Genomic DNA, 57,671 nt, shown 5'->3' with positions numbered 1-57,671 from the left:
CGTCGCCGCGCCGGGCGATCCGCTACCCTATACCATCGCCACCGCGCGCAGTGCCGGGTGGCAATGGCGCATCCCGCTGCGCCACCGCACCGGCAACGGCTATGTCTATTGTTCGGATCATCTGTCCGACGACGAGGCCGAGGCGACGCTGCTCGGCACGCTGGAGGGCGAGCCGCTGGCCGCCCCCAACCGGCTGCGGTTCACGACCGGGCATCGCGCGCGGTTCTGGGACGGCAATGTCGTCGGCTTGGGGCTGGCTTCGGGGTTTCTCGAACCGCTCGAATCGACCAGCATCTCGCTGATCCAGTCGGGGCTGGAGCGTTTCGTCGCGCTGTTTCCCGATCGCGGGTTCGATCCGCGCCTGGCGGCGACCTACAACCGGCAATCGGTGCTGGAGTTCGAACGGCTGCGCGACTTCCTGTTCCTGCATTACTGGTCGAACCGGCGCACGGGCGAACCCTTTTGGGACCGGATGCGCGGCATCGAGCCGCCCGAGGGGCTGCAAGTGAAGATCGACGCATGGCGAAGCGGGGGAGAGTTTGTGCGCTACGAGTGGGACACGTTTCAGGATCATAGCTGGCTGAGCATGTATGCCGGCTTCGGCGACCTGCCCGCGCGGCATTCGCCGCTGGCCGACCAGTGCGAGACGGCCGATCTGGCCGGCACCTTCGCGCGAATGCGCGAGGCGATCGGCCGGACGCTGGCCTTAAGCGAACCGCATGGCGATTTCCTGCGGCGGAGCGTCGGCGCATGAGCGGCGCGACCCACACCCGCGCCGTCGTCGCGATGAGCCTTGGCGGCCTCCTCTTCGGGTTCGACACCGCCGTCATCTCGGGCGTCACCGATGCGTTGCGCGCGGAATATCTGCTGTCGCCGGGCGGCCTCGGCCTTGCCGTATCGGCGGCGTTGTGGGGCACGCTGGTCGGCGCGTTGTTCAGCGGCGCGCCGGGCGACCGGTTCGGCAGTCTTGCGGTGCTGCGCGTCATCGGGCTGCTCTATGTCGTCTCGGCGGTGGGCTGCGCGGTTGCCACCTCGCTTCCGGCGTTCATCGCGTTTCGCGTGCTCGGTGGTCTCGCGATCGGCGCGTCGTCGGTGCTGGTCCCGGTCTATATCGCCGAGATCAGCCCGCCGGAGCGGCGCGGGCTGCTCGTCGGGCTGTTCCAGTTCAATATCGTGCTGGGCATCCTGATCGCGTATCTGAGCAACTATCTGGTCGCGCAGATCGCCCCGGCCGATGTCGCATGGCGGTGGAAGCTGGGCGTGGCGGCGGTGCCCGCCGCGCTGTTCCTCGTGCTGCTCACCGGCCTGCCGCAAAGCCCGCGCTGGCTGACCGCGCGCGGACGGGCGGCCGAGGCGAAGCGTGCCGCCGATCGCCTCGGCCTCGCGACGATCCCGGTGGTCGAGAGCGGCGGGACCGGGCGGCTCGACTGGCGGGTCCACCGGATGCCGATATTGCTCGCCATCGCCATCGGGCTGTTCAACCAGCTCTCGGGGATCAATGCGATCCTCTATTATCTGAACGACATCTTCGCCGCCGCCGGCTTTACCGGCGTGTCGGGCGATGTGCAGGCGATCGCGATCGGCGTCGCCAATCTGGTCGCGACGATCATCGGCATGACCATCATCGACCGGGTCGGGCGCAAGCCGCTGCTGATCGGTGGCGGGCTGGTGACGGCCATCGCCCTCGCCGGCGTCGCGCTGGTCTATGCCGGGGCGGCCCCGGCCAGCCTGTTGCTGCCGCTGCTGATCCTGTTCATCGCCGCCTTCGCCATGTCGCAGGGCGCGGTGATCTGGGTGTATCTCAGCGAAATCTTCCCGACCGACGTGCGGGCGCGCGGACAGGCGATCGGCAGCGCCACCCATTGGGTCGCCAATGCCGTGTTGTCGTTCGCCTTCCCGCTGATCGCCGAATGGAGCCGGCCGCTGCCGTTCTGGACCTTTGCGGCCGCGATGCTGGTGCAGGCGGTGATGGTGTGGCGGCTGTTCCCCGAAACACGCGGGCGCGATCTCGAAGCGATCAGCGCCGAATTGACCAACAAGAGGATTTCGGCATGACGATCGTGCGCAAACGGGCCGCGCTATTGCTGGCGGGCGTCGCATGGGGCGGCGCTGCGATAGCGCAGGTGCCGGTGAACGGCGGGCCGTACAACGCCAGTTTCCTCGACGGCGGGATCGGCATCGAACGCCCGGTCGAGGGTGGCGAGAGCGTTGCCGCCGCCGGCGCGCCGTACAGCATGACCGCATGGGTCCGCGCCGGCGAACGCCAGTCGGGCGAGATGCCGCTGATCGCGCTGGGCGATACGCGCGTGCTGGCGCTGGTCGACGGGCGGCTGGTGCTGCGCGACGGAAGCGCCGCGCTGGCCGGGCCGCATGTGAGTGCCGGACGCTGGACGCAGGTCGCCGCCGTGTCGGACGGACGCCGCGCCACGCTGTATGTCGATGGTCGCCGGGTCGCCGCCGGGGCGCTGGCGTCCGCCGCGACGACTCCGGTGATCCACATCGCGCGCGCGGTGCCGGGCAAGCCGCATTTCGGGGGTACGCTGGTCGGTGCGACGCTGCACGGCCGCGCGCTGCCCGCCGCCGAGATCGCCGCCCTGCCCCGCCCCGACTTCGCCAACGTGCAGTTGTGGCAGGTGGGCGTGCAATGGCCGTTCCAGAAACAGGCGAACATCGGCCTGACCCAGCAGCAGGACCCGTGGACGCTGCCGCAGACCAAGGGTGACGCCTATACCGCGCCGGTCGCCAAACCGGTGCCGACCGCGCTCACGGTCCAGCCGACCGCGCCGGGCCGCTGGCAGTTGAACGGCTGGCAACTGGCCGCCGCGCCCGAGGTCGCCGGCGACGGCGCGGCGCTGTCGCGCCCGGGCAGCCCCAATGGCACATGGCGCGCGGCGACGGTGCCGGGGACGGTGCTTCAGACGCTGGTCGATCGCGGCGTTTATCCCGATCCCTATTACGGCCTCAACAACCTCAAGATTCCCGAGAAGCTGGCGCGGCAGGAGTATTGGTATCGCACCCGCTTCACCGTGCCGGCGGAAGCGGCGGGCAAGAAGCTGACGATCGTGTTCGGCGGCATCAACTATGCCGCTGACATCTGGGCGAACGGCGTGAAGCTCGGCCAAACGCGCGGCGCGTTCATCCGTGGCCAATATGATCTGGTGCCGGTGGCGGGCGAGAATGTGATCGCGGTGAAGGTATCGCCGCCGCCGCATCCGGGCATCCCGCACGAACAGTCGGTCAAGGGCGGCGTCGGCGAGAATGGCGGGCAACTGGCGATCGACGGCCCGACCTTCGTCGCGACCGAGGGGTGGGACTGGATTCCCGGCATCCGCGACCGCAACACTGGCCTCTGGCGACCGGTCGAGCTGGTGGCGCACGGAAGCGTCCGCATCCTCGACCCGCAGGTCGTGACCGATCTGCCGCTGCCGCGTACCGACAGTGCCGACGTATATGTGACGGTGCCGATCGACAATGCCGGCCCCGCGGGCCAGGTGACGGTGAAGGTCGCGTTCGACGGCGTCGCGGTCGAGCGGACCGTGACCGCGCCTGTGGGCAGGAGCGAGGTGCGCTTCACCCCCGCCGACTTCCCCGCGCTGCGTGTCGCCAACCCGAAACTGTGGTGGCCGAACGGCTATGGCGCGCCGAACCTGTACCGCGCGACCTATCAGGTGAACGATGCGAACGGCGTGTCGGACAGCAAGACGGGCCGCTTCGGCATTCGCGAGGTCAGCTACGACCTGTCGCTGTTCGATGCCGCCGGCAAGTTGCGCCGCGTCAACGTGCAGACCACTGACGGTGGGCTTGCCGGCCAGAAGCTGATCGACGTGCGGCACGAGGCGATCAAACAGTCGCCGACCGGCTGGGCGGAATCGCTCACCGCCGCGGGCGAAACCTCGCGCGCGGTTACGGCAATTACCGAGACGCTGCCCGAACCGCATCTGACCATCCGGGTGAACGGCGTGAAGATCGCCGCGCGCGGCGGCAACTGGGGGATGGACGATGCGATAAAGCGGGTGAGCTATGACTGGCTCGCCCCCTTCTTCCGCCTCCAGCGCGAGGCGAACATGAACGTCATCCGCAACTGGATGGGCACCAATACCGAGGAGGAGTTCTACGATCTCGCCGACGAGAACGGCATGATGATCCTCAACGATTTCTGGCAATCGACCCAGAATTTCCAGATCGAACCCGATGATTCCTCGCTGTTTCTGGCGAACGCGCGCGACACGATCGCGCGCTATCGCAACCATCCGAGCATCATCTTGTGGTTCGGCCGGAACGAGGGGGTGCCGACCCCTGCGCTCAATCAGGGGCTGGACGATGCCGTGTTCCAGCTCGACGGCACGCGCTGGTTCACCGGATCGTCGAACGTCGTGAATTTGCAGGGGTCGGGGCCGTACAACTATCGCCCGCCGGTCGGCTATTTCACCGACCTCGCCACCGGCTTCTCGGTCGAGACGGGGACGCCGTCGCTGTCGACCGCCGAATCGATCGCTTCCTATGTGCCCGCCGTCGATCGCTGGCCGCTGGGCGACGTGCTGGCCTATCACGACTGGCATTTCGCCGGGAACGGCGACACGAAAACGTTCATGCAGACGCTGTCGACGATGTTCGGGGCCGGCAAGGACTTCGCCGATTTCGAGCGCAAGGCGCAGATGATGAACCTCGAGACGCACAAGGCGATGTACGAGGGGTTCCTGGGGCATCTGTGGACGAAGAACAGCGGGCGGTTGCTGTGGATGACGCATCCGGCATGGCCGTCGAATGCGTGGCAGATCTATTCATGGGATTACGACACCCATGCCGCCTATTACGGGGCGAAGAAGGCGGCCGAGCCGATCCACGTCCAGTTGAACCTGCCGGGCAACGAACTGGTCGTGCTGAACACGACGCAGGCCGACCAGCGCGGTCTGACCGCGAGCGTGCGGGTGGTGGGGCTCGACAATGCCGAGTTGTTCACCCGGTCGGACAAGGTCGATGCGCTGGCCAACCGGGCGACACCGCTGGCGGCGGTTCCGCTCGATGCGCTGTTCGCCACGCGGCCGATGGTGCTCGTCAGCCTGAAGCTGACCGATGCGTCGGGGCGGCTGGTGTCGGAGAATTTCTACTGGCGCGCGCGCGATACCGCCTCCTATCAGGCGCTCAACGGCCTTGCCCCGGCGACGATCGCATCGACGATGACCGCGCCGGTGGTCGACGGCAGCGACCGCGCGGTGACGGTGACGCTCGCCAATACCGGGACGGTGCCCGCGCTCAACGCCAAGCTGACGCTGATCGGCGCTTCGGGCAAGCGCATCCTGCCCGCCTTCTACAGCGACAATTACGTCGCGCTGCTGCCCGGCGAACGCAAGACGATCACCATCCGCTATCCCGCCAGCATCGTGACCCGGCCGAGCGTGACGCTGCGCGGGTGGAATGTGGGCGAAGCGACGGTCGGGCGATAGGCGCTACTCGTCGCCCGGCCGCACGGTGACGCTGCGACCGGGACGGCGGCCGTCGCTGCTGCGGGTGCGCAGTTCGACGGGGCCGGACACCGCGACCGGGCCGGTGTAGCGCTGCCATGCGCCGGCACCGGCACCGGCACGATATTCGATCGTCGTGCCGGGGAACTCGCTCAGCGCCTCCAGCCGGCCGGCGGTGATCCGCGCGCCGGGCGGGGCGAGGCGATAGGCGACCCCTGCCCGGTCGAGCTGGCCCAGCGCCACGCCGACCCGGCCGGCAAAACCGCGCCATTCGCTCAGCAGCACGCCCCGGTCGACCCGCGCATCGCCCAGCGCATAGGTCGCGCCCGGGACATAGGCCGGTTCCCACGGCGCCGCGCTCCATGCGCGTTCGGCGAGCGACAGCAGGCGCGGGAACAGCATGTAATCGACCTGCGCGTCGGTGCGCAGCGTCTCGCTCCACAGTTGCGCCTGCAGCCCGGCGATGGCGCGGCCCTGCGCCAACGGGATCGGGTCGGCGACCGGGGTCGGCCGGGCGAGATTGTCGGGGATCAGCGCGCCATTGGCGGGGAGGTTGCCCGGCATGAAGCCGAACACCTGCAACGGATCGACCCCGCGCGACGCCCAGTCATAGCCGCCCTCATCGGGGTCGGGGGCATAGGGCATGTCGAAATAGGCAAGGTCGGGGACCGACAGGACGATGTCCCAGCCGCGATTGGCCTGTCCGTGCGCCTCGGCGATGGCACCGGTGTGGACGCCGCTCCAGATGTTCGACTGGACCCGTGCCGGCATTGCCGCCGGATCGGTATGGCCCATGCCGTCGCTCCAGCCCGCCGCGCTGATCCCGCGTTTGGCGAGGCCAGCCGATACGCGCTCGATGAAATAGGCACTGAGTTGCTTGGGTTCGAGCTTGCGCGCGGCCATCATCGTCCGGCACGCGGGCGACCGCGACCATGCGCCCGCCGTCTCGTCCGCGCCGATGTGATAGGTTTTGAGCGGCATCCCCGCCTTCGCATGAAGCGCGGCCATCTTGTCGAGCACGGTGTCGAGGAAGCGGTAGGTGCCCTCGATGCACACGTTCAGCGTGTTGTCGTCATAGTTCTGGATGCTGCGATAGGCGGTGGTGTCGCCCGGTTCGACCAGCCGGTAGCGTTCGGCCCCGGCGCGGTCGCCCGCCGCCTGCAACCGGCGATGGCGGACCTCCATCGCCCGGATCGCCGCGCGCGAGTGGCCGGGCATGTCGAACGACGGGATCACCTCTATCCCGCGCGCCTTCGCGGCGGCGAGGATCGTCAGATAGTCGGCTTGGCTCAGATAGCCGTTGGTCGCAGCCCGCCGGTCGGGATCGGCGCCCAGTTGCGGTTGCAGGCAGGTCGTCTCGGTCGCGTCGAAACAGCGATAGGCACCGACGTCGGTCAGTTCGGGCAGCGCGCGGATCTGCATCCGCCAGCCTTCGTCATCACCCAGATGCAGGTGCAGCTTGTTGAGCTTGTAGGCCGCCATCTGCTCGATCAGCTTTTCCACCTCGGCACGGCTGTGGAAGTTGCGGGCGAGGTCGATGTGCAGCCCGCGAAAGGCGTAGCGCGGGGCATCCTCAATGGTGAGCGGGCGCAGTCGACCGCGTTCCTGCGCCGCCTGTTGCGCCAGCGAGCGCAGCGCGTGGCGCGCGCCGGCGGCATCCGCCGCGTCGATCGCGATCCGGCCGTCGCCGATGGTCAGGCGATAGCCCTCGGGCTTCAGGCTGGCCTTGCGGGTGATGGCGAGCGGGACGCCCCGCCCCTTGGCATAGGGCAGCGCGGCGAGCGCGGCGCGCAGGTCGCCCGGCGCAATACCGCTGGCGATCACGCGGATGCCGCCGGTCAGGTCGGTGATCGCCCCCGTGCCCCGCACCGCGCTGACCGGCTTGGGCAGCACGACCACGTCGGGCGCGGTCGCGGCACCACGTTCGGCATAGCGGGCATAGGCGCGCGGCGGGGTGAGCCAGCGGGTGCGATCTTCGGCCGATACCGGCGCCAGCTTCGCCTCGTCGGTCATCGGCGCGACGAACGGCAGCGTTTCGAGGCCGGTGTCGGGATCGATCCGCGTCCGTGTCGCGGCGATGACGCGCGGGGCTGCGCCGGCCACGACCAGATGCGCGTTGGGCATGCCATGCGCGCGCGACAGATAACGGCCGAGGCCGATGATGCCGATGCGATAGGTCTTGCCCGGCTCCAGCCGGCGACCGGGCTTGAGCGTCAGTACGTTCAGGTCGCCATTGACCAGCCGCCAGTCGAAATCCTCGCTGTCGATGCCGACGATCCGGCTGACGAAACCGAAGCGCAGTTCGGGGGCGGCGACCGCCGGGGGCAGGTCGGCCGGGATCGTCAGCGTGATCTCGGAACGGAAACAGGCGGCGACCCCGGCCGGACAGGGGGTGAGGCGATTGTCGAGGATCGCGAAGCGATAGCCCATCGTGCCCGCCAGCCGGTCGAGCGCGGCTTGCGCGGGGGTCTGCGCCGAAGCGGGCAGCGCCGTGCCGAGTGCCAGTGCGAGGAGCAGTCGCCGCATGTCGTTCCTTTGCCAGAAAAGTCGAGCGCAGGGTCTGTCAGGGGAGGACGCCATGGTCAATCGCATGGCCGATGACGTTTGTCCGTGTCGGCTGTACCATGGCCGCCATGGCCATCGATCCCGCTCCCGCCGCCCGCGCGCCCCGGCTCGTCTCGCTCGACGTGCTGCGCGGGCTGACCGTGATGGGGATGATCCTCGTCAACGCCACGGCGGGCATGTTCTATGGCGCGAAGGCCAGCGTCTTTCCGCTGCTGCTCCATGCGTCATGGGACGGACTGACGATCGCCGACGCGGTGTTTCCCGCGTTCCTGATGATGGTCGGCGTCGCGATCCCGATGGCGGCGCGCGTGCCCGGCGGAAGCGGGCTCGATCGCGACACCGCGCGGCGAATCGGCGGGCGGACGGTGCGATTGTTCGCAACGGGCATGTTGCTGTCGAACTTCTACTGGCTGATGGATTTCGACTCGGGCGCGTGGCGGCTGTGGGGCGTGCTGCAACGGATCGCGCTGGTGTATGGCGCATGCGCGCTGCTGTTCTGGACGTGCAAGCCGCGCGTGCGGCTGGCGATCCTCGTCGCCAGCCTGCTGCTCTACTGGCCGGTCGCGCTGTTGCCCGCGCTCGACGGGCTGCCGAACGACATACTGCTGCGCGGCCATAATTTCGTGGCCTCGGTCGACCGGGTGCTGCTGGGCGCGGGCGGGCATAATTATGTCGCCGGGGCGGAGGGCTATGATCCTGAAGGGCTGCTCGGCACGCTGCCGGCGATCGCCCATGGCCTGATCGGGGTCGCGATCGGCGAGTGGCTGCTGGCGCGCCGGGGCGCGCGCGCTACCCTGCCATTGCTGCTGGCGGGTGCGGGGATGGCGGCGGCGGGGCTGGCATGGAGCGCCGCCTTCCCGATCATCAAGGACATCTGGTCGAGCAGCTTCGTGCTCGTCACCTGCGGGCTGACGACGATCGCGCTGGCGCTGCTCCATGTGCTGCTCGACCACCGCGCCGGGGCGGCGGAGCGCTGGCCGTGGCGCATCGCGCTTGCCTTCGGATCGAACGCGATCGCCGCCTATGTGCTGCATATGGTGACGGGGGGGCTGCTCAATTGGGACCTGTTGCTCGCGCCGTACGGCGTGGCGCTCGGGCTTGTGCCGCCGATGGTCGCCGCGCTGGTGCCGGTGCTGCTCTACATGGCGCTGCTCTGGGCGACGATGGCGTGGCTGCGGCGGCAGGGGTGGTTCGTCAAGGTGTGACCACGCCCAGGCAACCCATCGGCGTGACGGCCGTTTCGTACGGGACCGGACATATTCCGGTGGGAAACGACCAACGGGAGACGGGTGGATTCATGGGAACGGACCTTACGATCGTTCGCCCGCAGGCCGTGACCACGCGCCGGATCGATAGTGCCAACATGCTGCTGCGGTCGCTGTCGTCCGGCGATCAGGCGCTGCTCGCGCCGCATCTCGAACGCGGATCGTTCGCCATGGGCGACACGCTGATCGCAGCGGGCAAGCCGATCGAGCGGGTGTATTTCCCCGAAGCGGGGATCGCCGCCGTGCTCGATACGCTGGGTGGCGACGGGCAATATGCCATCGGGCTGGTCGGGGCCGAGGGCTTCGTCGGCTGGCCGTTGCTGCTGGGCGAGAAACGGTCGTGCCATCAGATCGTGCTGCGCGCCGAACCCGCCACCGCACTGTCGATCGGCGCGGGGCATCTGCGCGACGCGGTGGGGCAGAGCGATACGTTGCGCGATGCGTTGCTGCGCTTCGTGCAGGTGTTCTTCGTGCAGATGAGCCGGACGGTGGTGTCGTCGCTCGCCCATCCGGTCGAACGGCGGCTGGCGCGGTGGATATTGCTGTACCACGACCGGGTGCGCGACGACGACATCCGCATGACCCACGACGAATTCCGCCTGATGCTGGGGGTACGGCGCAGCAGCATCACCGACGCGCTCCACCGGCTGGAGGAACAGCTTGCGATCCGCGCGGTGCGCGGGCGGGTGATCGTGCGCGACCGCGACCGGTTGCTGGCGATGGCGTCGGACACCTATGGCCCGGCCGAACACACCTATGACCGGCTGGTCCGCCCCGCCGGCTGAGCGCCACCATCGACGGACAGTGCGATCTCGAACGCCGCGCCGGTGGCCGATGGAACCAGCACGATCGACGCGCCCGCCGCCGACAGCAACGACCGGGCGATCGGCAGGCCGAGGCCGGTGCCGCCGCTGGCCCGGCGGCTAGTGAAGAACGGTTCGAAGATGCGGTCGCGGTCGCCCGGCGGAATGCCGGGACCGTCGTCGCCGTAGCGTAGCACCGCCTCGTTCGCGGTGAGCGTCGCGTAGGTAGCGCCCGCCTGCCGGCTGTTGTCGAGCAGGATGCGCAGCACCGCCGCCAGCGTCTCGCCATCGATCGGCACGGTGGCACCGGCGGTGACGGCGATCGGCAGATGCCCATCCTCCAGCCCCGCCACGATCGCGCGTATATCGCACGTCCCGCCCCGCCCGCTCGCCATGTCGGCGCGCGCCAGTTCGAGCAGCCGCCCGACCAGCCGGTCGAGCCGCTGCGTATCGGCACCGGCATTGGCGAGGAACCGGTCGCGTTCGGCCGGGGTCATCTCGTGCTCGCCGAGCAGTTCGAGCGCGCCGCGGATGCCGGTCAGCGGCGTCTTGAATTCATGGCTCATCGCGGCGGCGAAATCGCGCAGATAGCGCGCGCGGGTGTCGATCCGCGCCGCCATCGTCGCGAAATGGGTATAAAGTTCGCGAATCTCGATCGCGGCGGTGGCGGGGGCTTCAGGGATCTGCGTCTCGCCGTTCGCTACCCGTTCGGTCGCGCGGGTCAGGTCGCGGATCGGGCGAGCGATGCCGCGCGACAACAGGCCGGCGAGCAGCAGCAGCGTGCAGAAGATCGCGACGATCCCAACGAGGATCTTGCCGCGATCCTGATACAGACCGACGAACAACCCGCGCGGCGAGCGCGACAGCATCACCATGCCGACCACGCGGCCGTCCACCATCACCGGGCGGACGTGATGCACCCGGATCGCCACCGCGCGGCTGACCCATTCGAGCGGCGAGGACGAGCCCTCGTTCCAGCGCAGCCGCAGCGTCGTCGTCACCCGGCCGCGCCGCGCACGGCGCACCTCGTCCAGCGCGGCATAGCTTTGCCCGACGTCGCGCCCGCCCGCCACCACGACACCGTTGGCGTCGAGCAGCCGCATCCCCGACAGCGTCACCGCCGCCGCATCGCGCAGCACCGGGGCAAGACTCGCTCCGATCGCCGCCGCGCGGGGCTCGGCCGGGCCGCCGGGCGCCGCGCGGGGCAGCGCGGGCAGCACCGGATCGGTCCTGAGGTCGATGCGCGGCGGTTCGGGCGCGGGCGCGCGGGGCGGCGGCACACGATTGTCCCATGCCGCGCGATAGACCGACGCCAGCACCGCACCCTGCGCGATCAATTCGGCCTCGGTCTGCTGGACCAGCGTGTTTTCGTACACGCGCAGGCCGAGCGCGGCGACGCCGGGCAAGGCGGCGACGAACACGAAGGTCGCGAGCAGGATCGCGCGGATCGACAGCGCCGGCCAATAGCGCTTGGCGACCCGCTTGACGCCCGCGATCAGCCGCATTTTCCGATGCGATAGCCGACGCCCGCGCGCGTCTCGACCAGATCGTCCAGCCCGGCGCGGGCGAATTTGGCGCGCAGGTTGCGGATATGGCTGTCGATCGTACGGTCGGTCATGGCGAAGCCGGGGCCGTGCAGCCGGTCGATGATCGCGTCGCGGCTGAACACCTTGGACGGCAGGCTGACCAGCAGGGCGAGCAACTGGAACTCGGTCGCGGTGGTGGCCACGGGCGTGTCGTCGACCCGCGCTTCCCACGCATCGCCGTCGAGCCGCAACCGGCCCTGGCGCAGCACGCTGGCGGGCAGCGGCGGCGGGGCGGGCACGCCGCGCTTCAGGATCGCGCCGACGCGCGCCACCACTTCGCGCGGGGAGAAGGGCTTCACGACATAATCGTCGCCGCCGATCTCGATGCCGACGATCCGGTCGACGGCATCGTCGCGCGACGACAGGAACAGGATCGGGAGATGCGCGAGCGTGCCCCCCGATCCGCGCAACCGGCGGCACAGGTCCAGCCCGTCGAGCCGAGGCATGTTGATGTCGAGGATCATCAGGTCGGGGACGGCGCGCCCGACCGCCGCGAACGCCGCCTCGCCATCCTCCGCCTCGCTGACGCGCATCCCCGCCTTGCCGAGCGCGAAGGACAGCAGGTCGCGGATATGCGGATCGTCGTCGACGACAAGGACGTGGTGGGTCATCGTGTACATTGCTGGCGCTTTCGTCGGGGTCACGTCAACCATCCTGCTCGACGGTCATCACCGCCAGCCATGGGCCGGGGCTTCGTCCGGTGAGCGCGGGCCAGTACCAGCCGGGCACGTCGGCATGGACCTGACCGTCGCTCGCGCGGATATGGTCGCAGACGGTCAGGCCCTTGCCATCGCGGGTGGCGCGGAAGCAGGAGGCATGGCCGCCGGGCACGGTTCGCATCGGCAGCGGATCGATCGCATAGCCCAGCGCCGCGAAACAATCGCGCGGCGGGTGGAGCAGCCGCGTCGCGCGGGCGACCTGTCGCAGCACGATCTGGCGGCGGCCGTCGCTGAACCGCGCGACATGGCCGGGAAAGTTGCGGGCGAGCAGCGCGTCGCCCGGCCCGGCGGGCAGGGGGTGGAGCTGCCTGCCCTCATACACCGCCGGCCATGGGGCCAGCGGCGGCCGGTCGACTGGCCGGGCGGGGAGCAGCGGTGCGGTGGCGGCGAAGGCTGCGGCGGCGATCACCGCCAGCCGGGGGATCAGCGCCATGCGACCACCCTCCCCCGCGCGAGTAACGCCACCGCGCCGCCGGCGACGATCGCAAAGGCGGCGAGGCCGATCGCCTCATGCGCCACCGGCCCGCCGATGGCGGTCACGAAGCCGGCTTCGAGGTAGAACAGGCTCGCCGCGCGCAGGGCATTGCCGACGACCGCGACGATGACGGTCGCGGCGAGCAGCAGGGCGAAGCGCGCCGGGGGCATCCGCTGGATCACCCCCGCCGCACACGCCAGCACCAGCAGCGCCCACAGCATCCGCACCCCACTGCACGGCCCGTCGAACAGGAGTTGCTTCCCCTGCCACTGGAGCGCGACACCCTCCAGCGACACGTCGATGCCGTTGCCGCGCAACAGCCACGTGGTCAGCACCGCCGATATGCGGCGCAGCGGCCCGGCGACCAGCACGTCGAGCGTCGGCAGCATCGGCACGCCGAGCAGCGCGAGCAGCATCGGCGGCCAGCGCCATGCCCCGAGCGCGCACCAGCCGAGTGCGGCCACCAGCACGATGATCTCCAGCAGCGTGATCCCGCTGACCGCCGCGACGCCGAGTGCCAGCAGCGTGACCGTCAGTCCGGTGGACGAAACGCCGTGACCGGCGCGCAGCAAGGCCCAACCCAGCACCGCGAGCAGCGCCAGCGTCGTCGCCAGCCCGGCCCCGTCGGCGCGCCCGGCAAGCTGGACCAGCGCGTGCCATCCCGCCCCGGCGACGACCCCCGCCGCGATCCGCGCCGGGATCATGCCGCCACCGCCCGCCGCTGCCGCCGCCACAACCATAGCGCGGCGAGCGCGGTCAGGATCAGCAGCGCCCAGGTTTCGGGTTCGGGCACGGTCGGCACCGCGTCGGAATCCGGCACCGGCAGGTCACCGTCCTTATACTCCTTGTCGGTTTCGAGGACGACGGCGCCGCTGACCGGGGTGACGATGTTCAGCCGGTGGGCGAGCCGGATCGCGGTTTCGCGCGACTTCGCCGGCGCTTCGCCCTCGCCCGCGAGCCGATCGGCGGCCCACAGGCGGACGAGGTGCGCCGATCCGGTCGCGGCACCGGGCGACGTTGCCGCGCGTTCGACCTGCCAGCCGGGACCGCTGGCGAGCAGCGCGCGCAGATCGGCGACCGGATCGCCGCCCGGCGTCGGCAGCCGGGCGCTGTCGAACCAGCGTTCGCCGGGCACCACCAGCGCGCGGCCAGCCACCGCCTGATAGCGCACGAGGCGCGGCAGCGCGGGCAGCCGGTCGAGCGCCTGCTCCAGCGCGGGTTCGGTCGCGGTGAAGCGGACCGGCTGCGCGCCGTGCAGCCACAGGATCGTCGCATCGCCACGCGGCATCGCCCGCAGCGCCAGCGCCAGTGCCGCGCGATCATCCTGTCCGCCGATCGGACGGATCGCGGCGAGCGCATCGCGGACGCGGGCCGCCTGCGCCGGCGACCATGGCGCGGGGGCGACGGTCGCGGGCGTGTCGGCCGCCGTCACCATGCCGACGATCCGGCCGGGGGTGATCGCGTCCAGCGCCTTGGTCAGCGCGGGCAGCGTGGCGGCCATGTCCGCCGATCCGTCGACGACCAGCATCAGCGGCCCCTGCCCCATCGCACCGCGCTCGATCCGCTGTTCGACCGCGATCGGCCCCGCCTTGCCGACTGCCGCGACGGTCGCGGTCGTGCGGCGCGGCGCGGCGATCGGCGGCAGCGTCAGGCGATGACCCCCGCTCGTCAACGCGCCATCGCCGAGGTTCGCGCGGACCGGCCGGCCGCCCTCGACCCACAGCGCATGGACCAGCGCGGCGTCGGTGTCGAAATTCCGCTCGACGATGCGCGGCAGCGCCAGCGTGCGTGCGCCGTCGGTGGCGATGGCGAACGGCGCGGTGACGCCGATCCGCAGCTTCATCGTCGCGTTCGACGGCACCGGAAACGCCTGTACCAACAGCCGCTGCGCGCCGTCGGTCGTCACCAGCAACGGATCGCGCGAGACACTGACGACTCTTTGATAGGCCGCCCTTACCGCGCCGCGCCCGGCGATGCTCGCCTCGCGCGGTTCGCCGTTCACCCACAGCGTCGCGCGCGAGACCACCGCACCCTCGGGCAGCGCCAGCGTGAAGCGTGCCTCCTGCTGCCGCGCGCCCTTGTTGACGAGATCGATCGTCCATTCGAGATAGGCGAGGCTGTCGCGCTCGTTGACCGATCCGTCGATCCGCGACTGGCCAAGCGACAGGCCGGGCACCCGCCCGCCGACATCCTCCCCGCCGCGATCCTCGTCCCATGCGAACCGGTTGTCGCGCCGCGATGGCCGGGGGACAGCGTTGAACGCCTGTCCGGTCACGCGGTAATAGAGTTCGCGCGCATCGCCGGTGCTGGTGAACGCGTTCCCGAACAGCCCGGTTCGCGAGCGGAAGATCAGTCCGCCGACGATACTCGCCGGACGGGTGGAGTCGCCATAGGCCTGTCGCAGCAACAGGTCGCTGTCGCCCATCCGCCGCATCAGCGCGATCGCGTCCGCCCGCTCCTCCCCGCCGCGTTCATAACGATCGAGCGCCACCTGCGTCATCGTCGCCGGCAGGTCGGCCAGCACCAGCGCGGCGAAACCCAGCAGCGCGCCGCCCGTCATCGGTCGCCATACCCGCCGCCCGCCGGCCAGCCGTAGCGTCCAGCGCGCGGCATGGATCAGCGCGACGACCGGCGCGAAGGGCAACAGCCCGACGCCCATGAACACGATCCCGACCAGCGCGAACGGCAGCAGCGGCAGGAAGATCAGCGCATAGCTCGCCGCGATCACGCTGGCGGCGGTGCCGGCGACGATCAGCCATGACGGCGCTGGCGCATCGGAACGCATTGCCCGCCACAGCACCACATTGACGATCGGCACCGTCGCGACCATCGCGACATGGCCGGGCGTCGGCAGCGGATCGAAGAACGCCCCCGCGCACAGGCCCGTGATCCATTCGATGACGATGACGACCGTCGGAAAGACCGTGGCGGCGATCAGCGCGAACGTGCCGGGCGGATTCGGTTGGCGATAGGACATGGCGATCGGCTCCCTGAAGTGGTGCCGGTGTGGACCGGTGCGATCGAGTGCCGATGACCGCCGCTCGCAGCGCCGGCGAAAATCCGGTGCAGTTTCGGTGCAGACGGAGTCCGGCCTGACCAATTTCTCAATACGGCTTGCTTCGGCCTGACAATCTGCACATAATGGTTACAAATACCATAATGTGGGAGTTAAGGATGCGCTCATGGTTTGCAGCATCGGTCGCCGTCCTTGCACTGGCGTCCCCGGCATCGGCGCATGACGCCTCCAGCGTGGTCGCGTCGGGCCGTGCGACCTATAATCTCAATCCCGGTTGGCGGACGATCACCGGCGATCCGGCCGGGGCGCAGGCCGCCGGTTTCGACGATCGCGCCTGGGGCCGTGCCACGCTGCCGCATGCGTTCAACGAACGCGAAGCCTTTGCCCGCGACATCAAGGACCTGTCGACCGGCATCAACTGGTATCGCAAGCGGATCACGCTGCCCCGCGGCGCGCAGGCGGGCAAGGCGTTCCTCGAGTTCGAAGGCGTGCGGCAGGCGGCCGAGGTGTGGGTGAACGGACGGGCGGTCGTGCTGTCCGAACATGGCGCGATGGCGTTCGGCGCGGACATCACCGCCGCGCTCAAGCCCGGCGAGAACGTCATCGCGGTGCGTGTCGACAGCGACTGGCGCTACAAGGAGCGCGCGACGCGCAGCGGCTTCCAGTGGAACGATCGCAACTTCAACGTGAATTACGGCGGGATCACGAAGAACGTCCGGCTGCACCTGACCCCTGCGACCTATCAGACGCTGCCGCTGTTTTCGGCGCTGGGCACCACCGGGCAATATGTCTGGGCCGACGCCTTCGACATCGCCGCGCGTACCGCGACGATCCATGCCGAGACGCAGGTCCGCAACGAAGCGACGCGCGCCCGCACGATCGGCTACCGGGTCGAGGTGCGCGACGCCACCGGGCGGGTGGTCGCGCGGTTCGATGGCGGCGGCGCGACGCTGGCCCCGGGCGAGACGCGGACGCTCACCGCCGACAAGCGGCTGGGCGGGCTCCATTTCTGGAGCTGGGGCTATGGCTATCGCTACCGCGTCACCACCAGCCTGACCGAAGGCGGCAAGGTGATCGACGCGGTCGACACGCTCACCGGGTTCCGCTCGACGCAGTTCGGTGACGGCATGGTCCGGTTGAACGGGCGGGTGATGCAGGTGCATGGCTATGCCCAGCGCACGTCGAACGAATGGCCGGCGGTCGGCGTGTCGATCCCGCCGTGGATCAGCGACTTCTCCAACGCGCTGATGGTCGAGAGCGGCGGCAACCTCGTCCGCTGGATGCACATCACCCCGTCGAAACAGGATATAGAAAGCGCCGACCGCGTCGGACTGCCACAGGCGATGCCGGCGGGCGACGCCGAGCATGACGTCGAGGGCCGCCGCTGGGACCAGCGCAAGGAATTGATGCGGGACGCGATCATCTACAACCGCAACAACCCGTCGATCCTGTTCTACGAAAGCGGCAACGAGAGCATCAGCGAGGCGCATATGGCCGAGATGAAGGCCATCCGCGATCGGTACGACCCGCGCGGCGGCCGCGCGATCGGATCGCGCGAGATGCTCGACAGCACGACCGCCGAATATGGCGGCGAGATGCTGTACCTGAACAAGAGCGCGAAACACCCGATGTGGGCGATGGAATACAGCCGCGACGAGGGCGCGCGGCTGTATCAGGACGATTTCACCGCGCCGTTCCACAAGGATGCGCCCGACTATAACCGCAACCAGGACAGCCACGCGATCGAGGATGTCCGCCGCTGGTATGATTACTACCGCATCCGCCCCGGCACCGGGCGGCGGGTGAGTTCGGGCGGGGTCAACATCATCTGGTCCGACAGCAACACCCATTATCGCGGCGACAACAACTATCGCCGATCGGGCGAGGTCGATGCGATGCGCCTGCCCAAGCAGGGCTATTACGCGCACCGGGTGATGTGGAACGGCTGGGTCGATCCCGAGGCGCCGGCGACGCATGTCATCGGCCACTGGAATTACGCGGCGGGCACGACCAAGCCGGTCAGCGTGGTGTCGAACGGCGCGGCGGTCGAGCTGTTCCTTAATGGCCGTTCGCTGGGGCAAGGCACGCGCTCCAGCGGCTTCCTGTTCCAGTGGCCCGCCGTCGCGTGGGCTCCGGGGACGTTGCGCGCGGTCGCGACCGGGGCCGACGGCCGCCGCTCGGAACATGTCGTCGAGACGGTCGGCGCCCCGGTCGCGCTGCGGCTGACGCCCAGAACCGGCCCGCGCGGCTTCGTGATGGACGGTGCCGATCTCGCGCTGGTCGATGTCGAGGTGGTCGATGCCAAGGGCCGCCGCGTGCCGACCGCCAACGACAAGGTCGCCTTCGCGCTCGATGGCCCGGCCGAATGGCGCGGCGGCATCGCGCAGGGTGACAGCTCGGGCAAGCCGCGTGCGACACAGGCGGTACAGGGCGACGTCATTCCCGGCACCACGCCCACCGCCGGCACCGCGCGGGGCGAGGACAATTACATCCTGTCGCGCACCTTGCCGGTCGAGGCCGGGGTCAACCGCGTGCTGCTGCGTGCCGGGGACCGCCGGGGCACGGTGCGGCTGACCGCCAGCGCGCCGGGGCTGAAACCCGCGACGATCGCCATCCCGACCGTCGCCGCCGCCGCGACGCCGGGCGGCCTGTCGCGCAGCTTCGCGGCGGCGGCGCAACCCGGCCTGCTGACGCGCGGGCCGACCCCGGCGGGCGAATCCTACCGCGTCACCCGGTCGACCGTGGTGCCGGTGCGGGTCGTCGCCGGATCGAACCCCGCCGATGCCGCCCGGACGTTCGACGACAACGAACTGTCGCGCTGGATCAGCGACGGGCGGGCCGACAGCGCATGGATCGAGTATGATTTCGGTCGCGAAGTGAGCTTGAGCGAGATCGAGCTGAAGCTGGTCGGCTGGCGGTCGCGCGCCTATCCGCTCGCCATCACGCTCGACGGGCGCGAGGTATGGCGCGGCGAGACCGAACGCCAGCTCGGCTATGCCGCCGTCGCCTTCGCGCCGGCGCGCGGGCGGGTGCTGCGCATCACCCAGACCGGACCGGTGCAGGACCGCGACGCCTTTGGCAAGATCGTCGAGCTGGCCACCGCGCGGCAGGCGGGCGACACCGGGGCCGACGCGGTGCCCCCCGGCTTCCGCCTCGCGATCGTCGAGGCCGATTTCCACGGGCCGGTGGCGGCACGGTAAGGTTTGATCCATCCATCCTGAAACAGGCGTCATCCCAGCGAAGGCTGGGATCTCTTGGCTGGTGGCGCACGACAGGAGCCGCTTGAGGCCCCAGCCTTCGCTGGGGCGACGATTCTGTTCGGATGGATCGACCCCCGAGGCTTGCGTCGGGATCGGCGGGTCGGCTACAGCGCGGTCATTCGCAAGGACCCGGTGAAATTCCGGGTGGCTATTCCGGCCGCCGATCCGCCGGACAACATGCACATCCAACCGATCCCGCGCGCTCCACCCATGGGCGCCATGTGCCTTGTTGTGGATTTCACATGCCGCTTATTTCCAGAACCTATCGCCGTCAGTGGTTCACCGACGGCGCCGCCGCCCGCCGTGACGTGCTGGCCGGCATCGTCGTCGCGCTGGCGCTCATCCCCGAAGCGATCGGCTTCTCGATCATCGCCGGGGTCGATCCGGCGGTCGGCCTCTATGCCTCGGTCGCGATCGCCATCGTCATTTCGCTGATCGGCGGACGGCCCGGCATGATCTCGGCGGCGACCGCCGCCGTCGCGGTGCTCATCGGCCCGCTGGTGCGCGATCACGGCGTCGCTTATCTGTTTGCCGCGACGATCCTGATGGGGGTGATCCAGATCGCCGCCGGGCTGCTGCGGCTCGACCTTGTCATGCAGTTCGTGTCGCGCTCGGTCATCACCGGCTTCGTCAACGCGCTCGCGATCCTGATCTTCCTCGCGCAGCTCCCGCAACTGACCGGGGTGACGTGGCACAGCTATGCGCTGGTCGCCGGGGGCCTCGCCATCATCTACCTGTTCCCGCGCGTGACGAAGGCGGTGCCATCGCCGCTGGTCGCGATCCTCGTGCTGAGCGCGATCAGCATCGGCCTTGCGCTGCCGGTCAACACCGTCGGCGACATGGGCCGCCTGCCCGACGGGTTGCCAGGCCTTGCGCTCCCGCAAGTGCCGCTGACGTTCGAGACGCTGCGGATCATCCTGCCCTATTCGCTGACCATGGCCGCCGTCGGGCTGCTCGAATCGTTGCTGACCGCGCAGATCGTCGACGACATGACCGACAGCGACAGTGACAAGCGGCGCGAATGCGCCGGACAGGGCGGAGCGAACATCGTCGCCGCGCTGTTCGGCGGGATGGGCGGCTGCGCGATGATCGGCCAGTCGGTCATCAACGTGACGTCGGGCGGGCGCAGCCGGCTGTCGACCTTTGTCGCGGGCGGATTCCTGCTCGTTCTGCTGACGCTGCTCGGGCCGTTCGTCGGGCGGATGCCGATGCCCGCGCTGGTCGCGGTGATGGTGATGGTGTCGATCGGCACGTTTAGCTGGAACTCGATCGCCAACCTGCGGCGGCATCCGGCGACCTCGTCGATCGTCATGCTGACGACGGTCGTCGTCGTCGTCGCGACGCGCGACCTGTCGCTGGGCGTGCTGGCGGGCGTGCTGCTCTCGGGCATCTTCTTTGCCGGCAAGGTGCAGCGGATGTTCGCGGTGGAGCGCAGCATGGACGACGGCGTTACCTACCGCGTCACCGGCGAGATTTTCTTCGCCTCGGTCGATCGCTTCACCCGGGCATTCCGGCCGGAGGGTACTACGCCGGTGACGATCGACGTGTCGGGTGCGCATTTCTGGGACATTTCGGGTGTCGGCGCGCTCGACAAGATCGTCGCCCGGTTGCGCCGCGACGGGGCGGTGGTGGACGTCATCGGCTACAACCGCGCCAGCGCCGCGCTGGTCGACCGGTTCGCGCTGCACGACAAGACCGGGGTGGAGCTGGGGGTGGTGCCGCATTGAGCGGCACGCCCCCTCAACTCCGCCGGATCAACGCCCGCGCCAGCCGGCGGTCCTCCAGCGAATAATAGAGCCAGATCGCCCCGTCCGCGACCACGACCGATGCCGCGAACGCGATGTCGGTCGCGCTGCGATCGTCGACCGGCGGCGGGGTGACGAGTGGCTGGAGCCCGCGGGCGACGACACGGCTATAATCGGCGTCGAACGCGACCCAGCCGATCCGCCAGCGCGCGTCGCGCGTGGCACCATTGTAGAACATCACCGGACATGCCGGATCGTCGGTCAGCAACGGCCCGGTCGACAGATGCCAGTCGTCCCAACTGTCCGCGCGCGGCAGGAACGGGGTCGGCTGTTCCTCCCATGGGCCGGCGACATCGGCACCGACTGCCATGCCCACCCGCGATGCCTCGTCGGCGGCATATTCGTAGAACAGCCGCCAGCGCCCGTCGGGCGTGCGGTCGATCGTCGCTTCCTTGGTATTGCCCTCCGACTTGGACGAGGCGAGCGCGACGCCGCTCTTGACCAGCCGGTCGAGCGACGGACCGGTCGCATAGGACAGTTCGCCATGCGCGTGATCGGCGAGCACGCCCGAATAATAGACGACATAGCCGTCGTCGCGGCGGACGACCGTCGGGTCCTCTACGCCGCCCGCGTCATGCTCGTCGGGGCCGGGCACGATCGACGGCGTGTCCGCCATGGTGAAGCGCACCCCGTCGTCGCTCCACCCCGCCCAGATCACGCCGGTATCGGTGAGCGGCGCGCCGGGTGGCACGACCGCGCGGACCATGATGCCGTAGCGACCGTCGGGCTCGCGCCAGACATAGGGGCTCATCAGGTCACGCGCCGCCAGTTCGGGCGGGCCGTCGAGCGTGACAGACTCGATCGCCCGGACGTTAAAGTCGAGCAGCAGGTTGGTGTCGACGACGCCGGTCATGCGCCGATCGCCTGCATCAGCGACAGTCCGCCGTCGATCACGATCCGCGCGCCGGTGATATAGCGCGCCTTGTCCGAGGCGAGGAAGACGGCGAGATCGGCCACCTCTTCGGGCGCACCGGCGCGGCCCAGCGGAATGTTGTTCTCCAGCGTCCGGCGGTAGGTCTCATCTGCCTGCGCCCGCGCGTTCATCGGCGTCAGGATCATCCCCGGCTCGATCGCGTTCACGCGGATGCGGCGCGGTGCTTCCTCGATCGCCAGCGTTTCGACCAGGTTGGTCAGCCCGCCCTTCGCCGCGCAATAATCGGCCCCGCCGGCGCGCACCGCATAGGCATGGATCGACGAGATGTGCAGGATCACCGCATCGCCCGCCTCGCCCCGCCCGGTCAGGAACCGGCGCGAGGTGAGGAACGCGCCGGTCAGGTCGGTGTCGAGCAACCGCCGCCACTGGGCCAGCGTCATGTCGCGGACGTTGACCCCGGTCATGTTCAGCCCGGCGGAATTGACCAGCACGTCGGCCGGCCCCCATTGCCGCTCGACCGTGGCGAAGGCGGCATCGACCGACGCTTCATCGTCTACATGCGCCTGCACGGTGATCGCCTCGCCGCCGGCGGCGCGTACCGCGTCGGCGCTGTGCCCGGCGGCGGTGGCATCGGCGAAATAGAGTACCGCCACCCGTGCGCCGGTCGCCCCGAAGGCTGCGGCGCAGGCGGCACCGATGCCCGATTCGGCACCCGTCACGATGATCGTCCCGCCCGTCACATGCCACCTCCCGCAGTCGTTCGGGGGGTGCAACGACCGGCGGGGCGATTGGCTTCATGCCGGGTAGCCGGTCCGGCGATTATCCGACCGGCTGATCCTTCGTCCGCCGCACCCCGCCGCGCACTGCCGCGATCAGCGCCTTGGCGTCATAGGGTTTGGCGAGCACCACCGCGTTCGGTTCGCGCTGCACCGCGCCCGGATCGCCGGTGGCGAACACCACCAGCGCGTCGGGGCGGACGCTGCGCGCGCGTGTCGCCAGCTCACGGCCCGATGCGCCGGGCAGGTTGACGTCGGTGATGAGCACGTCGACCGGCGCGGTCTGGAGCGCCATCAGCGCTTCCTCGGCGCTCGCCGCTTCCAGCACCACGAACCCTGCGTCCTTCAGCATGTCGGCGGTGTTCGTGCGGATCAGATCGTCGTCCTCGACCAGCAGCGCGGTCTGGCGCAGGCTCGGCGGAGTCGTCACCGCGACCGGCGGGTTGGGTTCGGGCGCGGTGCGGGTCGCGACGCCACGCTGCTGCTGGTTGGCCAGCACATGGCGGAATTTGCGCGCCAGCGCCTCGCGCGTGTACGGCTTCGACAACAGCTCGACGCCCTTGTCGAGCCGCCCGCCATGGACGATCGAATTCTCGGTATAGCCGCTGGTGAACAGCACCGCGATATTGGGCAGCCGCTCACGCGCCTTGCGCGCCATTTCTGGGCTTTTCAGCGGTCCAGGCATCACCACGTCGGTGAACAGCAGGTCGATCGGCACCCCGCTTTCGATGACGGCAAGGCCGCTGGTCGCATCGGCGGCCTTCAGCACGCGGTAGCCAAGGTCGCCCAACAGCGCGACGACGGTCGCGCGGACCTCCTCGTCGTCCTCGACCACCAGCACCGTCTCGGTCCCGCCGCGCACCGGCCCGGTATCGACCGCGACCTCGACATCCTCGGACTCCATCGCGCGCGGCAGGTATAGCTTGATCGTCGTGCCGTGGCCGATCTCCGAATAGATCTTCACATGCCCGCCCGATTGCTTGACGAAGCCGTACACCATCGACAGCCCGAGGCCCGACCCCTTGCCTTCCGCCTTGGTCGAGAAGAACGGTTCGAACACTTTGGCGACGATGTCCGGGGACATCCCGCTGCCGGTGTCGGTGACGGCCAGCATGACATATTGCCCCGGCACCACTTCCTCGTGCGTCCGCGCATAGGCATCGTCGAGGTGCGCGTTCGACAGTTCGATCGTCAGCCGGCCCTGCCCCTCCATCGCATCGCGCGCGTTGATCGCCAGATTGAGCAGCGCATTCTCGATCTGGCCCGGATCGATGAAGGTGTTCCACAGGCCGCCGGCGAACACCGTCTCGATCTCTACGCCCTCACCGATCGCGCGGCGCAGCATGTCGTCCATCCCCTGTACGAAGCGGGTGACGTTGACGACCTTGGGTTCCAGCGCCTGCCTGCGCCCGAACGCGAGCAACTGGCTGGCGAGCTTCGCCCCGCGCGAGACGCCGGCCATCGCATTGGCGACGCGGCGCTCGGCGCGTTCGTTGCCCGCCACGTCGCGCCCGAGCAGTTGCAGGTTGCCGCCGATCACCTGCAACAGATTGTTGAAATCATGCGCGACGCCGCCGGTCAGCTTGCCGACCGTTTCCATCTTCTGCGACTGCGCCAGCTTCGCCTCGGCCTGCCGCCGCTCGGCGATCTCGGCGATCACGCGGGTTTCGAGCGTTTCGTTGAGGCTGCGCAGTTGCTCCTCGGCACGTTCGCGGTGCCGCACCTGTCGCGCCAGGCTTTCGGCCTGATCGCGCAGCGCCGCTTCGGCCGCGCGCTGGTGCGAAATGTCGGTGTGAACGCCGACCCATTCGACGATGCGGCCATCGTCGTCGAGAATCGGCAGCCCCCGGATCGCGCAGGTGCGCCATTCGCCGTCGTGCCGCCGCACGCGATGTTCGTGGACGAACATGCCGCGGCTCGCCACCGCCGCGTTCCACGCGACCACGGTCGCCGCCGCATCGTCGGGATGCACCGCCGCCGACCAGCCGAACCCCTGATACTCGTCGAACGACTGACCGGTCAGCGCGCCCCAGCCGGGCTGTTCGCCGAGCATCCGCCCGTCGGCGCTGTTGGTCCACAACACGCCGTGAACCGCCTCCATCGCGGTGCGGAACCGGCGGTCGCTCGCGCGAACTTCGGCTTCGCGCCCGGCACGGTCGGTGATGTCGATGCCGAGGATATAGGCGCCGCTCGTCGCCCCATCGGCGCCGGTCGCGGGGACGTAGCGGATTTCCGCCCGGCGCGGCCCCGCTTCCCGGTGGTGCAGCGTGGTTTCGGCGACGATCGCCTGGCCGCCCAGCGCCGCGTCGATGTCCGCGCGCCGGTCGACATAGGCCGCCTCGCCGATCACGTCGCGGATGTGGCGGCCGACGATCGCCTCGGGCGACGTGCCGAACCATTCCTGATAGCGGGCATTGGCGAAGCGATAGCGATGGTCGGCACCGACATAGGCGACCAGCATCGGCATCGCATCGGCGATGCCGCGCAGTTCGGCCTCGCTCGCCGCCAGCCGCGCCTCGATCTCCACGCGCTCGCTATGGTCGACGATCGTACACAGCACCCCGCCCGCCACGCCGTTCGCGTCATGCACCGGGGTGTAATAGAGGTCGAGGAATAGCGTCTCCGGCCCGTCGCCGCGCTCCAGCACGATCGGCTGGTCGTGGAACGACTGGACTTCGCCGCGCAGCCCGGCGGCGAGGATCGGACGGTTCCAGTCCCAGACTTCGGGCAGCGCCTCGGCGACCGGGGTGCCCAGCGCCAGCGGATGGCGATCGCCGAGGATCGCGCGATAGGCGTCGTTGTAGAACAGGATATGGTCGCTGCCCCACATCAATACCTTGGCGACCGGCGAATTGACGATGTTGGCGATCGTCGCGCGCATTTCGTGCGACCAGCCATCGGGCGTGCCGAGCGGCGACTGGCTCCAGTCGCGACGGCGGATCAGCGCGCCGCACTCGCCGCCCGCCGCCGGCCAGCCCGGCGTCAGCGGACGTGCCGCCGCCCCCGCCGCGTCGCGCAGCGCGCACAGGCCGGCGCGGACCACCTCGCTGGTGTTGGCATAGTCGCCGGTCGCCATGCGCTCGACGATGAACTGTTTCAGTTCGGGCGTCAGCGAAACGTTGGAGGTCAGGCGTCCGGTCATGACCGCTATTTCGATCGCTGCATATTCCATGTCAACAAGCGACCCGATTCGCCACGCCGGCGCGACCGGGCGCGGCACCTCGCCGATCGTCGCCTTTGGCTACCGGCCATGGTTTCGGACAGGCGATCATCCCGCGAGCCGCCGTGCGCCCTCACCCTCCATGCCCAGCATCCGCCGGATCTCGCTTTCGGGCACCGGCCGGCTGAAATAATAGCCCTGGATATGGGTACAGCCCTGTTCGCGCAGGATGTCGAGCTGGCCGGCGTTCTCGACGCCCTCGGCGGTCGTCTCCATGCCCAGCGCCTCGGCCAGCGTCGTGATCGACTTGATGATCGCGGTGGCGCTGTCGCCGTCACCGTCGAGCAGGTCGAGGATGAAGCTGCGGTCGATCTTGATCTTGTCGAATGGAAAGGCGCGCAGATAGCTGAGCGAGGAATAGCCGGTGCCGAAATCGTCGAGCGCGACGCGCACGCCCAGCGCGCGCAGGCTGTGCAGCGAGGCCAGCGTCGATTTAGGATTGTCGATGAACAGGCTCTCGGTGATCTCCAGCTCCAGCCGCTGCGGGGCGAGGCCACTTTCGGACAGCGCCTGGAGGATGACGGCGGCGAGGCCCGGATTGCGGAACTGGACCGGCGATACGTTCACCGCGACCCGCACGTCGTCGGGCCAGCGCCGCGCCGCGCGACACGCCTCGCGGATCACCCATTCGCCGATCGGCACGATCAGCCCGGTATCCTCGGCCAGCGGGATGAAGTCGACCGGCGACACTTGCCCACGCACCGGATGGTTCCAGCGCAACAGCGCCTCGAACGCGCAGACGCGGGTTTCGGACAGGTTGAACAGTGGCTGGAACATCAGCGACAACTGCCCCTCGGCGATCGCGTCGTGGAGGTCGAGCTCCATCTGCCGGCGCTTGCGCGCCTCGGCATCCATCGTCGCCTCGAAGAAGCGATAGCCGCCGCGCCCGTCGTGCTTGGCGCGGTAGAGCGCGAGATCGGCGTTCTTCGCCAGCGTCACCGCATCCTCGCCGTCGACGCCGAGGATCGCGATGCCGATGCTGGTGCCCGGCACGATGCGGTGGCCGTTGACGATGCACGGTTCGGCCACCACCCGCGTCAGTTCATGCGCCACCCGGTCGAGCGAGCGCTGCGCATCGTCGAGCACGATCGCGAATTCGTCGCCGCCCAGCCGCGCGACGAAGCCGTCGGGCGCGAACCGGCTGAGCCGGCCGGCGATCTCGCACAGCAAGGCGTCGCCGGTCGGATGGCCGAGCGTGTCGTTGACGACCTTGAACTGGTCGAGATCGAGGCAGAACAGCGCCTGTCGCCGCTGCGACGGCGGACGGGCGATCACCATGGTCAGATGGTCGCGCAGCAGGACGCGGTTCGCCAGGCCGGTCAGATGGTCGTGCAGCGCCATATGGGTGATCTGGCGCTCGCGCTCGCCGATGTCGTCGACCATGCGGTTGAAGCTGGCGGCGAGCGTGCCGAGTTCGTCCCGCGTGGTGACGGCGACCTGCGTATAATCGCCACGCGCCACCCGCCGCGCGGCATCATCGAGCGCGATGATCGGTCGGGTGATCCGCCGCGCCAGCACGACGCTGCCGATGCCGGCGATGACGACGCCGACCGCGCCGCAACCGATCAGCAGCCACAGCAGCGGCCGATATGCCGCCAGCGCGTCGGTGATGCTGTATCGCAGCAGCAGCACCTGCGGCTCGCCGTCGACGAACGAGGCGATCGGCGATGCCTGCACCAGCATCCGCTTGCCGTCGATGTCGCGTTCGACCACCGCGCCGCCGCGCTGCGCGGGGTCGAGCGTCGCGGCGGGGACGATATGCGGCGCAAGGTCGATCGAGGACAGCCGGGCCAGCCGGGCCATCTCCCGCCCGTCGAGCGCGTTGCCGAACACGACCCAGCCGATCGTGACCGGTGCCTTGACCGCCGCGGCGGCAGCGTTGAACCGGGCGTCGCCGATGCGCAGCACGCCGCGCGTCCGCCCGCCGTCGAGCGCGGCGAACAGGTCGTCGGCGTCGCGCGGCGACATGCGTCCGCGATAGCCGACGACCGCTCCGTCCGCGCCGACGAAGAATGCCTGGTCGAGCCGCAGGCGGCTGCGCAGCGAATCAAGCGCCGAGACGATCGTCGGCGCGTCGCCCGTCGCCGCCGCGCTGCGAAAGCCGAAGTCGCCCGCCAGCACGGTGCCCGCATCGCCAAGCTGGGCGTAACGCATCGCCGTCACCCGGTCGAACACCTTGGCGCTGGCGACCATTTCGTTGCGGATCATGCCCTCGGCGGTATTGCCGATCCCCGCCTTCACCCCGATCAGGATCAACACGACCGCCAGCGCGAACAGCGCGCCATAGAAGACCGCCAGCTTGGCCGAGAGCGACCCGCGGACGAGCGCAATGACGCGCGGCAAGGACGGGCGCGGCACGGCCGTTACCGGAGCGCGATGGTGATGCGTTTGGCGGTATCGCCGCTGGCCGGAACGTCGAGCGGGAAGCTGACCTCGCCCAGCTTCGCCTTGAGCCGGGGGTGCCATATCGTCAGCGTCGCCCGCCCGCCGGTGACGCCCGCGATCGACGTATCGCCCGCCGCCGCCGTCTTGCCCGCGAACGGGGTGTCGACCACGCGGATGAAGCCCGACATCGCATCGTGAATGTTGCAGCCGAGCGCGACCGTGCCCGGCGTGGTGAACAGGTAGCTGCGGCTCTGATCCCGTCCGAACAGCTTCAGTTCGAACTTCGCCGCGCGCGAGAAGCTGTAGACGTGATGGCGCACCTTGTCCTGGTTGGGAAAGGTGACGGTCGCGCCGACCGGCACGATGAGCGTGCCGGGATTGAAGGCGATGCCGCGCTGGACCATCGTGCTGGGCCAGGGAAACCGGATCGGCCCGGCCGGAACGCCGGCTGCCGGATGGATGGTGACGACCGCATCGGGCACCGGCTGCCCGGCGGCATCGACGACACGGACCGCGACGGTTCCGGCAACGGCGGGAAGCGGCACCAGGAAGGCAGCCATGGCGGCGGTAGCAGCGAGTTTCATGGACCCAATATGCGTGGAATCCATCAACCTCCGGTTAAGACCACGCTGATTCGCCTGCACGCCGGTTAGCCGGATATTTACCGGCGCGCTTCTACCCTCGAGGAATGAAGAGCATCTCCCGGAATGAACTTTGCGCAATTTGCGTAATGACGGTCGCCCTGCCGGCACAGGCGCAGACCGTCGGCGAACCCGGCAAGCTGTTGCTGACCAACGGAATCAGCACGATCGAGGGATCGGCGGGCGGCGGGTTGACGCCATGGGCGGTCATCGCCGGCAATGCAACGAAGGACACGATCGGCGGGCAGGCGGGCGTCACCATCGCCGCGCTGCCCGATTACGACGTCACCGTCCTGTCGGGGGCGATCGGCGCGTGGGACCGGATCGAGCTGTCGTTCGCGCGCCAGATTCTCGACACGAACAAGGTCGGCGCCGCACTCGGCCTCGGCAATGATTTCAAGTTCGATCAGGACATCTATGGCCTGAAGGTCCGCGTGGCGGGCGATGCCGTCTATGGATTGCCATGGATGCCCGCCGTCGCGGTCGGCGCGCAGTATAAGAAAAGCCTCGATGCGGCCGTCGTCCGCGCGGTCGGCGCGCGCGAGGCCGATGGCGTGGATTATTATGCCAGCGCGACCAAGCTGTTCCTGAACTGGTCGGTGCTCGCCAATGCGACGGTGCGCGCGACCAAGGCGAACCAGAACGGGCTGCTCGGCCATGGCGGCGCGCTTGGCGACAGCTACCGGGTGCAGGTCGAGGGGTCGCTCGCCTATCAATTGTCGCGCCGGCTGGTCGTCGGCGCCGAATATCGCAGCAAGCCCAGCAACCTGGCGATCGCGCGCGAGGACGACTGGGCCGATGCCTTCGCCGCCTATGGCATCAACCGCCACCTGACCGCGACGATCGCCTATGCCGATCTGGGATCGGTCGCGACGTTCGAGAAGCAGCGCGGCGTCCTGTTCCAGCTTCAGGGCAGTTTCTAGACCGGATCGACATTCGGTCGGAGCGCCAACATTATCGCTCCCCTCCCTGAGAAGGGAGGGGCTGGGGGTGGGTAGGTCCGTGAGGGAAGGTATGTTTTCCACAACCGGCCAACCCACCCCCGCCCCCTCCCTTCCAGGGAGGGAAGAAACCGAACATTCGCTCGATTGTCGATCCAGTCCCTCCCACTCCTACCGGACCTCGTCATCATGATCCTTGCCGCCCTCCTCCTCACCCTGTCGCCGGTGGCGCAGGACCATCCGCCCGCCCATGCGATGCCCGGCGAGGAGCCTGTCGAGCCGTACCGGGTGGACGCCGCCAACGCCGGCGCGACGCCCTTCGCCGGCGAGGGCATGGCGCGCGCGTTCCACGGACAGCCGGGCATCCGCCGGATCGTCGATCGCTTCGTCGCGACGAACTTCGCCGACCGGCACATCGGCGAGGTCTTCGCCAACCACGATCAGGTCCGGCTGAAACGGACGCTGTTCGAGCATTTCTGCTACATCCTGAACGCCGGATGCAGCTACACCGGGCGCGACATGCTGAGCGCGCACAAGACCATGGGCGTGCAGCAGGGCGACATGAACCGGTTGGTTGAGAACCTTCAGGCGGCGATGGGCGCCGAGGGCGTGGCCTTCGCCGCGCAGAACCGGTTCCTCGCCAAGCTCGCGCCGATGCGGCACGACATCGTCGAGCGGTAACGCCCGCCGCCGCCGGGACTCATCCGGCCGGGACCGACGCCCCGATCGCATGTGCCGGCACGGCGGGACCCAGACCGGCGGTGGCGAGCAGCGCGAAGGTGGCGAGCCAGTGGCTGCCCATGTAATCATCGTCCAGATGCGGCAGGCTGGCGACGAGGTGCCGGTCGGCGACCTCGCCTAGCCGGTCCTCCAATGGATGTCCCACAGCGATGGCGCGCCAGCACCATGCGCGGCTGAGGTTCAGCCCGTCGAGATGCGCGATCTTGCCGTCGCTGCGGTCGGACACGGTGACGGGGTGGAACAGCGTCGCCGGCTCGCCGCGATCGAGATCGGGCAGGAAGGCGGCGAACCATGTCGCGAACGCGGGCGCGGGCAGGACGTGGCGCATTAGCAATGCCTCGGTCAGCGCCGACGACAGGAAATCGTCACCCGACGGCTCCCATGCCTGACACCCCCGGTCGCCGAGGAACCATGCCTGCGCCCGCTCGTCGATCAGCGCGACCAAGGCGGCGTCGCGGGTCATCGCCCAGTCGCGCGCCAGCACCAGCGCGAAGGCGGTGTTGAAATGGGTGCCGGTGCGGATCGGATAGGTGAGCTTTGGCAGAAAATCCCGGAACCGCGCGGCGAACGCTTGCGCCAGCGGGGCCAGCGCCTCACCCCACGGCGCGTCGTGGCGGCATGCCTCGGCATGAAGCGCCAGCAGCCACGCCCAGCCATAGGGGCGTTCGAACCCGGCGGCGAACGGCTGGTCGAGACGGGCGCGCTCGCCCGCCACCCGCTCCGGGATCAGCATCATGTCGGCGCGCGCGGCAATCGCGGCGGCTTCGGGCAGGGTCGGGAACAGGCGGCGGATCGTCAGCAACTGCCACCAGCCATGGACGCAGCTATGCCAGTCGAAACTGCCGTGGAAGATCGGGTGAAGGTCGACCGGCGGGCGCACGTCCTGCGGCCCGGCCAGCACCTGATCGAGCTTGTAGGGATATTGCTGGCCGATGTGGCCGAGCGTGATCCGGGCGAAACGGCCGGCGAGGTCGGGAGTCAGCGTCGTCATGTCAGCACCCACCACAACAGCATGATGTTGAACAGGAGCAGCGGCAGCGCGGTCGCCGCCTGCGCGCGGATCACGCCGTAGCGGTCGCGCAGGTCGAGCAGCGCTGCGGGCACGATGTTGAAATTCGCCGCCATCGGCGTCAGCAACGTGCCGCAGAAGCCGGCGAGCATGCCGATCGCGGCGACCGGCGCAGGATCGCCGCCGTAGTGGCGGACCAGCAGCGGAATGCCGACCGCCGCCGCCATCACCGGAAAGGCCGCAAAGGCATTGCCCATCACGATGGTGAACAACGCCATGCCGAAACCATAGGCGACGACCGCGCCGAAGATGCTGCCCGCCGGGATCGCCCCGCCAATCAACCCACCGACCACGTCCCCGACCCCGGCGAGCGCGAACACCGCGCCGAGGCTGGCGAGCAGTTGCGGCATCACCGCCGCCCAGCCGATCTCGTCGAGCAGGCGGCGGCCCGAGCGCAGCCCGGCCAGCGGCGTCGCGCGCAGCGCCAGCCAGCATAAAGCGAGCGCGACGAGAACCCCCGCCGCCAGCGCGACCAGCGTCGCCTGTTTCGGATCGACCAGCGCCGGCACCTGTTTGAACAACACCGTGCCGCCCAGTGCCGCCGCCGGAATGACCAGCGCCAGCGCAAGCAGCGGGCCTTTGGGGGTCGCCGGTTCGACGCTTTCGCCGCGCCGCATCCGCCCCGACGCGGCGGTCGCGACGAGGGCGAGGACGAGGACGCCGTTGCCGATGTCGCCGATCCGGTCGCCCGCGAAGAACGAGAGGCCAAGCAGCGCGTGGAACAGCGCATTGGCGAAGCGCCGGTCGATAATCCCGAGGATCGCGCAGCCGGCGAAGAAACTGCCGGCGACGAGATAGACGAAGCCGAGGCCGATCATCGCTTCGCCCCCGCCAGCCGCCGGTCGAGCAGCCACAGTCGAAGACCATGGATCAGAAAGGCGGCGATGGCGGTCGGGATCGCCCAGACCGACAGGTGGAACGGCTCGATGGCGATGCCATAGCCTTCCAGCACGCCCTTCATCAGCAGGATCGATCCGATCGCGATGAAGATGTCCTCGCCGAAGAACAGCCCGATATTGTCGGTCGCCGCCGCCAGCGCGCGGACATGTTCGGGGTCGGCGGTGCCCTGCCCCTCGGCCGCCGCTTCGGCCATCGGTGCGACCAGCGGGCGGACGGTCTGCGCATGGCCGGCGATGGCGGTAAGGCCGAGCGCGGCCGACAATTGCCGGAACAGCAGATAGCCGGCGAGCAGCCGCCCGACGGTCAGCCCCTTGAGGCCAAGCACCAGCGAGCGGGCGCGCGCCTGAAGCCCGGCGCGTTCGAGCAGGCCGATCACCGGCAGCACCATGTAGATCGCGGTGACGTAGCGCGTCTCGTTGAACGCATGGCCGAAGCGGGCGAGGACCGCCAGCGGATCGAGCCCGGCGGCGAGGCCGGTGACGCCGGCGGCGACGATGATGACCAGCAGCGGATTGAAGCGCAGCAGGAAACCGAGCGCGATGACCGCGACGCCCGACAGGACCAGCATCAGCCGCGCTCCGACCGGGGATCGCCATAGCCGCCGCCGCCCGGCGTCTCGATCACGAACACGTCGCCCACGCGCATGTCGGCCGAGGCGACCGCGCCGAGGCGCTCGACACGGCCATCGGCGCGTTCGATGCTATTGGCGCCGACCGCGCCGTCACCGCCGCCGGCCATGCCGAACGGGGCGACGCGGCGGTGGTTCGACAGGATGTTGGCGCGCATCGCCGCGCGGAACCGCACCCGCCGCGTCGTGCCGTTGCCGCCGGCCCAAGCGCCATCGCCGCCCGATCCGTGGCGGATCGCGAATTCTTCGATCAGGACCGGGAAGCGCGTCTCCAGCACTTCGGGATCGGTCAGGCGGCTGTTGGTCATGTGCGTCTGCACCGCGCTCGCGCCGGCGAATCCGGGGCCGGCACCGGCGCCGCCGGCGATCGTCTCGTAATATTGGCGGTCGGCATCGCCGAAGGTGAAGTTGTTCATCGTGCCCTGACTGGCGGCCATCGCGCCCAGCGCACCCAGCAGCGCGTCGGTGACGACCTGGCTGGTCTCGACGTTCCCGGCGACGACCGCCGCCGGGAAGCACGGGTTGAGCATCGATCCTTGCGGAACGATCAGCGTCACCGGCCGCAGGAACCCGTCGTTGAGCGGCGCATCCTCGCCGACCAGCGTGCGCAGGACATACAGCACCGCCGCGCGAGTCACCGCCAGCGGGGCATTGGTGTTGCCCGGCCGCTGCGCGCTGCTGCCGGTGAAGTCGACGGTGAGCGCGCCTGCCGCCGCATCGACCCGTACCGCCACCCGCACGACCGCGCCGTCGTCAGTCGCATAGGCGAATTGACCGTCGGCCAGTGTGCGGATCAACCGGCGCGCCAGCGTTTCGGCATGGGTCTGGACATGCTCCATATAGGCGGCGACGACCGCCAACCCCTGTTCGGCGACGAGCCGGGCGAGGCCCGCCGCGCCGCGCGCGCATGCGGCGAGCTGTGCCGCCAGATCGGCCATGTTCTGGTCGATGTTGCGCGCCGGATGCGGACCGCTTGCGAACAGCGCGCGCAATTCAGGCTCACGCAGCCGCCCGTCGGCGACGACCAGCACGTCGTCGAACACCACGCCTTCCTCGGCGATGGTACGGCTGTCGGCGGGCATCGATCCGGGGCTGGTCCCGCCGACATCGGCATGATGGCCGCGCGCCGCGACGAAGAAGGCGGGCACGTCGGCGCCATCGGCGAACACCGGCTGGACGAGCGTGATGTCCGGCAGGTGCGTGCCGCCGCGATAGGGATCGTTCACCGCATAGGCATCGCCCGGCCGCATGCCGCGCCCGTCGGCATTGCGCGCGGCGATCAGGTGGCGGACGCAATCGCCCATGCTGCCCAGATGCACCGGAATATGCGGCGCGTTGGCGACGAGATGGCCGTGCGCGTCGAAGATCGCGCAGGAGAAATCGAGCCGTTCGCGGATGTTGACCGATGCGGCGCTGCGCTGGAGCGCCGAGCCCATCTCCTCGGCCAGCCCCATGAACAGCCCGGCGAAGATGGCGAGGCGGACCGGATCGACGCCGGCATCGCCGCTGGCCTGCGCGCGGGGCGCGGCGCGGTTCAGCCGCAGCGTGCCGTCGTCCAGCACCACCGCGCGCCAGTCCGGCTGAACCGCGAGCGTCGAGGTGGGATCGACGATCAGCGCCGGGCCGTCGACGCATTGTCCGGCTCCGAGCGCCTCGCGCCGGTGCAGCGGGGTGGCATGGCGCGCGCCGGCCATCGCCACCTCGACCGTCTCGGGTGCCTGTCCGGTCGCCGTCACCGTGGCGGCGGCGAGCGGCGTGGTGGGCAGCACCGCCTCGACCTGAAGCCGCTCGACCATCAGCATGTCGTCGCCGTCGAAGCCGAAGCGGTCGCGGTGCGCGCCCACGAACGCCGCCGCCATCGCCGTGTCATCGGCGATACCCACGTCGATCCCCTGATCGGTGCGAGCATAGCGCAAGGTCGCGCTCGCCTCGACCCGCGCCCCGTCGCCAAGGTCGGCGCGGGCGGCGACGACGAGATCGTCGAGCAACGCGCGCCAGTCTCCAGCAAGCGGCAGCCCTACGCTGCGCTGGCGCACGCTCCGCCGGTCGGCGAGCGCGATGCCCCATGCCGACAGGACGCCGGCCAGCGGATGGACCAGCACTTCGGTCATGCCCAGCGCATCGGCGACGAGGCAGGCGTGCTGCCCGCCCGCCCCGCCGAAGCTCATCAGCGCATAGGTCGCCGGATCGTGGCCGCGCGCGACCGACACCGCCTTGATCGCACCGGCCATATTGGCGACCGCGATCGCGACCAGCCCTTCGGCGGCGGCATCACGGGTCGGCCGCGTACCGGTCGCCAACTCGACCTCGTCCAGCAGCGCGTCGAGCCGGGCGAGCGCGGCGTCGCGGTCGAGCGGTTGGTCGCGTGCCGGGCCGAACACCGCCGGGAAATGCGCCGGTACGATCCGGCCGAGGACGAGATTGCAGTCGGTGACGGTCAGCGGCCCGCCGCGCCGGTAGCAGGCGGGACCCGGATCGGCCCCGGCCGATTCAGGGCCGACGACGAAGCGGCCGCCATCGAACCGGCAGATCGAACCGCCGCCCGCCGCCACCGTATCGATCCGCAGCATCGGTGCCGACACGCGGACGCCGCCGATCACCGCCTCCTGCCGCCGCTCGAAGCTGCCCGCCCACAGCGACACGTCGGTCGAGGTGCCGCCCATGTCGAACCCGATCACGCGCGCCGCCCCGGCGTTGGTCGCCGCCGCCGCCATGCCGACGATCCCGCCGGCGGGACCGGAGAGCAGCGCGTCCTTGCCGCTGACCGCCGCCGCATCGGCCAGCCCGCCCGACGACTGCATGAACAGCGGCGCGCCGCCGAACGCCGCCGCCAGCCCATCGACATAGCGGCGCAGCACCGGCGAGAGATAGGCATCGGCAAGCGTGGTATCGCCACGCGCGACCAGCCGGATCAGCGGCGCGGCGCGGTGGCTGGCCGAAATCCAGGTGAAGCCGATGCGCCGCGCCAGATCGACCAGCGCCGCCTCATGCGCCGGATGTCGCCAGCCGTGCATCAGGACGATCGCGACGCTGCGCAGTCCATCGTCATACGCTTGGGCCAACGCGACCTCGGCCGCCGCCGGATCGAGCGCGCGGACGATCCTGCCATCGACATCGACCCGTTCGTCGACCTCGATCACCCGCTCGGCCAGTGGCGCCGGCCGGACGATCGCGCGCGCGAAAATATCGGGCCGGTCCTGATAGCCGATCGCCAGCGCGTCGCCGAAACCGCGGGTGATGACCAGCACCGTCGGTTCGCCGCGCCGTTCGAGCAGCGCGTTGGTGGCGACGGTGGTGCCGATCCGCACGTCGATCGCCGGCAACGGACCCTCGGGCGTGCCCGACAGCCGCCGCACCGCCTCGACCGCCGCATCGTCGTAGCGGCCGGGATCGGCCGACAGCAGCTTGGCGACGGCGATCCGCCCATCGGCATATTCGGCGACGACATCGGTGAACGTCCCCCCGCGATCGATGGCGATACGGCGAAGCGGTGACCGATGGTCCTCAGGAACTGGCATGGCCGGGGGTATCGCACCGGCGGACGATGTTGTCGATCGAGCTTTGGCGGACTACCCCGCGACCGTCACACCTTCGTTATCCGCAGCGCGATGTAAGGTTTGCCGGGCAGGGCGATGCTTGGCCGGGCGGGGTCGTGGACGTCGTATTCGTCGCGCTGGACCATGCGGAACACGCCGTCCACCGGGGTGATCGTCATGTTCCAGGTGTCGAGGATGTCGATGCGGTAGTCGGGGTGCGGATCGGCGGCGCGGGTGGGCAGCGCGACGTCCCAGCGGGTCGGGCGGCTGTTGCCGAAATATTTGAGATACCAGGTGAAGTCCCGCCCGCCCAGATGATAGTCCCAGAATTGCTGGATCGGATCGATCCCCGGCGATGGAACGCTCGCCAGAATGCGGTTCAGGAACGCCAGCCGGGGCGGACTCGTCCCGCGCAGGCTGCCCCCCTGCCCCAGCCACGACTGGTCGGGATTGCCGGTGTCGGTGAACACCTCGCCGTGCCCGACATAGGCGCCGCCGAGCGTGCCCCACCAGAACCGCTCGACCAGTTGCTCGCCGGTCAGCCGCGCCCAGCGCTTGTCGGAATTGCCCTCGTAGATCACCTCGTCGAAGATCACCGCCTTCTGCGCGAAATTGCGGTGCGGATGGACCCGCCCGTCGTCGAGCACCGCCGCGCCGTGCTGGATGCTGGCATGGGTGATCCACGGCTTGCGGTAATCGTAATAGACGTTGAGTTGATGGATCGAGCGCAGCCGGTCGTGCGGATCGGCGGCGACCAGCACCGCGAACAGATGATCCCAGTCGGCAACCGTCTTGTCCTCGACGATGTCATATTCATTGGCCATCGCCCACCAGACGTGGCGAAACGCCCCGAACCGCGCCGCGACATAGCGGACATAGCGTTCGTCGTCCGACCGCCGCATCGCCGAATAGCCGCGCCGCTTGTCATAGGGGTGGAACAGGATGACGTCGGCCTCGATCCCCAGCTCGCCCAGTCGGCGCAGGCGATCCTCGAATCGGCGGAAATAGGCGGGATCGAACCGGGCGGGGTCCCAGTCGCGCGGGGCACCGCCGGTGCGCACGAACGGGTCGGTCGCGACCGATGCGACGTTCGGGAACACGCACATACGGATCTTGTTGAACGGTCCCGCCTTCAGCGTCGCCAGCGTGCGCGCGCATTGCGCATCGGATTGCAGCGCCCATGAATAGGCGGTCGTTCCCACCGGGCGATAGGGCGTGCCGTCGGCATGGACGAAATGATAGCCGTCGCGCGTCATCCGCACCGGGCCGTGGTTGCCGGGCGACGGTGGCACGCTGTCCACCGCGCCGCTTCGCCCGTCGAGCGCGGCGACGTTGCTCGCCGTCGTCCATGTCCATCGGCCGAGCGCCGGCGGGCTGAAACGGATGCGGTAGGTGCCGTCGCCGTCGTAGAAACCGGGCACGACAATGCGCGTCGTACCCAGCGTAAAGGTCGCCGCCAGCGTCACGTCGTCGAACGGATTGCCGCCCGCCGGGCCGTCCAGCACGATCTCATGCAGGCCCCAGCGCTCGACCCGCGCGGTGGCGCTCGCCGCCGCGGCGGGGGTCAGCGCGGCGGCGGCCGCTGCCGCGCCGCCGCCCAATATGGTCCTTCGCGAAACCGTCACCATCGCTCTCCAATTGCACCGCAACCCATAACATCATATGTCGTCATATGATTATAAAACCGGAGGGAGCGGGAATGGAAGGCGCAATCGCGGAGGGGATCGGTTCCGACCGAAACGACTGGAAGAACACGATTCTCGCCGGGCTGGCCAATTATATCGATGCCGGATCGATCGTCGCCGGGTCGGCCGCGCTCGCGCTGTGGATGCAGGCCTATGACCTCAGTCCCGGTTTCGTCGGGCTGATCGGCGCGTTCGGGCCGAATGCCATTTCCGCCGGAATCGGCGCGTTCGTCGGCGGGCGGCTGTGCGACCTGTTCGGGCGCAAGACGATCTACCAATATGACATGCTGTTCTATGCGTTCGGCATGTTGTGGCTGATCTTCGCGATGAATGCGTGGATGGTGCTGATCGGCTTTTTTCTGGTCGGGCTGGCAGTGGGCGCGGACATTCCGGCGTCGTGGTCGCTGATCGCCGAAACCGCGCCCAAGGGCGCGCGCGGCAAGCATAGCGGCGTGGCGCAGGTGCTATGGTATCTGGGGCCGGTCGTCGTGCTGCTGATGTTCCTCGCGCTCGAACCGCTCGGGCTACTAGGCGCGCGGATCGTGTTCGCGCATCTCGCCATCCTCGCGGTGGCGCTGACCTTCCTGCGATCGCGGATGAAGGAATCGCAACGCTGGCTGGATGCGCAGGCGGACAAGATACCGAGCGCCGGCGCGGCGGCACAGCCTGCGCGGCTGCGCGATCTGATGACAATGCAGTGGATCGCGCCGATGGCGTTCCTGACCGGCATGTACGGCATGTGGAACCTGTGGGCGGGCACCAACGGCTTCTTCTTTCCCTATATCCTGCGCACCGTCGGCAACCAGAGCCAGGCGATGGCGGTGGCGGTGCAGTCGTTCAGCTTCCTGCTCGGCATGTTGTCGATCTGGCTGATCTTCATGCGGCTGGCCGACCGGGTGAACCAGCGCACGCTGTTCCTGGTGTCGGCCATCGTCCAGGTGGTCGGCATGTCGTTGCTGGCGATCTTTCCGCTGACGCTGTCGATGGCGCTGGTGCATGTGATGCTGATGAGCATCGGCCAGGGGTTCGGCGCGCAATCCTTCTTCCAGTTGTGGAGCGCGGAGATGTTCCCCACGCTGCTGCGATCGACGGCGCAGGGGCTGATGTTCGGGATCGTGCGGATCGTGCTGGGCATCTTCAGCTTCTTCGTGCCGCTGCTGACCGCGACCGGGTTCCAGACGCTGGCATGGATCCTGACCGGGTTCCTGGTCCTGAGCGGACTGATCGGCTACCTCGGCGCACCGCGCAACGAGGGCAAGTCACTGGACGAACTCGAGGCGGACATGGATGTCGCCCCGATCGAGGGGCGGACGGCGTAGGCCGGCCTGCCGGACAGGGCGGATGCCCGGTCCGGCACCAAGATCACCCGGCGCGTTCGATCGCGCTCGCCCAGCCGGCCCGCATCGCCGCCCGGGCCGGCGCGTCGATCGCGGGTGCGAACACCTGTTCGGGCACCAGCCGCAGGTCGGTGCCGTCCAGTCCCATCGCCCCGGCCGCCATCCGCGCCGCACCCAGCGCGCTGGCCTCGGCGGCATGCGGGCGGACAATCGAGCGGCCGGTCAGGTCGGCGAGGATCTGCGCCAGCAACGGGTTCTTCGCCGCGCCGCCATCGACCGACACGGTGGCGCACGGCCGGCCGAGATCGGCCTCCATCGCCGCCAGCACGTCGGCGATCTGCAAGGCGATCGCGTCGAGCGTCGCGCGGGCGACATGCGCCGGGCGGGTGGCCAGCGTCATGCCCGCGATCAGCCCGCGCGCCTGCGGCCGCCAGTGCGGCGCGCCCAGCCCGGCGAGCGCGGGCACGAATGTCACCCCGCCGGCATCGGGCACGCTCGCCGCCAGCGCCGTCAGCGCCGCTTCGTCGGCCAGCCCGAGCAATGTCGTAGCGAACGCCGCCGCCTGTCCCGACACCGAGATATTGCCTTCGAGCGCATGGCGGACGACGCCGCCCCGGCTCCACGCGATCGTGCCGGACAGGCCGTGCGCCGAGCGCACCCGGCCGTCGGTCGGCGTCATCAGCGAGCTGCCGGTGCCGATCGTGGCCTTCACCCCGCCGCCCGGCGTTTCGATGCCGTGCGCGAACAGCGCGGCATGGCTGTCGCCGATCATCGCATGGATCGGGGTTCCCGGCGGCAGCGCGGTGATGCCCGGCGCGACGGTGCCGAACGCGGCATCCGACGACAGCACCTGTGGCAGCATGGCGAGCGGCACGTCGAAGATCGCGGCGAGATCGTCGTCCCAGCACAGCCGGTCGAGATTGAACAACTGGGTGCGCGACGCATTGCTGTGGTCGGTCGCATGGACCGCGCCGTCGGTCAGGTTCCACAACAGCCAACTGTCGATCGTGCCGCAGCGCAGTTCGCCGCGCGCCGCGCGGTCGCGCGCGCCGGGCATGGCGTCGAGCAATCCGGCGATCTTGGCGGCGGGGAACAACGGGTCGAGGCTGAGCCCGGTGCGCGCCAGCACCAGCGGTTCGTGGCCCTGCGCGCGCAGCGCGGCCAGCCGCCCGGCCGATCGCTGGCATTGCCACAACACCGCCGGGGTCAGCGCCTGTCCGGTGGCCGCGTCCCAGATCACCACCGTTTCGCGCTGGTTGGCGATGGCGACCGCCGCGACCCGCACGTCGGGGGCGGAGGCGACCAGCTCGCCGATCAGCGCGGCGACCGCTTCCCAGATGTCGGACGCCGATTGTTCGGCCCAGCCGGGGCGGGGATAGGTAACGCGCATCACCCGCGACCGCGACCGTACCACCGTGCCGTCGGTGGCGACCAGCAACGCCTTGGTATTGGTCGTCCCCTGATCGATCGCGAGGATGACCGGGCGGCTCATCGCGCCGCCCGCTGCCCGAGCACGTCGCGCACCGCCGCCGCGATCCCGCTGGCGGTCAGGCCGAAGCGTTCCATCAGCCAGTCGGCCGATCCGGTCGGCAGGAAGCCAGGGAAGCCCAGCATCCGCATCGGCACCGGGGCATGGCGCGCGCACCATTCGGCGACCGCCCCGCCCAGCCCGCCGTGCGCCAGCCCTTCCTCGGCGGTCACGATCGCGCCGGTCGCCGCCGCTGCGGCCAGCGCGGCGGCATCGATCGGCGAGACGGTGGCCATGTTGACGACGCGCGCCGCCACCCCCTCGCCCGCAAGGAGGTCGGCGGCGGCGATCGCGCGGTGGACCAGCGTCCCGCTGGCGATAATCGCCACGTCGCCCCCGTCGCGCAGCGTCTCGGCCCGGCCGATCGCGAAGGGGGTGTCGTCCCGGTCGAGCGCCGGCACCGGCATGCGACTGATGCGGACATAGACCGGGCCGTCGTGCGCGGCGGCGGCGCGGATCGCGGCATCGGTCTGCCACGGGTCGGCGGGCACGATCACCGTCAGCTTGTCGATCGCGCGCAGCCACGCGACATCCTCGATACTGTGATGCGTCGCCCCCAGTTCGCCATAGGCGACGCCGCTGGAGATGCCGCACAGCTTGACGTTGGCCTGGCTGTAGCCGCAGTCGACCTTGATCTGCTCCATCGCTCGCGCGGTGAGGAAACATCCCGCCCCGCTGACGAACGGCACCTTGCCGCCATTGGCCAGCCCCGCGCCGACGCTGACCATATTCTGTTCGGCGATGCCGACGTTGACGAGCCGGTCGGGGAAACGGTCGCGGAATTTGCCGAGCTTCGACGATCCGACCGAGTCGTTGACCACCGCGACGATGCGATCGTCGGTGGTCGCCATGTCCTCCAGCGCGGCGACATAGGCGTCGCGGCAGTCGAACATGCCCTGGGGCGCGGACGCGGCGGCGCTCACGACGCCATCTCCGCTTCCAGCTCGCGGATCGCCTGGGCATATTGCGCCGCATTCGGCACGCCGTGATGCCAGCCGGCCTGATCGCGCATGAAGCTCACGCCATGCCCCTTGGCGGTATCGGCGATGATGCACCGCGGCCGGTCGCGTGGGCGCGCCGCCGCGTCGAACGCCGCCAGCAGCGCACCCGCGTCATGGCCGTCGACGCCGACGACCTCCCAGCCGAACGCGCGCCATTTGTCCGCCAACGGTTCGAGCGCGTTGGTATCCTCGGTCCGCGCGCCTTGTTGCAGGCGGTTGCGATCGACCACCACGGTCAGCTTGCCCAGCCCCCGGTGGCCGGCCAGCATCGCCGCCTCCCACATGCTGCCTTCCTGTAGCTCGCCATCGCCGGTTAGCGCGAAGACGCGGTAGTCGGCGCGATCGATCTGGCCGGCGATGGCGATGCCCACCGCGACCGGAAACCCGTGGCCGAGCGGCCCGGTGTTGGTTTCGACACCGGGCAGATACACCCGGTTGGGATGCCCGTTCAGCCGCGATTCCGGCTGGAGATAGGTGTCGAGTTCGGCTTCGGGAAAGAAGCCCCGCGCCGCCAGCGCCGAATAGAGCGCGCCGGTGCAATGCCCCTTGCTCATCACGAACCGGTCGCGATCCGGGGCGTCGGGCCGGGCCGGGTCGATCCGCAATATGTCGAAATACAGCGCGGCGAGAATGTCGGTCGCCGACAGGTCGCCGCCGGGATGCCCCTGCCCCGCCCCGACGATCATCGCCAGCAGCCGCCGACGCATCCAGTTGGCCCTGGCGCGCACCCGATCGGCGCGCGCGGCGAAATCCTCATTGCCTGCGGCGGACATATTATTCATATGACGTCTTATATGTGATTATCGGCGGGACGCAATCGCGTCGCGCGGCGAAAATTCGCGGGAGGATCGATCGATGGGCAAGCAACGCTATGGCGCCGGCATCTGGCATTTCGCCACCTACGTCGATCGCTACGCCACCGACGGCTATGGCGAGACGCGCTCGCTGATCGACATGATCGATCTGGCCGGGCAGGTCGACGATCTGTCGGTGGTCGACATCAACTATCCCTTCGCCGATCCCGGCCTGTCGCTGTCGCAAGTCGACGCGGCGCTGGCGCGCAACGGGCTGTCGGTGATCGGCATCACCCCCGAAATCTACACGCGGCAGTTCGCGCGCGGCGCGTTCACCAATCCCGATCCGGGCATCCGCCGCCTCGCCAACGAGATGTGCAACGAGGCCGCCCGCGTCGTCCGCCATTTCGGCGCGGACTATGTGAAGCTGTGGCCGGGGCAGGACGGGTGGGACTATCCGTTCCAGGTCGACCACCGCGACCTGTGGCGGATGAGCGTCGAGGGCGTGGCCGAACTGGCGGGACAGAACCCCGACCTGAAATTCGTCATCGAATACAAGCCGCGCGAACCGCGCGTCCACATGAGCTACGACAGCGTCGCGCGCACCCTGCTGGGCATCGAGCGGATGGGCCTGCCCAATGTCGGCATCCTGCTCGATTTCGGTCATTCGCTGTACGGCGGCGAGAGCCCGGCCGATGCGGCGCAACTGGCGATCGACCACGGCCGGCTGTTCGGGATGGACGTGAACGACAATCTGCGCGGGTGGGACGACGATCTGATCGCCGGGTCGATCCACCCGATCGAGCTGTTCGAATTCTTCTACACACTGCGCAAGAACGGGTGGGAGGGCGTGTGGCAGCTCGACCAGTTCCCGTTCCGCGAGGACAGCGTCGCCGCCGCCAATTCGGCGATCGGCTTCCTGAAGACGGTGGAGCGCGCGCTCGACAAGCTGGACTTCGCGGCGATGCAGGCGGCGCAGGACCGGCAGGATGCGGTGGCTGCGCTCAATCTGGCGCGGCAGGCATTGTTCAGCTCCTACTGATGACAATCCTCCCGACCGGAGCCGCCGCATGAGCTTGAGCGTCGTCGACCTTCGTGCCGAAGGCATCGTCGATCCGATCGGCCTGCACGTCGTCGCCCCACGCCTGTCGTGGCGGATCGAGGGCGACGGCCACGGCATCGTCCAGGCGCGCTACCGCATCCGCGCCGAAGCGGACGGGGCCGTCGTGTGGGACAGCGGCGACGTCGCGTCCGATGCCAGTTTCGCCATCGCCTATGGCGGCCCGCCGCTTCGCCCCCGGCAACGGGTGTCATGGTCGGTCGAGATCGCCACCGTCGACGGGCGCACGGCATGCTCCCTGCCGGCATGGTTCGAGGCGGGGCTGTTCGACACATGGCGCGCCGACTGGATCGAGATGGAGGACGACCTTGCCGCCGCCGACCGCGCGGCGGGGCTGGCATGGGTGTGGAGCGACACCGCGCTCGACCCGCGCCCGCACGGCTTCCGCCTCGACCTCATCGTCCCGTCCGACGTGGTACACGCCGAGATACTGGTGGCGGGCAAGGATCATCTGCGCGGCGTGTGGGTCGACGGCGTGGCCGCAGCGCTCGACCAGCCATGGGGCTATGACAGTCCGCTGCCGTTCTGGGGATCGCTCGCTCCCGTCGTGGCGACGCTGCGTCCCGGCCGGGCCAGCGTCTGCGTCGCGGTCGATGCCGATGTCACCGGCTTCTTCCCGGTCGATGGCGGTGCGTTCGCCAGCCTGATCCGCCTGCACCGCGCCGACGGCCGCGTCGAGCGGATCGTCAGCGGCCCCGACTGGCGGGTGCTGCCCGATCCGCCGGCGGAGTGGCGGGACGCGGTGTTCGACGCGGGTGACTGGCCCCGCGCGGTGCCGAGCGGATCGAACGCCCGCAACGATCCGCGCCCGGCCGAACCGGCGATGCTGCTGCGCCACGCCTTCACCGCGCGCGGCGGGATCGTCGCCGCGCGCCTTTATGCCACGGCGCTCGGCAGCCACATCGCGACGATCAACGGGCAACGGGTGTCGGACGCGGTCCTCTCGCCCGAAATCAGCGTCGCCGATGCCCATGTCTTCTACGAGAGCGTCGACGTTACCGCGCTGATCGTGCCGGGCGACAACGCCATCGGACTGACGGTCGGCGACGGATGGTATGCCAGCCCGTTCGGCTGGCGGATCGAACGCTATGCGTTCGGCCCCGCCCCGCGCCGGGTACGAGCCGAACTGCACATCGATTACGCCGATGGCACCACGCAGCGGATCTTGACCGGTCCCGGCTGGCGCATCGCCCCCTCCCCGATCGTGCGGTCGGAAATCTACGACGGCGAGACGGTCGACGCGCGCCGGACGATCGCGGGATGGGAGCGCGCCGGGTTCGACGATTCGGGCTGGGCCACCGCCGCCATCGGCACCGCGCCGGACGCCGCGCTGCTGCCGCTCGTCTCGCCGCCGCTGCGCGCGGTGGAGGAACGACGCGCGGTGCGCGTCGCCGAGCCGGTGCCGGGCCGGTTCGTGTTCGATTTCGGGCAGAATTTCTCGGGCTGGGTACGGATCGCCGTTCAAGGCGCGGCAGGTACGACGATCACCGCGCGGTTCGCCGAACTGCTCGGCGGCGACGGCACGGTCGACATGGCCAATCTGCGCCTCGCCCGCGCGACCGACGGGTTCATCCTGGCGGGCACCGGCGCGCAGGAACGCTTCGAACCCTCGTTCACCTATCACGGCTTCCGCTATGTCGAGATCGAGGGCTATCCGGGCGTGCCGGCTGTGGAGGATGTCGTCGGCATCGTCGTCCACAGCGATTGCCGCATCACCGGCGCGATGCGCTTCGCCGATGCACCGCTGTTGCAGACGATCTGGCACAACGCGCTGTGGAGCCAGCGGTCGAACTTCTTCGCCGTGCCGACCGATTGCCCGCAGCGCGACGAACGCATGGGGTGGATGGGCGACATTCAGGTGTTCCTCGACGCCGCCGCTTTCAACATGGAGGTCGCCCCGTTCCTGCGCCGCTTCCTGATCGACGTCCGCGCCGCCCAGCGCGCCGATGGCGGCTATCCCATCGTCGTGCCGCAGCCGCAGTCCTACCCGCATGTCGTCACCGCCGGGTGGAGCGAGGCGGGGGTGATCCTGCCGTATCAACTGTGGCAGCGCTACGGCGACACGGCAGTGATCGACGAGAACTGGACGGCGATGACGCGGTGGATGGCGCATGTCGCCGCCGCCAACCCCGATGGCGTGTGGCGTCACGATCGCGGGCTCGATCTCGGCGACTGGCTGTCGGTCGACGCGGTGAAGCCCGACGACGAGACGACGCCACGCGGGCTGTGCGCCACCGCCTATTGGGCATGGACCGCCGATCTGATGGCGGCGATGGCCGACGCGACCGGGCGGCACGCCGAGGCGGCGGAGTATCGCGCGCTGCGCCGGCGGGTGGGCGCTGCGTTCGCCGCCGAATATGGCGGCCAGGGCGGCAGGGTCGGCAACGGTAGCCAGACCGGGCAGGTGCTGGCGCTGCACATGGGGCTGGTGCCGCAGGAGCGGCGCGCCGCCGCCGCGCGCGTGCTGGCCGACGATATTCGCGCACGGGGCATGACCCTGTCGACCGGGTTTCTCGGCACGCCCTATCTGCTCGACGTGCTGGCCGATGCCGGGCTTCTGGCTGAGGTCGAGGCGCTGTTGCTCCAGACCGGCTATCCGGGCTGGGGCTATATGGCGGCGCAGGGTGCGACCAGCGTGTGGGAGCGGTGGAACGGCGATACCGGCGACATCGCGATGAACAGCTACAATCATTATGCCTTCGGCGCGGTGGTCGGCTTCTTCTACCGCCGACTCGCCGGAATCGCGCCCGCCGCGCCGGGGTTCCGCCGGATCGCGGTGCGGCCGCTGTGGCTGCCACGGGTCGGCCGGGTCGAGGCGCGCTATGATTCCTGCGTCGGGCCAATCGCGACGCGAACGCAGGGCGACGCCGACGGGCTGACCGCGCTGGCGCTCTCCGTTCCGGCCAATGCCACCGCCGAGGTCGAACTGCCGATGCGCCGCATGTGGCGCGAGGGCGGCCGCGCGCTGCGCGACCATCCCGCCATCCATGACCTGCGCGAAACCGATGACGTGGTGCGGTTCGGCATCGGATCGGGCGACTGGACCTTCGCGATCGACGATTGACGATCGCGGATACACTAGTTAAACATCATACGTCTTATGATATAGGAGAGACAGGTTGGTCACGCTGTTCGGCGAGACGATGTCGCGGCGGACGCTGGCGACCCGGACCGGGGCATTGTCGCAGTTTGCCGGCGTGCGGCTGTCGACGCTGGGCGACGGGGTGGAGCGCGGTATCCGCCAGCTCGAATTCCGTACCGGCACCGGGCTGCGCTTCACCGTGCTGGTCGACCGGGCGATGGACATTGCTGAGTGCGAACACGCCGGACGCGCGGTGGGGTGGCATTCGCCCTCCGGCTTCCGCCACCCCGGCCTGCACGATTATGAAGGCGAGGGCGGGCTTGGCTGGTTCCGGTCGATGTCGGGGCTGAACATCACCTGCGGCCTCGACCACACGTTGTTCATGCACGACGATCCGGCCGGCCATTATCATTACGGCCCCCGCACCAGCGTATCGTCGTCGCTCCACGGCCGCATCGGCACGATCCCCGCGCGACTGACCGGCTATGGCGAGCGCTGGGACGGCGACGACTGCGTGTTGTGGGCCGAAGGCGTGGTGCAGCAATCGACGGTGTTCGGCGAGGACCTGCACCTGATCCGCCGGATCGAGGCCGACGTCGGCGGTGACGAGATCCGGCTGCACGACCGCGTGGTCAACCATGGTTTCTATCGCACGCCGCACATGTATTGCTATCACATCAACGTCGGCCATCCGGTGCTGGCGCAGGGCGCGCGCTATGTCGCGCCGATCCGCGACGTCATCTGGGCAGCGCACGCCGACCAGTATGACGCGCAAGGGGTGGGCTATCGCACCGCCCCCGCCCCGATCGCCGATTTCCACGAACAGGTGTGGCAGCACGACATGGCCGCCGATCCGCACGGCCGGGTCAACGTCGCGCTGGTCAACGAAGCGATCAGCTTCGGCTTCGAGGTGGAGACGCTGAAGGCCCAGTTTCCGGCGATGTACCAGTGGCAGAATTTCCACGCCGGCCATTATGCGCTGGGCATCGAGCCATCGACCAACCACGTCATGGGCAAGGATTTCGCCCGCGATCGCGGCGAGCTGATCGAACTGGAACATGGGCAAGAGCGCCGGTACGACACCGTGCTGCGGCTGCTGCCCGATGCTGCGGCGGTGGCGGGTGCCGTCGCCCGCATCGAAGCGGTCGCCCGCCAGCCGGACGAAGAATACCCACAGCCCAGCGGCATCTTCCCGCCGATCGGGGGCCGGTCGGCATGATCGGGCGCACCATCCTCTATACCGGCGCGGCCGGCGGACTGGGGCTAGACACCACGCTGCTGCTGATGCGACGCGGGGCGACCGTGATCGCGATCGATAACGACCCGGCGAAGGTCGCCAGACTGCGCGATGCGGCAAGCGCCGTCGATACCGGGCGGCTGGTGGTATCGACCGTCGACCTGTCCGATCTCGCCGGCTTGCGCGCCGAGCTGGACCGGCTGGTCGCCGAATTGGGCGGGATCGACGTGGTGGTCAACAACGCCGCCGTCTATCCGTCGAAACCGTTCGAGGACTATTCGATCGAGGAGCATCAGTTCGTCCAGCGGGTGAACGTCGATGCCGGGATCGTCGCGGTACAGGCCGCGCTGCCGGGCATGCGCGCACGCGGTTTCGGGCGGATCGTCAACATCGCCAGCATCACCATTTCGGGCGGCTGGGCGAACCTGTCGCCCTATGTCGCGTCGAAGGGTGCGCTGATCGGGCTGACGCGGGCATGGGCGCGCGAGTTCGGCCCGTACGGCGTCACCGTCAACGCAATCGCGCCCGGCGCCTTTCCGACCGATGCCGAGGCGATCCACCCCAACCCGGAAGGGTACAACCGCATGGTGCTCGACGCGCAGGCGATCAAGCGGCGCGGGACCGCCGCCGACATCGCCGCGGCCATCGCCTTTTTCGCCGCCGACGAGGCGAGTTTCATCACCGGCCAGACGCTGCACGTTAACGGCGGCTGGGTCATGGCCTGAAGGACCGATCCTATGACTATCCTGAAGGGCATCCGCGTGCTCGACTGTTCGATCGCGATGGCCGGGCCGTTCGCGGCGCAGCGGCTGGGCGATCTGGGCGCCGATGTGGTGAAGGTCGAACCGACCTCGGGCGAATGGCAGCGTCATGCCTCGGCCGGCGGGGCGACCGGCAACCTCATCAACGTGTCGTTCCTGTCGCTCAACCGCAACAAGCGCTCGTTCGCGGTCGACCTGAAGGCGGCGGAGGGCAAGGCGCTGCTGCTCGAAATGGTCAAGACCGCCGACGTATTCCTCCAGAACTATCGCCCCGGCGTCGCCGAACGGCTGGGGGTGGATTACGCCACGCTGTCGGCGATCAACCCGCGCCTGATCTATGTCTCGATGTCGGGCTATGGCGAGGACGGACCGTATCGCAGCTATCCCGGACAGGACCTGTTGTTGCAGGGCATGTCGGGCGCGATGCTGTCGGCCGGGGCGCAAGGCGAGCCGCCGACCCCCGCCGGGCAATATCTGGTCGACGCGGTCACCGCCTATTCGGCGTTCGAAGGCGCGCTGGCCGCGCTGTTCCACCGCGAGCGCACCGGCGAGGGGCAGTTGGTGCAGATCAACATGCTCGACGCGATCACCACCATCCAGATGCAGGAACTGTCGGTCTTCACCATCGGCAACAAGCCGCAGACCCGCTCGGCCGAAGCGCACGCCCACAGCTATATCCGCGCACCCTATGGCGTGTTCGCGACCAGCGACGGCTATGTCACGCTGGCGATGGCCCCGCTCAAAAAACTGGGCGAATTGCTCGGCGATCCGTTCTTCGCCGACCTCGACGACGAACGCGATAGCTGGACGCACCGCGACGCGATCTTCGCGCGGGTGAAGGCGGCGCTGCCGTCGGCCACCAGTGCTGAGTGGCTCGAACGGTTCCGCGCGGTCGATATTTGGGCGGGGCCGGTCTATGGCTATGCCGATCTGGTCGACGATCCGCAGATCCGCCACAACGGCACCTTCGTCGAATATGACCACCCGACCGAAGGCCGGGTCAAGACGCCCGGCTTCCCGATCCGCTTTTCGAAGACCCCCTCTACGATCGCACGCGGCGCGCCGCTGGTGGGCGAACACAGCCGCGAGGTGCTGGGCGAGCTGGGGCTGGATGGCGCGGCGATCGACCGGCTGATCGAATCCGGCGTCGTGCGGCAGCACGCATGAGCTTTCGCGGCCTGACGTGGGACCATCCGCGCGGCTACAACGCGCTGGCGGCGGCGGGCGGTGCCTTGATCGCATGGGACCGGCACCCGCTGGAGGGGTTCGAGTCGCGCTCCATCGCCGAGCAATGCGCGCAGTATGATCTGGTGGTGCTCGACCATCCGCATGTCGGCGAGGCGGTCGCGGCGGAGTGTCTGATCCCGCTGGAATCGCTATTCGCCGCCGACGAGCTGGCGGCATGGGGGCGGGCGGCGGTCGGGCCGTCGCTGACCAGCTATCGCTATGCCGGGCGGCACTGGGCGCTGCCGCTCGATGCCGCGACGCAGGTGATGGCGATCCGCCGCGATCTGGCCGAAGCGGTGCCGGCGACATGGGCGGCGGTGGTCGCGCTGGCCGAGCGGGTCCCGGTCGCGCTGTCGCTGGCCGGACCGCACGCCGCGCTGACCTTCCAGTCGATCTGCGGCGCGCTCGCCGACGTGCCGGCGCGACCGGGCGACCGGTTCGTCGACCGCGCGCTCGCCCGCGAGGCATGGGCGCTGATGGCGCGGCTGACCGGCGATGCGACTCGCGCGGCGGCGGCGATGAACCCGATCGCGCTGCTCGAAGCGATGGCGGCGGGCGACGGTCCGGCGCTGTGTCCGCTGATCTACGGCTATGTGAACTATGCCGCCGCCGGGCAGGTCCGCTATGCCGACGCGCCGACGGCCAAGCGCATCGGATCGACGCTGGGCGGCACCGGCATCGCCGTGTCGCGCCGTGCGAAGGTCACGCCCGAGCTGCTCGACCATCTGCGCTGGCTGCTTTCCGACGCGGCGCAACGCGGCTTCATTCCGGCGCATGACGGACAGCCGTCGTTCCGTTCGGCATGGACCGATCCGGCGGTCGATGCCGCCGCGCGCGGATTCTATGGCGCGACCCGCGCGACGATCGAGGCGGCGCTGATCCGTCCGCGCCACGACCATGCCATCGCGTTCCAGACGGTGGCATCGGCGACGATCCGCGACGGGTTACTGCGCGATCAGACGGCCGACGCGGTGCTCGACACGGTCGATGCGGCCTATTCCCGATACCACCTGCCCGGAGCGGAAACATGACCGACGAGCTGCGCTTCACCATCGCCGATCGCGTCGCGACGATCGTGATCGACCGGCCGCACAAGCTGAACGCAATGACCCCGGCGATGGCCGACGCGCTGGTGGCGGCGGTCGGCGAGTGCAACCGGTCCGACGCGGTACGCGCGGTGGTGGTGACGGGAGCGGGCGAAAAGGCGTTCAGCGCGGGATCGGACATCACCACGCTGGATGGCTATGCGACACCATGGGATTTCCGCAACCGCGCCGATTATTGCGATGCGCTGCGCGCCTGTCGCAAGCCGGTGATCGCGGCGGTGAACGGCTATGCGCTGGGCGGGGGGCTGGAAACCGCGATGGCGTGCGACATCCGCATCGCCTCGACCAACGCACGCTTCGCCGCGCCCGAGATCAAGCTCGGCTGGATCGGCGGCGGCGGCATGGCGGCGGGGCTGGCCTATGCCGCCGGGCCGTCGAACGCGGCGATGCTGCTGCTGACCGGCGACATGATCGACGCCGATCGCGCGCTGGCGTGGGGGCTGGTGAGCGAGGTCGTCGACCCCGACCGTCTGATGGCACGCGCGCATGAGATCGCGGGGGTCATCGCATCACGCGCGCCGATCGCCGCCGAAACCGCCAAGCTGAACCTGCACGCCAGCTTCACCATGCCGTGGGACAAGGCGATCGACTATGAGCGCGACCTCCAGGCGATCTGTTTCGCGACCGACGACGCACGCGAGGGCCGCGCCGCCTTCGCCGAACGGCGCGCCCCCGATTTCAAGCGGCGCTGAAAGCGCTGGTTTGAAAATGCGTTCCGACGCATTTTGCGGCACCGCCTCGAAATTCGCTCTACCGCGAATTTTCAAATAGGCTCCGCGCGATGACCGGATCACTCGAACGGCTGGAAGCCAGGGTTCGCGACTGGCGCGCGCGCAAGCCGCTGGTCCTCGGCCTGTGCGGCGCGCAGGGATCGGGCAAGTCGACGCTGGCCGCCGCGCTGGCCGGGCGGCTGGCGGCGGACGGCTGGCGCGTCGCCATCCTGTCGCTCGACGACCTGTATCTGGGCGGAGAAGCACGCGCCGCGCTCGCCCGCACCATCCATCCGCTGCTGCGCACGCGCGGCGTGCCGCTGACGCATGACGTGGCGCACGGCATCGCGGTGATCGACGCGATCCGCGCCGGACACAGCGTGCCCCTGCCCCGGTTCGACAAGGCGCGCGACCAACCCGAACCAGCGGAATGCTGGCCGGTCGCGCCGGCGAATCTCGACCTGCTGATCTTCGAGGGATGGTGCGTCGGCGCGCGACCGCAAGGGTCGGCTGCGCTGGCCGAACCGGTCAACACGCTGGAGCGCGACGAGGACCCGCAGGGTTGCTGGCGCCACGCGGTCGATGCGGCGCTGGCGCACGACTATGCCGCGTTGTTCGCGCGGATCGACCGGCTGGTGCTGCTCGCCGCGCCGGGGTTCGAGGTCGTGGCGGACTGGCGTGCCGAACAGGAGGAAGCGCTGCGCCGCCGGCTGATCGCGCAAGGCCGCCCGACCGACGGGCTGATGGACCGCGCGGGCGTCGCGCGGTTCGTTGCGCATTACGAACGGCTCACGCGCTGGATCCTGCACGAGATGCCAGCGCGGGCCGACCTCGTCCTGCGCCTCGACCGGCAACGTGGATTGTCGGGGTAAAAAAACGGCCGCCGGGCCGGTCGGGCACGCGGCGGCCGAGGGGAAACCGGGGGGAACCGGTTACGTCGGAATTATCATCGCCGTACCCCGGCGCGGGCGATCACCGCCTGCGCTTCGGCCGGCCAGTCGCTGTCGGGCACGAGGATGTTGTCGCGCGCGACGTTGCCGATCTCGCTCAGCCAGCGGCCGCCGGTCGTGCTGGAAGTATGCCAGTTGCCGGTCGCGAGATTGTCGGTCGAGATGCGCCGCCGGAACATCTTGCCGGCGGTGTTGATGTTCAACCATTTGCCGCGCGTTTCGACGACGTTGCCGGTCACGGCGAAATGCTTGCTGCCTTCGTCGAGATAGATGGCGATCTTGCCGGCGATGTCGAAGATGTGGTTGCCGCGCACGATCGCGTTCGGATTGGCCGACAGATTGTAGATCGCGCCGCCGTCCATGAACCATGTCTTCACGCCATGGATGCGGTTGTTCTCGACCAGCGTGTCGCGCAGCGTCGTCGGCGTCGCATAGCGGACGTTGTGGACATAGCCCTTCTGGTTCTCGTCGTAGTTCGGGTTGCCGCCGACGTCGTTGTAGCCCCAGCCCCACCCGACCGCGATGCCGTCGTACGGCGCGTCGCTGACGTCGTTGTGGGCGATGCGCGCACCGCTGACATAGGTCGTCAGGATCGCGGCATTGTCCTTGTAATCCTGGCTGACCGAGGCGACGACATTGTCCTCGATCACCAGATCGCGGTTGATGAGCGCGGGGTCGCCGGGATGATGCGCGTCGACGCGCACCCCGCCGGCCATGATCGCGCTGCCCGATACGGCCGCGAAATGATTGCGCGCCACCCGGATACGTGCGGTGGCGAGGCCGGTGCCGCTCAGGTTCGCGGTGGCATCGTTGCCGATGCCCAGCGCGACCTGGCCGATCTGGGTGAAGCGATTGCCCTCGAACGTCACGTCGCGCGCGGCGGCGACCTGGACGGCGGCGGGCATCTGGTGCCATTTCTGCCGCATCGATTCGAATTCGACACAGCCCCAGCCGCAGCTTTGCCACGCATCCTTCGGCCGGATCGGCGACACGTCGGACAGGAACGCCCCGCTCTGCTGGTTGGCATAGCCGGTGGCGCGCGACGGCCCCATCCAGCTCGTGTACGAAAAGCGCAGGCCCCTGAACCCCAGCCGCTCGACCGGCGCGGCGGGCGTGCCGGCGATCGACACCAGCGCTTCGAGCCGGGGCAGCACCACCTTTAGCTTGGCAATATCGTCGTCCTGCGCGATCCGCAGGTACAGCTTGCCCGCCTGCGGATCGAGAAACCATTGATAGGGCTTGGCATGCCAGTCGTTGGCCTTGCCGATGAATTCCAGCGCGTTGACGAGGAACAGGCGCGAATCCGCCGGAAAGATCGGCTGGGTGATCGTGTCATAGCCCCAGCTATTATTGTCCCACGCCGGTTGGCGCATCGTCACGCGGCGCCCGGCGATCGACTGCACCGGCGAATAGCGGTCGGTGAAGAAGCCGGTCGCCTCCACCTCCATCCGGTCGGGCCGCTTCACGGCGGCGACATAGGCCAGATCGGGGCTGACGATGTCGAAGCCGGTCGCCGAGAACGCCACGTCGCTTGCCTTGATCTCGATCCACGGCCGCTCGGCGAGCTGATCGTCGACCCATAGCTGGCGCGCATCCAGCCCCTTGGGCACGTCGGCGACCCAGATGCGGCGCTCGGCATCGTGCAGGCGAAACCCGCGCACCGCCATGCCGCCCGACAACACCGGCCGCGCGCCATCCGCCGCACGCCATTCGACCCGGTGCCCCGCCCGCCCGCCATCGGCGGCGGTGAAGCGCAACGGCTGGTCAAGCAGATAGGTCCCGTCGGCGAGCACGACCGTCACGTCGCCACCGGCGCTGGCGGCGCGGACCAGCGCCTGCGCGCGGTCGAGCGACCGCACCGGGCGGGTCGCGCTGCCGCTCGCGCGGTCGTTGCCGTCGGGCGCGACATGGATCACCGCCTGCGCCAGCGCGCTGGCGCTCGCCAGCAGGCCCGTGAGCGCCAGCGTGACGCATGCCGCCGTACGGCGGCGCGGTCGGGGGGCACCAGCGTTCATTGTTCCTGCTCCTGAAAGGCGGCGTTGCTTCCTACCTCTATACATATGATGTCTTATGTTTAGACAGGTTGCAAGACTGTGTTTTACCCGGAGAAGTCTCAGTGATCCCATCGCCCGTCACCGTCGACCGCCGGTTCGTCCTGTCCGCCGCCTGTGCGACGCTGCTGGCCGCCGGCCTTGCCGATCAGGCGCAGGCGGTTGCCGCCGGCGTGGTGGAGGATGTCCGCCGCCACGGCGCGCGCGGCAACGGCACCACGATCGACAGCCCGGCGATCAACCGCGCGATCGCCGCCGCCGCGCGGCGCGGCGGCGGGACCGTCGTGGTGCCCGCCGGGCGCTATCTGTGCTTCACGCTGCGGCTGTGCGACAATATCGCGCTGGTCCTGTCGGCGGGCGCGACGATCGTCGCCGCCGATCCCGCCGTTCACGGCGCGCACTACGACCCGCCCGAAAATTATCTGGAGGAACAGTTTCAGGATTTCGGCATCACCCATGTCCACAACAGCCTGATCCGGGGCGACGGGCTGAACAACGTCGCGATCCTCGGCCCCGGCATGATTTACGGACCGGGACTGGACCGGGAAGGCCCCGGCGACCGCTGGCACGGCCGCGCCGGGTTCCGCTCGGCCGCCGCCCTCGGCGTATCGCCGCGCGACGTGGCGCTACGCGATCCGGCGGAACGCCACGCGGTCGGCCGCGCGAACAAGGCGATCGGCCTGATGCGCTGCCACGGCGTCCGCCTCGACGGGTTCACCATCCTTCAGGGCGGGCATTTCGCGGTCATCGCGCACGGCTGCACCAATATGCAGATCACCGGGCTGGTGATCGATACCGACCGTGACGGCATCGACATCGATGCCTGCCGCGACGTGCGCATCCTGAACTGCACGGTGAATGCACCCAAGGATGACGCGATCGTCCTCAAGAGCAGTTACGCGCTGGGCCGCGCGGTGCCGTGCGAGGATATTCTGATCTCGGGCTGCAAGACCAGCGGCCATGCGATGGGGTCGCTGCTCGACGGCAGCTATCGCCGCTCCGACTATCGATCGCCCGATGGCCTCGGCGTGCTGGGGCGAATCAAGCTGGGCACCGAGAGCAACGGCGGCTTTCGCGGCGTGCGGATCAGCGACTGTATCTGCACCAACAGCCGGGGAATATTGATGGGCATCGTCGATGGCGGGACGCTGGAGGATGTGACGGTATCGGGCATCGTCCTGCGCGATCCGGTCAACCACCCGCTGTTCGTCCATCACGCGGCGCGGATGCGGGGCCCGCGCGGCACCCCGGTCGGCCGCGTCCGCCGCATCCGGTTCGAGGATATTGCCATCGCGGGGGCGGACCCGCGCTTCGCCTGCGGCGTCGAAGGGATCGCCGACGCCCCGGTCGAGGACGTGACGTTTCGCGGGCTGGACATCGCCACCCGCGGCGGCGGCACCGCCGAGGACGCCCGGCGAACCCCGCCCTATCGTCGCGAAACCAGCCTTGAAGTCAGCTATCTCGGCACCCTGCCCGCCGCCGGCCTCTATGCCCGCCACGCCCGGCGGCTGACGATCCGCGACGTCACGCTGCACACCGACCTGCCCGACCAGCGCCCGGTGATCGCGCTGCATCAGGTGGCAGGGGCGAATATCGACGGCATCGCTTCGCCGATGCGACGCGATGCCGTGGTGAGTGCGCTCGACAGCCGGAACGTCGCGCTGGGCGACACGATGACGTTCGACAATCGATCCTGAGCAACCCATCCCCGTCCCGGCACCGGCCGGGACGGGGATACGGATCAGAAGCGCACCCGCACACCCGCCGAAACGCGGCGGCCGGTCTGGCGATATTCCTTCGTGCGGTTCTCGCTCACCGAATAGATGAACTCCTTGGCGCTGTTCAGGTTGATCGCATCGGCGAACACCGTGAAGTGCGATCCGACGTCATAGGACAGGCTGAGGTCGAGCTGGCCATAGGCATCGAAATACTCCGGCTCGCCGTTGCGGCCCGAGGCGACCTGAAGGAAATTGTCGCGATAGGTGTACGCCGCCCGCGCGGAAATGCCGTATTTCTCATAGAAGCCGACGAGGCTGTACGAATATTTGGACAGCCCCTCCAGCCCGAACGACACGTTGGCAACGGTGTTGGTATAGTTCGCGTCGGACTCGGTATAGTTGAAGCTCGTCTGCACGCCCAGTCCGTCGAACGGTGCAGGCAGCCAGTTGTCGAACGACTGGCGATAGCCGACCTCGAACCCCTTGACCTTGGCGCCGTTGCCATTGCCCGGCACCGTCACCTGAAACGATACCTGGTCGACCACCTGCGCCGTCGTCACCAGCGTCACGAACGATTCGATGTCCTTGTAGAACACGGCGGCGTTCAGCAGCGAATTGGGGGCGAAATACCATTCCGCGCCCAGTTCGGCCTGCTTGGCGCGGAACGGTTGCAGGTCGGGATTGCCGCGCCGGATCG

At 69.2% G+C, this 57,671-nt stretch carries 40 protein-coding genes and 1 other annotated feature (1 of these 41 cut by a window edge); of the genes, 19 read left to right on the top strand and 21 right to left on the bottom strand.

What is annotated here, in order from left to right:
- The 3 genes in view from ASE78_RS17110 to ASE78_RS17100 are tightly spaced (each overlapping or abutting the next) and all read left to right on the top strand, a layout consistent with a single transcriptional unit that may run on beyond the window.
- Nucleotides 1–754, top strand: partial view of a tryptophan halogenase family protein gene (locus ASE78_RS17110; protein WP_156351545.1) — the 3' portion only. It extends 752 nt beyond the left edge of the window; 754 of the gene's 1,506 nt are visible here — the last part of the coding sequence; the start codon falls outside the window, past its left edge; it ends in the stop codon at nucleotides 752–754.
- Entirely contained in the window at nucleotides 751–2,055 is a 1,305-nt protein-coding gene (locus tag ASE78_RS17105; RefSeq protein ID WP_056498745.1) for a sugar porter family MFS transporter, read from the top strand. The genes ASE78_RS17110 and ASE78_RS17105 overlap by 4 nt, the downstream gene beginning before the upstream one ends.
- Nucleotides 2,052–5,444, top strand: coding sequence for a glycoside hydrolase family 2 (locus ASE78_RS17100; protein WP_056498743.1), 3,393 nt, complete (start codon nucleotides 2,052–2,054; stop codon nucleotides 5,442–5,444). The genes ASE78_RS17105 and ASE78_RS17100 overlap by 4 nt, the downstream gene beginning before the upstream one ends.
- A gap of 3 nt (nucleotides 5,445–5,447) precedes the next feature.
- Here ASE78_RS17100 and ASE78_RS17095 read toward each other — a convergent pair whose 3' ends face one another.
- On the bottom strand, nucleotides 5,448–7,988 hold the full coding sequence (locus ASE78_RS17095) for a family 20 glycosylhydrolase (RefSeq protein WP_056498741.1): 2,541 nt from the start codon (nucleotides 7,986–7,988) through the stop codon (nucleotides 5,448–5,450).
- Between the two features lie 98 nt (nucleotides 7,989–8,086).
- On the opposite strand from ASE78_RS17095, the gene ASE78_RS17090 reads away from it, so the two are divergent.
- Entirely contained in the window at nucleotides 8,087–9,232 is a 1,146-nt protein-coding gene (locus tag ASE78_RS17090) for an acyltransferase family protein (RefSeq protein WP_200911082.1), read from the top strand.
- A gap of 128 nt (nucleotides 9,233–9,360) precedes the next feature.
- Nucleotides 9,361–10,077 carry a Crp/Fnr family transcriptional regulator gene (locus tag ASE78_RS17085; RefSeq protein WP_162236512.1) on the top strand — a complete coding sequence of 239 codons (717 nt, stop codon included), beginning with the start codon at nucleotides 9,361–9,363 and terminating at the stop codon, nucleotides 10,075–10,077.
- Here the strand turns inward: ASE78_RS17085 and ASE78_RS17080 are convergent.
- From ASE78_RS17080 to ASE78_RS17060, 5 genes are read right to left on the bottom strand one after another with little or no spacing between them, the layout of a single operon-like run.
- Nucleotides 10,047–11,600, bottom strand: coding sequence for a histidine kinase dimerization/phospho-acceptor domain-containing protein (locus ASE78_RS17080; RefSeq protein ID WP_056498739.1), 1,554 nt, complete (start codon nucleotides 11,598–11,600; stop codon nucleotides 10,047–10,049). The two genes, ASE78_RS17085 and ASE78_RS17080, sit on opposite strands and share 31 nt — an antisense overlap.
- On the bottom strand, nucleotides 11,591–12,292 hold the full coding sequence (locus ASE78_RS17075) for a response regulator transcription factor (RefSeq protein ID WP_055758732.1): 702 nt from the start codon (nucleotides 12,290–12,292) through the stop codon (nucleotides 11,591–11,593). Before ASE78_RS17075 ends, ASE78_RS17080 begins: the two co-directional genes overlap by 10 nt.
- Nucleotides 12,293–12,326: 34 nt before the next feature.
- Nucleotides 12,327–12,833, bottom strand: coding sequence for a hypothetical protein (locus ASE78_RS17070; RefSeq protein WP_055757906.1), 507 nt, complete (start codon nucleotides 12,831–12,833; stop codon nucleotides 12,327–12,329).
- Nucleotides 12,824–13,615, bottom strand: coding sequence for an exosortase/archaeosortase family protein (locus ASE78_RS17065; RefSeq protein ID WP_082467298.1), 792 nt, complete (start codon nucleotides 13,613–13,615; stop codon nucleotides 12,824–12,826). Before ASE78_RS17065 ends, ASE78_RS17070 begins: the two co-directional genes overlap by 10 nt.
- Entirely contained in the window at nucleotides 13,576–15,852 is a 2,277-nt protein-coding gene (locus tag ASE78_RS17060) for a VIT domain-containing protein (RefSeq protein ID WP_056498735.1), read from the bottom strand. Before ASE78_RS17060 ends, ASE78_RS17065 begins: the two co-directional genes overlap by 40 nt.
- Before the next feature lie 197 nt (nucleotides 15,853–16,049).
- Here ASE78_RS17060 and ASE78_RS17055 point away from each other — a divergent pair, with 197 nt between their 5' ends.
- Nucleotides 16,050–19,091 carry a sugar-binding domain-containing protein gene (locus tag ASE78_RS17055; RefSeq protein WP_235515134.1) on the top strand — a complete coding sequence of 1,014 codons (3,042 nt, stop codon included), beginning with the start codon at nucleotides 16,050–16,052 and terminating at the stop codon, nucleotides 19,089–19,091.
- A gap of 182 nt (nucleotides 19,092–19,273) precedes the next feature.
- Nucleotides 19,274–19,329 (top strand) — a sequence feature (sul1 is cis-regulatory element that is thought to sense ions involved in sulfur or methionine metabolism; They are found in Alphaproteobacteria).
- 64 nt (nucleotides 19,330–19,393) lie between these two features.
- Nucleotides 19,394–20,878 (top strand): SulP family inorganic anion transporter, encoded by a 1,485-nt coding sequence (locus ASE78_RS17050; RefSeq protein WP_056498732.1) that lies wholly within the window; start codon nucleotides 19,394–19,396, stop codon nucleotides 20,876–20,878.
- A 13-nt stretch (nucleotides 20,879–20,891) separates the two neighbouring features.
- Here ASE78_RS17050 and ASE78_RS17045 read toward each other — a convergent pair whose 3' ends face one another.
- From ASE78_RS17045 to ASE78_RS17025, 5 genes are all read right to left on the bottom strand, one after another.
- Nucleotides 20,892–21,809 (bottom strand): glycosidase, encoded by a 918-nt coding sequence (locus ASE78_RS17045; RefSeq protein WP_082467297.1) that lies wholly within the window; start codon nucleotides 21,807–21,809, stop codon nucleotides 20,892–20,894.
- Nucleotides 21,806–22,570: an SDR family oxidoreductase gene (locus ASE78_RS17040; protein ID WP_056498729.1), complete on the bottom strand. Its 765-nt coding sequence runs from the start codon at nucleotides 22,568–22,570 to the stop codon at nucleotides 21,806–21,808. The genes ASE78_RS17045 and ASE78_RS17040 overlap by 4 nt, the downstream gene beginning before the upstream one ends.
- A gap of 79 nt (nucleotides 22,571–22,649) precedes the next feature.
- Nucleotides 22,650–25,748 (bottom strand): PAS domain-containing protein, encoded by a 3,099-nt coding sequence (locus ASE78_RS17035; RefSeq protein WP_082467331.1) that lies wholly within the window; start codon nucleotides 25,746–25,748, stop codon nucleotides 22,650–22,652.
- 126 nt (nucleotides 25,749–25,874) lie between these two features.
- Nucleotides 25,875–28,169: a putative bifunctional diguanylate cyclase/phosphodiesterase gene (locus ASE78_RS19855; RefSeq protein ID WP_321163103.1), complete on the bottom strand. Its 2,295-nt coding sequence runs from the start codon at nucleotides 28,167–28,169 to the stop codon at nucleotides 25,875–25,877.
- A 20-nt stretch (nucleotides 28,170–28,189) separates the two neighbouring features.
- On the bottom strand, nucleotides 28,190–28,795 hold the full coding sequence (locus ASE78_RS17025) for a hypothetical protein (RefSeq protein ID WP_056498727.1): 606 nt from the start codon (nucleotides 28,793–28,795) through the stop codon (nucleotides 28,190–28,192).
- A 146-nt stretch (nucleotides 28,796–28,941) separates the two neighbouring features.
- On the opposite strand from ASE78_RS17025, the gene ASE78_RS17020 reads away from it, so the two are divergent.
- Nucleotides 28,942–29,775, top strand: a complete 834-nt coding sequence (locus ASE78_RS17020; protein ID WP_235515133.1) for a DUF3034 family protein — start codon at nucleotides 28,942–28,944, stop codon at nucleotides 29,773–29,775.
- A gap of 207 nt (nucleotides 29,776–29,982) precedes the next feature.
- Nucleotides 29,983–30,474: a group I truncated hemoglobin gene (locus ASE78_RS17015; RefSeq protein ID WP_056498723.1), complete on the top strand. Its 492-nt coding sequence runs from the start codon at nucleotides 29,983–29,985 to the stop codon at nucleotides 30,472–30,474.
- Between the two features lie 19 nt (nucleotides 30,475–30,493).
- Here the strand turns inward: ASE78_RS17015 and ASE78_RS17010 are convergent, their stop codons facing one another.
- From ASE78_RS17010 to ASE78_RS16990, 5 genes are all read right to left on the bottom strand, one after another.
- Nucleotides 30,494–31,525, bottom strand: a complete 1,032-nt coding sequence (locus tag ASE78_RS17010; protein WP_056498722.1) for a DUF2891 domain-containing protein — start codon at nucleotides 31,523–31,525, stop codon at nucleotides 30,494–30,496.
- Nucleotides 31,522–32,421, bottom strand: coding sequence for a DUF979 domain-containing protein (locus tag ASE78_RS17005; protein ID WP_056498719.1), 900 nt, complete (start codon nucleotides 32,419–32,421; stop codon nucleotides 31,522–31,524). The genes ASE78_RS17010 and ASE78_RS17005 overlap by 4 nt, the downstream gene beginning before the upstream one ends.
- Complete coding sequence (locus ASE78_RS17000) at nucleotides 32,418–33,071, bottom strand: DUF969 domain-containing protein (protein ID WP_056498717.1); 654 nt, start codon at nucleotides 33,069–33,071, stop codon at nucleotides 32,418–32,420. The genes ASE78_RS17005 and ASE78_RS17000 overlap by 4 nt, the downstream gene beginning before the upstream one ends.
- On the bottom strand, nucleotides 33,071–36,649 hold the full coding sequence (locus ASE78_RS16995; protein WP_056498715.1) for a hydantoinase B/oxoprolinase family protein: 3,579 nt from the start codon (nucleotides 36,647–36,649) through the stop codon (nucleotides 33,071–33,073). The genes ASE78_RS17000 and ASE78_RS16995 overlap by 1 nt, the downstream gene beginning before the upstream one ends.
- Before the next feature lie 65 nt (nucleotides 36,650–36,714).
- A complete protein-coding gene (locus ASE78_RS16990) occupies nucleotides 36,715–38,295 on the bottom strand; it encodes a DUF5060 domain-containing protein (RefSeq protein ID WP_235515132.1) in 1,581 nt (526 codons plus the stop codon).
- A 71-nt stretch (nucleotides 38,296–38,366) separates the two neighbouring features.
- On the opposite strand from ASE78_RS16990, the gene ASE78_RS16985 reads away from it, so the two are divergent.
- Entirely contained in the window at nucleotides 38,367–39,671 is a 1,305-nt protein-coding gene (locus ASE78_RS16985; protein ID WP_056498712.1) for an MFS transporter, read from the top strand.
- A 43-nt stretch (nucleotides 39,672–39,714) separates the two neighbouring features.
- Here the strand turns inward: ASE78_RS16985 and ASE78_RS16980 are convergent, their stop codons facing one another.
- From ASE78_RS16980 to ASE78_RS16970, 3 genes are read right to left on the bottom strand one after another with little or no spacing between them, the layout of a single operon-like run.
- On the bottom strand, nucleotides 39,715–41,181 hold the full coding sequence (locus ASE78_RS16980; protein ID WP_056498711.1) for an FGGY family carbohydrate kinase: 1,467 nt from the start codon (nucleotides 41,179–41,181) through the stop codon (nucleotides 39,715–39,717).
- Nucleotides 41,178–42,140 carry a transketolase family protein gene (locus ASE78_RS16975; protein ID WP_056498709.1) on the bottom strand — a complete coding sequence of 321 codons (963 nt, stop codon included), beginning with the start codon at nucleotides 42,138–42,140 and terminating at the stop codon, nucleotides 41,178–41,180. The genes ASE78_RS16980 and ASE78_RS16975 overlap by 4 nt, the downstream gene beginning before the upstream one ends.
- Nucleotides 42,137–43,000: a transketolase gene (locus ASE78_RS16970; protein WP_082467295.1), complete on the bottom strand. Its 864-nt coding sequence runs from the start codon at nucleotides 42,998–43,000 to the stop codon at nucleotides 42,137–42,139. Before ASE78_RS16970 ends, ASE78_RS16975 begins: the two co-directional genes overlap by 4 nt.
- A 73-nt stretch (nucleotides 43,001–43,073) precedes the next feature.
- Here ASE78_RS16970 and ASE78_RS16965 point away from each other — a divergent pair, with 73 nt between their 5' ends.
- The 8 genes from ASE78_RS16965 (at nucleotide 43,074) to ASE78_RS16930 (ending at nucleotide 53,127) form a co-directional block, all read left to right on the top strand.
- Complete coding sequence (locus ASE78_RS16965; protein WP_056498707.1) at nucleotides 43,074–44,054, top strand: sugar phosphate isomerase/epimerase family protein; 981 nt, start codon at nucleotides 43,074–43,076, stop codon at nucleotides 44,052–44,054.
- A 28-nt stretch (nucleotides 44,055–44,082) separates the two neighbouring features.
- Nucleotides 44,083–47,196 carry an alpha-L-rhamnosidase gene (locus ASE78_RS16960; protein WP_056498705.1) on the top strand — a complete coding sequence of 1,038 codons (3,114 nt, stop codon included), beginning with the start codon at nucleotides 44,083–44,085 and terminating at the stop codon, nucleotides 47,194–47,196.
- Between the two features lie 55 nt (nucleotides 47,197–47,251).
- Nucleotides 47,252–48,433 (top strand): aldose 1-epimerase family protein, encoded by a 1,182-nt coding sequence (locus ASE78_RS16955; RefSeq protein WP_056498703.1) that lies wholly within the window; start codon nucleotides 47,252–47,254, stop codon nucleotides 48,431–48,433.
- A complete protein-coding gene (locus tag ASE78_RS16950) occupies nucleotides 48,430–49,176 on the top strand; it encodes an SDR family NAD(P)-dependent oxidoreductase (protein WP_056498701.1) in 747 nt (248 codons plus the stop codon). Before ASE78_RS16955 ends, ASE78_RS16950 begins: the two co-directional genes overlap by 4 nt.
- A 12-nt stretch (nucleotides 49,177–49,188) precedes the next feature.
- Nucleotides 49,189–50,379 (top strand): CaiB/BaiF CoA transferase family protein, encoded by a 1,191-nt coding sequence (locus ASE78_RS16945; RefSeq protein WP_056498699.1) that lies wholly within the window; start codon nucleotides 49,189–49,191, stop codon nucleotides 50,377–50,379.
- Entirely contained in the window at nucleotides 50,376–51,470 is a 1,095-nt protein-coding gene (locus ASE78_RS16940; protein ID WP_056498697.1) for an extracellular solute-binding protein, read from the top strand. Before ASE78_RS16945 ends, ASE78_RS16940 begins: the two co-directional genes overlap by 4 nt.
- Complete coding sequence (locus ASE78_RS16935; RefSeq protein ID WP_056498696.1) at nucleotides 51,467–52,237, top strand: enoyl-CoA hydratase/isomerase family protein; 771 nt, start codon at nucleotides 51,467–51,469, stop codon at nucleotides 52,235–52,237. The genes ASE78_RS16940 and ASE78_RS16935 overlap by 4 nt, the downstream gene beginning before the upstream one ends.
- 89 nt (nucleotides 52,238–52,326) lie before the next feature.
- A complete protein-coding gene (locus ASE78_RS16930) occupies nucleotides 52,327–53,127 on the top strand; it encodes a kinase (protein WP_056498694.1) in 801 nt (266 codons plus the stop codon).
- Nucleotides 53,128–53,201: 74 nt separating this feature from the next.
- Here the strand turns inward: ASE78_RS16930 and ASE78_RS16925 are convergent, their stop codons facing one another.
- Entirely contained in the window at nucleotides 53,202–55,220 is a 2,019-nt protein-coding gene (locus ASE78_RS16925) for a right-handed parallel beta-helix repeat-containing protein (protein ID WP_156351544.1), read from the bottom strand.
- Nucleotides 55,221–55,321: 101 nt separating this feature from the next.
- Here ASE78_RS16925 and ASE78_RS16920 point away from each other — a divergent pair, with 101 nt between their 5' ends.
- Nucleotides 55,322–56,953 (top strand): glycoside hydrolase family 28 protein, encoded by a 1,632-nt coding sequence (locus ASE78_RS16920; RefSeq protein ID WP_200911081.1) that lies wholly within the window; start codon nucleotides 55,322–55,324, stop codon nucleotides 56,951–56,953.
- Between the two features lie 44 nt (nucleotides 56,954–56,997).
- On the opposite strand, the gene ASE78_RS19715 is transcribed toward ASE78_RS16920, so the two are convergent.
- Complete coding sequence (locus ASE78_RS19715; RefSeq protein ID WP_235515146.1) at nucleotides 56,998–57,648, bottom strand: TonB-dependent receptor domain-containing protein; 651 nt, start codon at nucleotides 57,646–57,648, stop codon at nucleotides 56,998–57,000.
- Between the last annotated feature and the right edge of the window lie 23 nt (nucleotides 57,649–57,671).

Origin of the sequence: Sphingomonas sp. Leaf25, assembly GCF_001421635.1 — a bacterium.
In the GTDB taxonomy this organism is placed as follows: domain Bacteria; phylum Pseudomonadota; class Alphaproteobacteria; order Sphingomonadales; family Sphingomonadaceae; genus Sphingomonas.
This window is presented reverse-complemented; position numbering and strand designations above follow the sequence as displayed.

What these genes read in the sequence shown, in the direction of transcription:
- ASE78_RS17105 (WP_056498745.1), top strand. Translation starts at nt 751, where the DNA reads ATGAGCGGCGCGACCCACACCCGCGCCGTCGTCGCGATGAGCCTTGGC.
- ASE78_RS17100 (WP_056498743.1), top strand. Translation starts at nt 2,052, where the DNA reads ATGACGATCGTGCGCAAACGGGCCGCGCTATTGCTGGCGGGCGTCGCA.
- ASE78_RS17095 (WP_056498741.1), bottom strand. Translation starts at nt 7,988, where the DNA reads ATGCGGCGACTGCTCCTCGCACTGGCACTCGGCACGGCGCTGCCCGCT.
- ASE78_RS17090 (WP_200911082.1), top strand. Translation starts at nt 8,087, where the DNA reads ATGGCCGCCATGGCCATCGATCCCGCTCCCGCCGCCCGCGCGCCCCGG.
- ASE78_RS17080 (WP_056498739.1), bottom strand. Translation starts at nt 11,600, where the DNA reads ATGCGGCTGATCGCGGGCGTCAAGCGGGTCGCCAAGCGCTATTGGCCG.
- ASE78_RS17075 (WP_055758732.1), bottom strand. Translation starts at nt 12,292, where the DNA reads ATGACCCACCACGTCCTTGTCGTCGACGACGATCCGCATATCCGCGAC.
- ASE78_RS17070 (WP_055757906.1), bottom strand. Translation starts at nt 12,833, where the DNA reads ATGGCGCTGATCCCCCGGCTGGCGGTGATCGCCGCCGCAGCCTTCGCC.
- ASE78_RS17065 (WP_082467298.1), bottom strand. Translation starts at nt 13,615, where the DNA reads ATGGTTGTGGCGGCGGCAGCGGCGGGCGGTGGCGGCATGATCCCGGCG.
- ASE78_RS17060 (WP_056498735.1), bottom strand. Translation starts at nt 15,852, where the DNA reads ATGTCCTATCGCCAACCGAATCCGCCCGGCACGTTCGCGCTGATCGCC.
- ASE78_RS17055 (WP_235515134.1), top strand. Translation starts at nt 16,050, where the DNA reads ATGCGCTCATGGTTTGCAGCATCGGTCGCCGTCCTTGCACTGGCGTCC.
- ASE78_RS17050 (WP_056498732.1), top strand. Translation starts at nt 19,394, where the DNA reads ATGCCGCTTATTTCCAGAACCTATCGCCGTCAGTGGTTCACCGACGGC.
- ASE78_RS17045 (WP_082467297.1), bottom strand. Translation starts at nt 21,809, where the DNA reads ATGACCGGCGTCGTCGACACCAACCTGCTGCTCGACTTTAACGTCCGG.
- ASE78_RS17035 (WP_082467331.1), bottom strand. Translation starts at nt 25,748, where the DNA reads ATGACCGGACGCCTGACCTCCAACGTTTCGCTGACGCCCGAACTGAAA.
- ASE78_RS17025 (WP_056498727.1), bottom strand. Translation starts at nt 28,795, where the DNA reads ATGAAACTCGCTGCTACCGCCGCCATGGCTGCCTTCCTGGTGCCGCTT.
- ASE78_RS17020 (WP_235515133.1), top strand. Translation starts at nt 28,942, where the DNA reads ATGACGGTCGCCCTGCCGGCACAGGCGCAGACCGTCGGCGAACCCGGC.
- ASE78_RS17015 (WP_056498723.1), top strand. Translation starts at nt 29,983, where the DNA reads ATGATCCTTGCCGCCCTCCTCCTCACCCTGTCGCCGGTGGCGCAGGAC.
- ASE78_RS17010 (WP_056498722.1), bottom strand. Translation starts at nt 31,525, where the DNA reads ATGACGACGCTGACTCCCGACCTCGCCGGCCGTTTCGCCCGGATCACG.
- ASE78_RS17005 (WP_056498719.1), bottom strand. Translation starts at nt 32,421, where the DNA reads ATGATCGGCCTCGGCTTCGTCTATCTCGTCGCCGGCAGTTTCTTCGCC.
- ASE78_RS17000 (WP_056498717.1), bottom strand. Translation starts at nt 33,071, where the DNA reads ATGCTGGTCCTGTCGGGCGTCGCGGTCATCGCGCTCGGTTTCCTGCTG.
- ASE78_RS16995 (WP_056498715.1), bottom strand. Translation starts at nt 36,649, where the DNA reads ATGCCAGTTCCTGAGGACCATCGGTCACCGCTTCGCCGTATCGCCATC.
- ASE78_RS16990 (WP_235515132.1), bottom strand. Translation starts at nt 38,295, where the DNA reads ATGGTGACGGTTTCGCGAAGGACCATATTGGGCGGCGGCGCGGCAGCG.
- ASE78_RS16985 (WP_056498712.1), top strand. Translation starts at nt 38,367, where the DNA reads ATGGAAGGCGCAATCGCGGAGGGGATCGGTTCCGACCGAAACGACTGG.
- ASE78_RS16980 (WP_056498711.1), bottom strand. Translation starts at nt 41,181, where the DNA reads ATGAGCCGCCCGGTCATCCTCGCGATCGATCAGGGGACGACCAATACC.
- ASE78_RS16970 (WP_082467295.1), bottom strand. Translation starts at nt 43,000, where the DNA reads ATGAATAATATGTCCGCCGCAGGCAATGAGGATTTCGCCGCGCGCGCC.
- ASE78_RS16965 (WP_056498707.1), top strand. Translation starts at nt 43,074, where the DNA reads ATGGGCAAGCAACGCTATGGCGCCGGCATCTGGCATTTCGCCACCTAC.
- ASE78_RS16960 (WP_056498705.1), top strand. Translation starts at nt 44,083, where the DNA reads ATGAGCTTGAGCGTCGTCGACCTTCGTGCCGAAGGCATCGTCGATCCG.
- ASE78_RS16950 (WP_056498701.1), top strand. Translation starts at nt 48,430, where the DNA reads ATGATCGGGCGCACCATCCTCTATACCGGCGCGGCCGGCGGACTGGGG.
- ASE78_RS16945 (WP_056498699.1), top strand. Translation starts at nt 49,189, where the DNA reads ATGACTATCCTGAAGGGCATCCGCGTGCTCGACTGTTCGATCGCGATG.
- ASE78_RS16940 (WP_056498697.1), top strand. Translation starts at nt 50,376, where the DNA reads ATGAGCTTTCGCGGCCTGACGTGGGACCATCCGCGCGGCTACAACGCG.
- ASE78_RS16935 (WP_056498696.1), top strand. Translation starts at nt 51,467, where the DNA reads ATGACCGACGAGCTGCGCTTCACCATCGCCGATCGCGTCGCGACGATC.
- ASE78_RS16930 (WP_056498694.1), top strand. Translation starts at nt 52,327, where the DNA reads ATGACCGGATCACTCGAACGGCTGGAAGCCAGGGTTCGCGACTGGCGC.
- ASE78_RS16925 (WP_156351544.1), bottom strand. Translation starts at nt 55,220, where the DNA reads ATGAACGCTGGTGCCCCCCGACCGCGCCGCCGTACGGCGGCATGCGTC.